The sequence below is a fragment of the Nonomuraea maritima genome, assembly GCF_900100395.1.
GTDB lineage: Bacteria > Actinomycetota > Actinomycetes > Streptosporangiales > Streptosporangiaceae > Nonomuraea > Nonomuraea maritima.
Window position 1 is genome coordinate 114295 of the sequence record NZ_FNFB01000009.1, and the last position, 55740, is coordinate 170034.

Here is a 55740-nt window from a genome sequence, read left to right on the forward strand (position 1 = left end):
CGGCCTCGTGGCGGGCCAGCAGCTCGCCGAAGCCCGGCGCGCGGCGTACGTGGCGCAGCGCCGACGAGCGGGCGTCGTGGCTGGCCGGGTCGCGCGACGACGTCAGCGACACGACCTTCGTCAGCCGGGCGGGCTCGCCCGCGGCCAGGTCGAGCACGTGGTCGGAGTCGACGTGGCCGAGGCCGAGCGCCGGACGGGAAGGCGGCGCGTCACCGTCGACGCGGGCGGCCAGGGCCACCGTCACGTGCGAGGCGCGGGTGGCCGCGGTCAGCCAGGCGAGGTCGTTCTCCGAGCCGGTCGCGTGCCCGGTGAGGTGGTCGCCGCGCAGCGCCCGGTAGCGGACCACGCCGCGGTTCGTCACCCGCCCCTCCAGCCGGGCGCGTACGCGCAGCGGCCCCGACCAGTTCTCGGCGGTGAACGCGGTCTCCATGGCGGCCACGTACGGGTCGGCCATCGACACCAGGCGGCGCTGCCGTACGTGCGTGACCCGGCCCTCGGCGTCGCGCCAGCGCAGCTCCCGCAGCAGCAGGCCGCGCCGCATGTCGAGCTCGTGCCGGTAGAGCGGCAGCTCGGCCCGGTCGGGGCTGAACCACTCGGAACCGGGCGTCGCGAACGTCAGCGGCAGCCAGTCGGGCAGGTTGACGATGTCCTCGTTGGTCACGGTGTGCCCGGCGACCACCGAGTCCAGCCGGTCGTAGCAGCCGGCCAGGTAGGTGCCCGGCGTGCGCGGCCCGCCGTCGGGGGTGGCGCCCCGCGTGGCGAAGCGGCCGTTGCCCAGCGTGCACAGCGCCTCCCGCAGCTCCTCGCCCTCCGGGTGGAAGCCATCGTAGGCCAGCGTCCAGGCGCTCATCGCCGGCCCACGGGCACCCGTCCGGTCACGTCGGCGTCGGCCAGGTCGGTGACGATCGCGCTCGCGCCCGCGGCCAGCAGCGCGGCGGTGCGCCGGCCGGTGCGGTCGACCGCGACCACCAGCCCGAAGTCGCCCCTGCGGGCGGCCTCGACGCCGGGCAGGGCGTCCTCCACGACACCGATCTCCTCGACAGGCAGTTCCAGCCGGCGCGCGGCCTCCAGGAACAGCGCAGGGTCCGGCTTGCCCGGCAGGCCGAGCGCGGCCAGGTCGTTGCCGTCGACGAGCACGTCGAACAGGTGCTGCAGCCCGGACGGCGCCACGACGGCCCTGCCGTGCCGGCTCGCCGACACCGCGCCGGTGCGGCAGCCGCGTCGCCGCAGCTCGTGCAGCAGGGCGACGGTGGACGGGAACGGCGCCGCGCCGTGCTTGGCGATCTCCTCGCGGAACAACGCGTCCTTGGCTCGGGCCAGGCCGTGCACCGTCGGCGCTCCCGGCTCGTCGTCCGGGGTGCCCTCGGGCAGCGAGATGCCGCGCGAGGCGAGGAACGTCCGCACGCCGTCGAGGCGCGGGCGGCCGTCCACGTACGCGAGGTAGTCGTCGGGCAGGGTGAACGGCTCGGACCTGCCGCGCAGGTAGCCGTCGAAGACGTGCTTCCACGCGGCGGCGTGCACCTTGGCGGTGTCGGTGACCACTCCGTCGATGTCGAAGAGGACGGCACGCAGGCGGGTGAGGTCGAATATGGACATATGGGACGCATACCCCACCAGCGGTCCTCCAGCCCTGCCGTGGGGCTAGGACGTCAGGACGTCGATGTTGCTGGCCGCCCAGATCAGGAACGCGCCGACGAGGCCCACCTTCACGAGCGTGAAGAAGCCGCCCCGGAAGTCTTTGCGGATGCCGGGCAACGACGCCCTCGCCCCCTGCAGATCGGCGATGGCCTTGCGCCATCGGCCGTACAGGTCGATCGTCCGCTGGAGACGTCGCCCCACGAAAATGAAGGCGATCGCGACGACGATCAAAAGTATGACGCCCCGGTCTTCGCTCACGACCAAACCGTAGACCGAGCATGACCGCACGCCAAGGGGTCAGCGCATTCAGGCGGCGGCAAGACGCTACAAGACGGGACAATCCGCCGCCCCGCTGTCCGTACTCCACGTTCCCCGGGTACGTCTTCCTCGTCAAGCCGTGCGGGACCCCGCCCCCAGGAGGTTGCCGGATGAGGTCGTTCACCGAGCGGGCGCTGCCGCTGCTGACCGCCGTCGGCTTGGGGGTGCTCGGGCCGGCCCTCGCGGGCTGCGGCGGCACGAGTGCGCCACCCGCCACCGCCACCACCACGCCGTCCTCACCCGCAGCCACCTCGGAGCCCACGAGGGAGGGCGGCGAGGAGGGCCCCGAGGAGGGCCCCGAGGAGGGCGCGGGGGAGGGCACGCCCGGTGGTGGGTCGCCGGCCCCCGCCACGAGCGGCGCCCGGCCCGACCCGGACGAGGGACAGGACCACCTCGTCGCCGGTCACTACCAGCCGCTGTGGCCGTTCGCCGATTCCCAGCAGGTCACGGCCTGGCAGCGCGCCCACCGCGCGAACGGCACCGGCGCCTGGCACCTCGACGCCCGCCGCACCGCCCTCGCCTTCACCCGCGACCACCTCGGCTTCACCGAGATCGACCAGGCCGTCAAAACGGTCGTCGACGGCCGGCACGCCCGCGTCCACGTCGGGTACCGCAGCGAGGAGGCCGGTCGCCCGCTCGTGGCCGCCGTCGTCCACCTCGTACGGTACGGCCGGGGCGCGGACGCCCCGTGGGAGGTCGTCGGCACCGACGACACCACCTTCACCCTCACCCGCCCCGCGTACGGGGCGACCGCCGGCTCCCCGCTGACCGTGGGCGGTCGCATCACCGGTGTGGACGAGAGCATCAGGGTCCGGGTGCTGCGCCCCGGCTCGTCCGCGCCCGTGGGGGAGCGCTGCTGCGCGCCCGCCGGCGGTGAGAACGCGGCGTGGTCGGCCCGGGTCTCCTACAAGGCCGAGCCCGGCAGGACGCTCACCGTCGTGGCCTCGACCGGCGGCCACATCGCGGAGGTCGAACGCTTCGCGGTGACCGGGGTGCGCCCGCCGTCCTGAGGGCAGGTCAGCGGCCGAGGACGCGGTCGACGATGTCGCGGACGCTCGCGACGACCTGCTCCTTGTCGTACGGAGCCGTACCGGAGATCATGTCGTGCAGCGCGCCGTGCACCCCGTGATAGGCGACGCGGGCGAAGACCGCTGCGGACCCAGGCCGCAGCGCCCCGGCGGCCATCCCGCGCTCGATCGCCTCGGCGAGCAGCGCGATGACCCGCCGGTTCGTCTCCGCGCAGAGGGCGAGGGCCTTGGCGTCGGCGGAGCCGTAGACGACGCGGTGCAGGTCGGCGTGCTCCACGGCATGGTCGATCAGCCGCTCCAGCAGCGCGGTGAGCACGTCGATCAGTCGAACACGACCAGCACCTGTTCGAAGAGCAGATCATCGACCTGCTGGACGCGCTCGGCATCGACCGCCGGGTGACGGTCGTCGCCCTCGCGTTCGGCGGCCCGATCGCGGCCGAGTTCACCGTGCATCACCCCGAGCGGGTCTCCCGCCTCTGCCTGGTCGACGGCGTGGGTCATCTCCCGCACTTCGAGCGTCCTGACGAGACGGCTGAGATCGTCCTGGACTTTCTGCGGCGGTCCTGACCGCCGGCTGGTCAGTCCGGCGCCTGCTCGCGCAGGCGGTCGGCGAGGCGGCGGACGGCGGTGCGGAGTTCCGGGGGCGACGAGATGGTGAACGGGAAGCCGAGGCCGGCGATCATGGCGGCCATGCCGTCCAGGGACTCGGCGCGCGTGCGCAGCAGGACTCCGTCCGGCGTCTCGGTGAGGGTGGCGACCGACGGCGGGATGCGGCGGGCCGCCTCGGCGAGGGGGACGTGCAGCACCACCTCGACGAGGTGCGCGTACGGCACCTGCGCCAGCGACGCGGTGACCTGCCGCACCGGGTCGGACTCCTCGGGGATCTCGTACGTGGCCGTCCCCGGGACGACGGAGTCGATCCGGTCGACGCGGAAGGTGCGGATGTCGCCGGACCGGTGGTCGTGGCCGGTCACGTACCAGCGGCCGGAGTGGAAGACCAGGCCGTGGCCGTCCACCTCGCGCTCGGTCCGGTCGCCTTTCCATGAGCGGTGGCGCAGGGTGACCCGGCGGCGGTCGCGGATCGCCGCGGCCAGGGCCAGCACGGCCCGGCTCGCGGGCGTCGGCGCCGCGCGTTCGGCGAGCGTGAAGTCGAGGGTCTCCTCCAGCGCGCCGGCCTGCTCCCGCAACGCGGACGGCAGCACCCGCCTGATCTTGGCCAGGGCGGCTTCGGTGGCCGCGGCGGCGAGACCCAGGCGGCGTCCGGCGAGCAGGCCGAGGACCACGGCGGTGGCCTCGTCGTCGGTCAGCATCAACGGCGGCAATCTGTAGCCGGGCGTCAGCCGGTAGCCGCCGTAGCGGCCGCGTTCCGCGGTGACCGGGATGCCGAGTTCGGCGAGCCGGGAGGCGTAGCGGCGGACGGTGCGCTCGTCCACGCCGAGTCGCCGCGCCAGGTCGGGGCCGCCCAGCACGTGGTGCGCCTGGAGGAGCTCCAGCATCGCCAGCATCCTGGTCGCCGGATGAGACATGGGTCACCCTCTCAATCAGGGCGGGTTCTGTCCGCTATCGGCTTTAGCGTAGCCACCTCGACTCACCCGAAAGGACGTTGTGATGGCGAATTACGTGTTGGTCCCCGGCTTCTGGCTCGGCGCCTGGGCCTGGGACGAGGTGGCGAGGGAGCTGCGCGCCGCCGGGCACCAGGTGCGGGCGGTGACCCTGGCGGGGCTGGCGGAGCGGGCCGGCGAACTGTCGCCGGAGGTCGGCGTGGAGACCCATGTCGCCGACATCCTCGCGGCGATGGACGGATGGGACGAGGTCGTCCTGGTGGGACACAGCGGGGCGAGCGTCCCGGTGACCGCGGTGGCCGACCGGCATCCCGAGCGGCTCGCCCGGGTCGTGTACGTCGACACCGCGCCGCTGCCGTCCGGTGTGGCGGTGATCGACTTCAACGACGGCGACACGCAGAAGGCCTGGCGCGCTCAGGTCGGGGACGGCCACGCGCTCGACGTGCCCTCCTTCGCGCCGGAGGAGGGGAGGTTCGCGGACCTCACCGAGGAGCGGTGGGAGGAGATCCGCGCGAAGGCGACGCCGCAGCCGTGGGGTGCGGCCACCCAGGCGGTGGAACGGCCTGACCGGATCCCGGACACCCCGAAGACCATGGTCGCCTCGACCATGCCGGTCGCATTGATCCGACAGCTGATCGCCTCGGGGAACCCGGCGTTCGCCCCGCTCGGCACCCCCGAGTGGACCTTCGCCGAACTGCCGACCGGCCACTGGCCGATGTTCACGCGCCCAGCGGAACTCGCCGCACTGCTCTGACGTCGCCGCGTCGGGTGCGCCGCTGTGACGCCGCGCTGCTTTGACGCCGCTCCGGCGGGCGGCCGGTGCTGGTGCCCAAACGGGCCGGCCGGGTCTCCGGCGGCCTGGACGACATGGTCATCAGCCTGTACGCGCACGGCATGAGCGTGCGCGACATCCAGCACCACCTGCTGCAGATCTACGACACCCAACTGTCGCACGAGCAGGTCTCCCGCATCACCGATCAGGTGCTGGAGGAGGTCAAGGCCTGGCAGTCACGTCCGCTGGAGGCGCGCTACCCGGTGGTGTTCCTGGACGCCATCGCGGTCAAGGTCAGAGATAACCACACCGTGCAGGCCAAGCCCGCCTACGTCGCGATCGGCGTCGACACCGACGGAGACAAGCACGTCCTGGGCATCTGGCTGGCCAAAATCCCGCTCGATGCCGCCACCGCCGGCGAGTCGGCCCGGTTCTGGGGCGCGGCGATGACCGACCTGCGCAACCGGGGCGTGCGCGACATCCTCATCGCCTGCACCGATGGCCTGCCCGGCTTTGAAGACGCCATCCACGCGGCGTTCCCGCACACCACGGTTCAGCGCTGCGTGGTGCACCTGGTGCGCAATGCGCTACGGCCTGTGGCCCGCCGCGACCGCACCGAGGTCGCCGCCGAACTACGCAAGATTCACACCGCGCCCACCATCGAAGCCGCCTTCGACGCCCTGGCCGACTTCACCGCCTCGCCCTGAGGCGCCAAATATCCGCAGGCCGGCAAGGTGTTCGAGAACGCCTGGGACACCTTCACCCCGTTCTTCGCCTTCTCCCCGGCGGTTGCCCACATAGGCCCAGAACCCACATTGAGTGGATCTTGAGTGAGCTCGTGTTGATCGGCGGGGGTTCCGCTGTACCCGGTCTGCTGCCGCGCGGCCGAGGCGATCCGCCTGCGGTAGCTCCGCGTTCAGGCGCTCCCCGGGCCTTGACGGGGCCTGGCCGGTCACATCGCGGCGGTCTGCTGGTCGTGGTCGCGCAGCATGCGTAGGACGGTCGCCGCCGAGGGGTGACAGCCCTTCTTCTTTCCGCTGGTGATAACGAGCCGGGCAGCGACGTCGCGCAGGCTGAGATCCTGGGCGCGCAGGTGCAGGGTCATGGACAGCATGTTCTCGTCGGTGACGGCGGCGCCGCCGATGGCCTTGCCGCGGGCGCGGGCGGATTCGTGGCCTTCCAGAGTGCGGTCGCGAATGTACTCGCGCTCCATCCCGGACAGCGCCGCCAGCACGGTGAACACCACGCCCGAGGGGTCGTGGGAGCCCTGCAGCTCTCCGGTGAGGAACTCCAGCCCGATGCCGGCGGCGCGCAGCTGCTCGGCCAGGGCGGCCAGGTCCAGGCCGCGGCCGAGCCGCTTGTGCTCGTGCACCACGAGGGTGACCGCCACGCGCGCAGCTCCCGGGCCAGCGTGACGGCCTTATAGAGCTCGGGACGCGTGGTGGCGCGGGTGGAGATCTTCTCGGCGAAGACACGGGTGACGCCGGCGGCGGTTAGCGCGTCGAGCTGGGTGTCCAGGGATTGGCGGACGGTGGAGCCACGGGCGTAGCCGATCCGCGCGTGCCCGGTCGGCTCGGCGTAGGCCGCGAAGTGGAGTGGGAGAAGCAATTCCTGGCTCGGCCAGGACGAGATTGAACGGCTAGTACTCCAGTGACACTTTGCGATCACGGCTGGGATCTGCGCTGGTAGTGGCAGCGTCGGGCTGTGGCCTGGTGTCTGGGGCGGCGCGCAGGCGCGGGTCCTGGCCGTCCTCATCGCCGCTCTCCCAGCAGGACGGCACGCCGGTGTCCAGGCAGGTAGAGCGGATGCCGGGACCCTCGCTGAGAACGCCGTGCACGCATCGGCATCGTTATGGTTTAGCCGCGCTCAACGTTGACTCTGCTTCCCTCGGCGTCGAACACCTCGCGATCTCCCAGGGGACGCTGGAGAACGACCTCTATGTCTTGCGGAGTGGTCGTCCCGAACCCACGATTGCGCGACTCCCAGAAGGCGAGCGTCACGGGGCACACGTCACGCAGCACGATCTTCACGTCGATTCGATCTGGTGACTCGTCGGCCTTCGCAGAAGCCACCGCGGTGCAGAGCTTCCCGTCCTTGCCCGCGTCGCCGAAAACCGTCACGATCAGCGTCTTGGATTCGGGCGAGGCCCGGAGTTGATGAATGGTGGCCACGAAATCGGGCTGCCGGTACTCGGCGCAGGCGGCGAGCAGCAGGGCCAGAGCCGTCGCGATCAGCGCCTGCCGCGTTCCGGTCCTGCTGCTTCTCATATCGCCTAGTACTCCGGTGACCACTTCGCGATCTTGCTGGTCGTGTCGCATGAAGACGGCCACCACGTGATCATTCGGAGTTTGTGAAGACATCTGAAGATCGCGTGATGGCCGTGGCCGACACTGTAGACCCTGACGGCTGGATGGTCACCTTTAACGACCTGATGGGCCGGATCGCGGGCCGTTTCGGTCGCGTTGAGCCGCGTCGCACCGCCACCGCCTACGTCCGTGGGCTGCTGTCCGACCTCGGACGCAAGAACTGCTGGAATCTGGCCGAGCATGCCGGATTGAGCGGCCCGCAGGCCATGCAACGCCTGCTGCGCACCGCATGCTGGGACGCCGATGCCGTACGCGATGACGTACGCGGTTATGTCGCCGAGCAACTCGGCGAGGACGGGGTGCTGATCGTCGACGAGACAGGCTTTCTGAAGAAAGGCAGTCGCTCGGCGGGGGTCCAGCGGCAATACACCGGCACCGCGGGGCGAATCGAAAACAGCCAGGTCGGCGTGTTCCTAGCCTACGCCACAGCACGGGGACGGGCGCTGGTGGACCGGCGGCTCTACCTGCCCGAGCACTCCTGGCTGGCCGATCCCGCCCGATGCGCCCAGGCCGGAGTGCCCGAAGAAGCCGCCTTCGCCACCAAGCCCGCCCTCGCCGCTGAGATGATTGCCGCCGCGCTGGACACGGGGCTGTCGGCACGCTGGGTGAGCGGCGATGAGGTCTACGGCCAAGACCCGCGTCTGCGCGCTCTTCTGGAACGGCGGCGGGTCGGCTACGTGCTGGCGATCGCAGGCAACCGGCGAGTGAACCTGGCGGGGCTGGACCGCAGCGCGGCCGGCGTCGCCGCCGGCGTGGCCGATCGGCACTGGCACCGCTATCGCGCCGGTCAGGGTGCCAAAGGCCCGCGCTGGTACGCCTGGGCCTGGGCCCGCATCGACGAACCCGACCCCGAGTGCGAGGGATACCGGTGGCTGCTGATCCGTCGCAACCTGATCAGCGGCGAGCTGGCCTTCTACCGCTGCTACGCACCCACACCGATGCCGCTCATGGCCCTGGTGAAGATCGCCGGCATCCGGTGGGCGGTGGAGGAATCCTTTCAAGCCGCCAAAGGCCAGGTCGGACTGGACCACTATCAGGTGCGTGGCTGGCGGGCCTGGTATCGGCACGTCACCCTGGCCATGCTCGCCCTGCCCTTCCTCGCCACCCTGGCCGCGCTCCAGCACGCCAGCGACGAGGAGCACATTGCGCTGACGATGCCCGAGATCCGCCGGGTTGCTGGCCAGCCTCGTTCTGAGCCGCTATCGCACTACCCGGCAGGTCCTGCACTGGTCACAATGGCGCCGCCGCCATCAAGCCACCGCCCGCCGCTGCCACTACCAGCGCAGATCACAGCCGTGATCGCGAAATGTCACTGGAGTACTAGGCTGGAAAGTGATGCCGACCCGTCGGCCAGCCCAACTTCTGGTTCGCCAAGGAAAAGGTCCAGACCACATACATGGAAAACTGGACCCCAGAAATGACGGACATGGCACTGGCAGACGCCTGGGTGTTGGCCGGCGGGCTGGACTCCTGGAAAGCGATGGAACGAGCCCTTGCGACAAAACCCCAACGACCCAAGACTCGCCGGCTTCAAGCTGCCAGGGACGGAAAGCAATTCCCCTATGATTCCTGCGGCGAAAAAACCGATTCTCGCTTTGTGTATTACGACGAATATAGCAGCATTACCAAGCACTATAAGGCCATTAGGTCAGCCGCTAAGACACACAAAATTAGCGAAATGTTCTTGCAGCACTGATCCTGTTCGAGAGCAAGGACTGGGAACTGCAGCCTGGGAGAGCTGGAGGCTATGCAGCCGTATTAAAAGAGCAAATCGTGAATTTTGACATAAAGGGAGGATGGGGAGCCTCTATAGGCGTTACCCGGCTCGAGGCATACAAGGCTCGCTGGATGCTGATGATGCATTACGGCAAGGAGAAGTGGGAGAATGCCACTCTTGGTGAAGTTATCGATCAGCTGTTGGATCCGTCGCGAGCTATACGCCTGACTGCCGCATATTTAGCATATCTGAAGAAGACAATTAACATATGATTCGGACGGCGGCGGCCATCAAAGGCATCTTAGCGACTTCGAGGCCGCGCTGGCCTACTGTGGGTGCTCAGGAGTAACCGTTGAAAATCCTGCTACCGCGTCTCTCAGGGATCTACAGTATGGTAACTTCCAGACATGGATGGAGACGGGCACGCTGCCGCGAAAGGACCCATCTGGGGCTTATGGACGCCAAAAGGAAATCGCACAGTACATATCGACCGGCGTAGCGAAAGAATACCGGAAATGTATCACAGTGAGATTAGAAAAGGGCACGTGCCCTTAAAGGTGCGCCGCAATGGAGCCCTGACTCACGGCCCAGGGCTCCGAGAGGTGCGGCCAGGTCGGTTACTGCAGACAGTAATAAGCTTCTTCTTCGTTGCTCTAATTAGCGGAGGGTGCGGGTGGCTTCGAGGGCCAATACAAGCTGATCCTTCTGCGCTCAACGAGGTGCGCAAAATCGGTACAGTTGAGGGCGAAAGCGCGATACAAAGTAATGTTGATGGATGGACCCAAGTTACAAATTACTTCGTAATCGAAGTTGACGATACGAACAGCCAGAATTCCCTTAATGAAGCCGTCAAAATCCTACAAGCAAAAGAGTGGTCGATAGTGGCCGAAAATAGACCAGTAAGAGTGCTGATGAAATCCAATAAATGGCACGAGGTGCACTTATCGGTCACCCCCTTCAGGTCCATATATCTGAATAACGTTCCAGAGCTCTTGACAGTTTTGGATGACAATACGACCAAGATGGAAAGTTCCGTCATAGTCGACGTATACAAGATTGTATAAGCTGCTCTGACGCGCGTCGCTGTGTTGTCCCGGGAGATGCTTGACACCTCTGTCCCAGGACATGTTTGACGGGTGCCGTTGTCGGCCGATCTTTCGTGCGTCGTTTGCGGGCGTCGCGCGTCTGGAGGCCGGGATTGGCCCCTGGTGGATATGTCTGTTGTCGAGCAGCGGTATCGGGCTGTGCTGGCGGTGCTGGCCGGCGGTTCGGTGACCGAGGTCGCCCGGGAGGTGGGGGTGGCGCGGCAGACGTTGTCGAGCTGGGTGTCGCGTTATCGGGAGTCCGGGCTGGGCGGCCTGGTGGACCGTTCGCGGCGGCCGCACTCGTCTCCGTCGCAGATGCCGGCGAAGGTGGAGGTGCTGGTGTGTGAGCTGCGGCGTCAGCATCCGCGGTGGGGCCCGGTCCGCCTGGCGCATGAAGCCGGGCGACGCGGTATCGATCCGCCGCCGTCGCGGATGGGCGTGTATCGGGCGCTGAAGCGTCACGGCCTGATCGAGCCGGGTGCGGGACGGCGCAGGAAGGTCTTCCGTCGCTGGCAGCGTGAGGCGCCGATGGAGTTATGGCAGCTGGACATCGTCGGCGGCGTGCTTCTGGCGGACGGGCGTGAGGTCAAGGTGGTAACCGGTGTTGACGACCACTCGCGTTTCTGTGTGATCGCCAAGGCGGTGGTGCGGGCGACCGGTCGGGCGGTATGTCTGGCCTTCACCGAGGCGCTGCGCGCGTTCGGGGCGCCGGGTGAGGTGCTGACCGATAACGGCAAGCAGTTCACCGCGCGGTTCGGTCATGGCGGTGAGGTGTTGTTCGACCGGATCTGTCGGGACAACGCCATCGTGCATCGGCTGACTCAGCCGCGATCACCGACGACGACCGGAAAGGTGGAGCGCTTCCACCAGAGCATGCGCCGCGAACTGCTGGACGGTGCGGGCCCGTTCGAGGACTTGGCCGCCTTCCAGGCAGAGCTGGATGCGTGGGTGGAGCATTACAACACCGCCCGTCCGCACCAGAGCCTGGACATGGCCGTCCCCGCCGACCGCTTCACGCCGGTGAGCCCAGCCGAGCGAGAGCTGCTGCCGCTGCGCCTGCCAGCGATCTTGACCGCCCAGCCGGACCCAGCGCCGGCCATGGACGACGCGCCAGACGATGCGGCGGCCGACGCCGGTGCTGCGGCGCCGGAGCGCCGAAAGAGCAGCAACGAAGGCATGCCGGTGGCCGAACGGCCGATGCGACCGGCGGCATGGTCGGGTGGACCGGTCGAGTTCGACCGGGTGGTGCCGGCCAGCGGCAACCTGGGCGTGGCGGGTAAGCAGTTCTGGCTCGGTCCGGCCCACGCTGGTCAGATGATCACCTTCTGGGCGGACGTGAACGTGATTCATCTGCTGGTCGGTGGGGTGCGGTTGAAGAGCCTGCGCTCGCACCTGTCGACTACCGATCTGGCCCGGCTGTTCGCCGATGGTGGCCGCCCGGCGGGGCCGTCGCCGCTGCCGCAGGCCGAGAACGACGCGGTGGTGGAGGTGGAGCGAACGGTGAACAAGCACGGCGCGGTCAGCCTGGCCGGCCGCTATCTGCTGGCGGCCGAGATTCTGGGCGGGCGCCGGGCCACCGTCCGGATCGAGGAGAAGACGCTGATGTTCCTCGACCCCGACACCCGGCAGCTACTGCGCACCCGTCCGAATCCGCTGATCTGGGCCAAGTGCCTGCAACTGCGCGGCGCCCGCCCCGCCGGGCCGCCGCCGATCCCGCAGCGGTCACCGATCACGGTGCAGCGCCGCGCGAACTCCTTCGGCGTCATCATGGTGGCCCGGCAGACCGTCTCCTTGGGCCGGCTGTATGTCGGCCGGGTCGTCACCGTGCATGTCAGTGACACCACGCTGACCATCGACCTGGACGAGGGCCCGCGTACCGTGCATCGCACCACCGATCTGCCGGTCCGTAATGTCAAAGCTCATCGGCCCCGCAAGGTCGACCATGTTTCCTAGATCACCTGTCGCCCATCTCCTGGGACAGAAACGTCAGGCATCTCATGGGACTAGACACTCTGACGCGCGTCGCGTCAGGCCAGGACACGGAACGGGTTGCCCTCCGGATCGGCCAGCGCCGTCCAGGCGTGCTGGCCCACGTCGGCGAGGACCGTCCAGGAGCGCTGGTCCATGGCTGCGGGCGTCGCGCCGAGTGCCCGCAGGCGGGCCACCTCCGCAGCCCGGTCGTCGTCGGGGTACGGCAGCAGGTCGAGGTGGAGGCGGTTCCTCGCGCTCTTCGGGCCGGGCGTGGTGCGGAGGAACTCGAGATACGGCCCCACGCCGGAGCGGAGCCTCGCGTAGGCGTCGGTCACCTCGTGCGGGGTCCAGCCGACGGTCTCGCCCCAGAACCGGGCCATCGCCCGCGGGTCGGCGCAGTCGACCACCACCGCGGCGATCGGCCCGGTGTCACGGTAGGTCTCCCGGGGCTCCAGCACGCAGAACACGTTGCCCTCCGGGTCGGCCAGCACCGTCCACGGGACGTCGCCCTGGCCCACGTCGGCGGGCGTCGCGCCGAGCTCGATCAGGCGCGCGACCAGCTCCGCCTGGTGGGCCGCCGAGGTGGTGGCGAGGTCGAGGTGCACGCGCCCGCGCACCGCCTCGGGGTCGGGGACGGTGACAACCGCGAGGTGTACGCGGCCGCTCAGTGCCTCAGGGCCGGTGACGCCGTCAGCGTGGACGGCGGCGGCGTCCGGCCGTAGGGGCTCGACGTGGGTCACACCGGGCGCCCCGCTGGAGACGTCCCGGCCGAGTGCCTCCGCCCAGAACGGCCCGAGCGCCGCGCCGTCACGAGCCCTGACGCTCACCTGAACGAGTCGCAGTGCCATGGGGATCACCCTAGGGCGCGAAACGCGGGCGGCGACGTCGGAAACCCGGCAGTGACCCACCGTGACAGGGGATCATCGAAAGGGTGACCGCGAACGTATCGAGGTGTGCATGAGCCAGGTGGAAGACACCGCGTCCCCGTCCTTGACGGAACTGGCCAGGAGGCACGGGCTGCGCCCCGCCATCGCCCGCCCCCTGTTCGGCGACTACGTGCGCCGGCTGTGGGAGCGGCGGCACTTCGTCCTGACGTACGCGACCTCCCGCAACGTCTCGAAGTACTCCGGCTCGGCCCTCGGACGGCTCTGGCAGGTCATCACCCCGCTGCTGAACGCCGCGATCTACTACGTGATGTTCGGCCTCATCCTGGGCGGCAGGGGCAACATCGACAACTACGTGGCGTTCCTGCTGACCGGGATGTTCGTCTTCACGTACACGCAGCGGACGGTGAGTGCCGGGGCCAGGTCGATCTCCGGGAACCTGTCGCTCATCCGCGCCCTGCACTTCCCCCGGGCCTCGCTGCCGCTCGCGTACACCATCCAGGAACTGCAGCAGCTGGCCATCTCCATGGGTGTGCTGCTGGTGATCGTGGTGGCCACCGGTGAGCCGCCGAACTGGTTCTGGCTGGTGATCCCGGTGGTGCTGCTGCTGCAGACGCTGTTCAACATCGGCGCCGGCCTCGTGCTCGCCCGGGTCGGGGCGCAGATGCGCGATCTCAACCAGCTGCTGCCGTTCATCATGCGGACCTGGCTGTACGCCTCCGGGGTGTTCTTCGCCATCCATGACAAGGTGGTCAACAGCGCGGGGCTGCCGGACTGGGTGGCCACCGCGATGTACCTCAACCCGGCGGCCTCCTACATCGAGTGGATGCGCGACATCCTCATCGGCGGCCACACCCCGCCGCAAGCCGTGTGGCTGTCCTGCCTGATCTGGGCGGTCGTCGCCCTCGGGGCCGGCTTCTGGTACTTCTGGCAGGCCGAGGACAGGTACGGACGCGGCTGACCGGACGTCACGTCTCCTCGACGTCGATCGCGCCCCCGGGGCAGACGGCGGCGGCTTCGCGCACCGGCCCGTGCAACTCCTCGGGCGGCGTCGCGTCGAGCAGCACCACGATGCCGTCGTCCACGCTCTGGTCGAACACCTCGGGCACGAGCAGCACGCACTGGCCGGCGCCGCAGCACCTGGCCTCCTCCACCGAGACTCTCATCAGGGTCCTTCCTCTCGAACGTGTGGGCCGGCCGTGACAGGGGCCAGCCACAGGCCGGTTATCGCGTCGATCAGCCCGGTCCCGGCGTCGTGCCAGGTGGACCGGGAGGTGGGCAGGCCCTCGGCGAGGGCCCGCTCGCGTTCCGCGCACGTGTGGACGAGCAGCAGGCTCGCCATGGCGTGCCGCTCGGCGCGTACCTCGTCCGGCAGGCCGGGCAGGCACCGGTTCAGGCCGTCGATGATCCGCTGCAGCGCGGGCGAGGTGAGCGCCTCCTCGGCCATGATCGGGCGCAGCGCCGGGTCGGTCAGCACCTGGGCGGCGAAGCGGGCGAACCACGTCGGACTGCCCAGGGCGTCCAGATGCTCGGTGATCGGCCTTACGAGACACGTCACCCACTCCCGGACGCCGGCGGTGTCGCCGGCCCGTTCCACCAGGTCCCTGCGCGCCTGCTCCAGCGCGTCCGCGTGCTTGCGCACGATCGCGCGGACCAGGTCGGCCTTCGCGCCGAAGTGGTAGCCGACCGCCGCGTTGTTGCCCTGCCCGGCCGCCTCGCTGACCTGGCGGTTGGACACGGCTAGCACGCCGTGCTCGGCGAAGAGCCGTTCTGCCGCCGTCAGGATCTGTTCCCGGGTGGCGCCGGCCCGCCCGCGGCGGGCGGCACGCGCCTTCATCACGGCGCCGTCACCACCGCACTCTCACCACCGCACTCTTACCACCGCACCGGCACCTCGCTGAGGCCGCCGACGACGAGCCCGTCCACCTGCCGCAGCTCCCCGGTCGGGACGGCGAGCTCCAGGGTGGGCAGCCGGCGCAGCAGCACCTCCAGCACGACCTGCAGCTCGGTACGGGCCAGCGCCTGCCCGAGGCAGGAGTGGGCGCCGGAGCCGAAGGTCAGGTGCGGGTTGGGGCTGCGCCGCAGGTCCATGTGGTCGGCGTCGTCGAAGGCGCCGTCGTCGCGGTTGGCGGCGGCCATGTTGCAGATCACGGTGGTGCCGCGCGGCAGCACCGTGTCGCCGACCTCGACCTCCTCCGGCAGGTAGCGGGGCAGGCCGAAACCGGCGTTGGCGTCGAACCGCAGCGCCTCCTCGACCGCCGTCCGCACGAGCGACGGGTCGGCGAGCAGCTCCTCCCAGCGCGTACGGTCGTCCAGCAGCATCGAGACCATCTTGCCGATCATGTTGGCGGTGGTCTCGTGCCCGGCGACCAGCAGTCCGACGCCCGTGACGATGAGCTGCATGTCCGACAGCCCCTCGCCCTCGCCCTCACTTTCCTTGATCAGCTCGCTGAGCAGGTCGTCGCCCGGCGCGGCCCGCTTGGCGGCCACGAGCTCCGACATGTACGTGAAGAACTCGAGCTGCGCGGCCGAGGCCTCCTCGCCGGTGTACCGGGTGAGCGTGAGCATCATGTCGGACCATCGCGAGAACCGGTCGCGGTCGTCGGCGGGCACGCCGAGCATGTCGCAGATCACGTAGACCGGCAGCGGGAAGCCGAGTCCCGCCTTGAGGTCGGCGGGCTGCCCGCGCTCGACCATCTCGTCCAGGAGCTGTTCTGCCATCGCCGCCATCCGGGGCCGCAGGGCCGCCATGCGCTTGGCGGTGAACCACTTGCCGACCAGGCGCCGCCAGCGCAGGTGTTCCTCGCCGCGGTCCGGGATGACGTTCGACATCTCGCTGTTGAACACGCCGCCGGACTCGCTGTCGGTGAGCCGCGCGGCGTCGTCGGCGGTGAGGCGGCGGGTGAGCCGGGGGTCCGCGAGCACCTGCTTGACGTCGTCGTAGCGGGTCAGCAGTGTCGCCTCGTCACCGCTGGGCAGCCGCACCTTGGCCACCGGGCACTCCTGGCGCAGCCGGCCCCATTCCTCCGGCGGTTCCAGCGCCGCCTCACTGGGAATGGGGTAGCTCAGTGTCTGCTGTACGTCACCCTGGCTCACTGCGACCTCCCATGACTCACGATTTCACCCACAGTAAGGTGACATGTCGGGATTAAGTCAAGCAGGTGACTTAAGATCTACAGACTGTTGGCGACCACGAGCACCGAGTCGGAGGCTGCCCTTCATGCCCGATGCGCCCGGTACGCCCGACGTCCCGCTGCCCGCCGGTTCACCCCGCCCCACCGCCGTCGTGCTGGTGCTGGCGTTCGCCGGGATCGTGGTCGCGCTGATGCACACCCTCGTCATCCCGCTGATCCCGCACCTGCCCCGGCTGCTGTCGGCGACCCCCACCGACGCCACCTGGGCGCTCACCGCCACGCTGCTCGCCGGCGCGGTCGCGACCCCCGTCATGGGCCGGCTCGGCGACATGTACGGCAAGCGGCTCATGCTCCTGCTCAGCCTCGCGCTCCTGGTGACCGGCTCGGTCGTCTGCGGGCTGAGCGACGCCCTCGTCCCCATGGTCGCCGGACGCGCCCTGCAGGGCCTCGCGGCCGGCGTCATCCCGCTCGGCATCAGCATCATGCGCGACGAACTGCCGCCCGAGCGGCTCGGCTCGGCCACCGCCCTCATGAGCGCCTCGCTCGGCGTGGGCGGGGCGCTCGGCCTGCCCGCCGCCGCCCTGCTCGCCGAGTACACCGACTGGCACGCGCTGTTCTGGACCGCCGCCACGTTCGGCGTCGTCGCCGCCGTCCTCGTCGTACGGCTCGTGCCCGAGTCGCGGGTGCGCGGCGGTGGGCGCTTCGACCTGCCCGGCGCGGCCGGGCTGTCGGTGGGGTTGGCGTGCCTGCTGCTGGCCATCTCCAAAGGCGCAGGCTGGGGCTGGGACAGCCCGCTCACCACCGGACTGTTCGCGGCCTCGGCCGTGCTGCTCGTGCTGTGGGGGTGGTGGGAGCTGCGCGTCCGCGAGCCGCTGGTCGACCTGCGCACCACCGCCCGCCGCCAGGTGCTGCTGACGAACGCGGCCTCCGTCGTGTTCGGGTTCGCGATGTTCGCGATGTCGCTCGTCCTTCCCCAGGTCCTGCAACTGCCCGAGGCCACCGGTTACGGGCTCGGCCAGCCGATGACGGTCGTCGGGCTGGCGCTGGCGCCGTCCGGACTGGTGATGATCGTCATGGCGCCGATCTCGGCGCGCGTCTCACGCGCCAGGGGCCCCAAGACGACGCTGATGCTCGGCGCGCTCGTCGTCGCCGCAGGCTACGGCCTCGGCGTCGCGCTCATGTCGGCCGTCTGGCACCTCGTGCTCGTCTCCACCGTCATCGGCGCGGGCATCGGGCTCGCGTACGGGGCCATGCCCGCGCTCATCATGGGCGCCGTGCCGATGGGGGAGACGGCCGCCGCCAACAGCCTGAACACGCTGATGCGCGCCATCGGCACGTCGGTCTCCAGCGCGGTGTCCGGTGTCGTCCTCGCCGAGATGTCCGTCGGGTCGGGGGCGCTGGCCGTGCCCGCGGAGGGCGGCTTCCGGCTCGTCCTCGCCATCAGCGGCGGGGCCGCCCTCGTCGCGTTCTCCGTGGCCGCTTGCCTGCCGGGCCCGCCCGCCGCGCCGATGCCCGGTCTCGGCGCGGCGCGGGCACCTGGGGCGAGCCCTCGGGGGTGACCTCACCAGGTGGGGGCGCGGGCGGCGAGGACCTCGGCGCGGGCCAGTTGCACCTCGCGGGCCTTGCGGGCGGCGTACCGGAGGATGGGGCCGAACGTGGCGTGGACGTCGAGGACGTCCTCGACCTCGGTGCCGCCGGGCGCGGCGGCCAGCGCGAAGCGGTAGTCCATCCAGACGCCGCCGGGGCTGCGCACCTCGCCCTCGACGCCGTTCGCGGTGGGCCGCAGCGTCACGTCGATGAGGTTGTCGTACGTCACCAGGCCCAGGAAGCGGAAGCGCTCCACGCAGGAGTAGCGCGTCTCCGCGGGCTCGCGCCGCACGTCGCGGACCGCCACCACGAGCGGTGACAGGCCGACGTAGCTGGACGGCTCGCTCAGGTGGGCGAGGACCGCCTCCGGCGGGGCCGGCACGTGGAAGACGTTGCGTAACACGGTGCCCGCCTCGGGACTCGTCATCGCTCCTCCAGGCCGTTCCAGGACCACCGCGGCACCGGGAGGCCCGCCGGGACCTCCGAGCCGGGCGGCGAGTAGGACAGGACGTCGTCGATCGCCCACTCCATGTACGCCCGCAGCGCCCGCCGCAGCTCGGGGTCGTCCGGCAGGCCGGCGTCGTCGATCGCCGCCAGGAAGCAGGCGAGGAAACGTTCGCCCATGTCGCTCTCCATGCCGTTGCCGGCGTGCAGGGCGAGCATGGCGGAATGGGGGACCTCGGCGGAGGCTCGGGCAGGGCCGCCGAACACCTCCGCCCAGTAGGCGGCCAGCCGCCGTACGTGGTCGGGGCGCGTGCCGCGGGAGAACGGGTGGTTGAGCACGGGATCGAGCAGGCAGCGACGGTGGTGCGCCGCGGCCAGCGCCAGAAGCGCCGGCTCCCCACCCGCACCCTCGAAGATCGAAGTACGGCTCATCCCCCGACTGTCCCACACCCCCACCCCACCCCACCCCCCGTCACACCACCCGCCCACGGACCTGCGCCCCGATCCCATCGGTGGTGTGGGTGGGGTCGGCATGCACCGGGCCTGGCCCCGTCGCCCCGTTTCGCTTCCTGGTCCATGTCGGGGGTGAGTCGGTGCGCCAACGCCTCTGGTCCCGTCCGGGGAGTGGTGGCGCGGCCGTACTGCGCCCCCTGTCAGGGGGTGAGGTCGGGGTGGGGTGGTGTGTAAAGAGGGGTGCTGGGTGGGTGTGGCGGTGGCGGTGGGCGGGTTCTGCGCTGAAGGTGGGAGTCATTCCACTTTGCTGGCAAAAGTAGTGAAATGCGGCTTTTGTTCCATTTTGGGCGGAATATAACTTCTGTGTTTTCCGTGGCCGCTCACACTGAAGACAAGGAACCGTGGCTATGCGCCACGCTCCTGGACGCGCTGTAGCGGCTCGTCCGCCGCAGCTCATCGAAATCGGGGGATCACAGTGAAAGAAGTGCTTCTCGCGGCGGCGTTGGCGCTGACCGCCGGCACCACCACCGGAACCGCCGACGCCTCCATCCGGTACCTGCCGGCGAGCTCGCCGGCGCCGGAGGACACCGCAGCGCCGGAGGACACCTCCGCGCCTGAGGACACCACCGCACCGGAGGACACCACATCGCCCGACGAGACCGCCTCACCCGACACCACGGCGAGCCCGTTCGGGCCGGGATGCTCCGCGCTCCAGAGCCACCTGGCCGGAATCAAGGAACAGCCGGTCGGCACCGCACTGTCCCAGGTGCCCGAGCTGTCCATGCTGTCGGAGGCCGTGACGAAGGCCGGTCTGGAGGACAAGCTGAACTCCGCCGAGGACATCACGGTCTTCGCGCCCAGCAACGAGGCGTTCGAGGCGATCCCGAAGGAGGAGCGCGAGAAGGTCATGGCCGACAAGGAGGTCCTGACCAAGGCCCTCGAGCACCACGTGGTCGAGGGTGAGAAGACGCCGACCGAGCTCGAGGGCGCCACGCTGAAGACGCTGCAGGGCGGCGATCTGACCGTGAAGGGCTCCGGCGAGGACCTGACCGTCGACGACGCCAAGATCGTCTGTGGCGACGTGCCGACGAGCAACGCGACCGTCTACATCGTCGACAAGGTCCTGATGCCCAAGTGACGGGCCCCGGCCCTGGACGGAAGAGCGCGACCATCCGGCTCCGGCCGCGGTGGTCGTCGCTCCGCCGGGCCCCACAACCGGACGGACCCTTCGACGAGGGGCCGCTCCCGTGCGACGATCACGGGGCGTCCACCCGCAAGGAGGGTCGAATGTCCGGTCTGTCGTACGAACCGCTGACTCCCACGAGCTTCCTCGAACGCTCCGCCGCCGTGTTCGGGCCGCGCGTCGCGGTCGTGGACGGCGACCTCACCCTCACCTACGCCGACCTGTGGGAGCGCGTACGGCGCCTGGCAGGCGCCCTCGCCGAACAGGGCGTGCGGCCGGGCGACAAGGTCGCGCTGCTGGCCGCCAACGGGCACCTGCTGCTGGAGGCGACGTTCGGCGTCCCGGCGGCGGGCGCGGTCATGGTGCCGATGAACGTCCGGCTGTCGGCCGCGGAGCTCGCCTACATCCTCGGGCACGCCGAGGCGAGCGTCCTGCTGCACGACGACGAGTTCGCGGGCCTGGCCCGCGCCGCAGCCGCGGACAGCGGCAGGAAGGTGCGGCTGATCGCCGCCGCCGAGTACGAGACGCTGGTGGCCGCCGCCGACCCGCAGCTCGTCCCCGTCGCGGACGAGCTGGCCCCGCTGTCGATCAACTACACCAGCGGCACCACCGGCCGCCCCAAGGGCGTCGTCTACCACCACCGCGGCGCCTACCTCCAGGCCATGGCGATGGCGCTGCACACGAGGCTCGACGTCACGAGCGGCTACCTGTGGACCCTGCCGATGTTCCACTGCCACGGCTGGTGCTTCCCCTGGGCCGTCACGCTGGCCGGCGCGCGGCACGTGTGCCTGCCCAAGGTCGATCCGGGGGAGTCGTGGCGGCTGATCCGCGAGCACCGCGTCACCCACCTGTGCGGCGCCCCGACCGTGCTCACCTCGCTGCTGGCGCACGCCGACGCGCCCGCCGCCGCCCTGTCGCCCCGGCTGCTCGCCTGCGTGGGCGGCGCGCCGCCGAGCCCGGCGCTGCTCGGCCGGGCCATGCGGGCCGGCATCGACGTCCTCCACCTGTACGGCCTCACCGAGACGTACGGGCCCGCGGTCGTCAACCAGCCGCAGCCCGGGTGGAGCGGCCTCGGCGTCGAGGAGCTGGCGGCGCTGGCCGCCCGCCAGGGCGTGGGCAACGTGGTCGCGCAGCGCGTGCGGGTCGTCGGCGAGGACGGCCGCGACGTGCCCGCCGACGCCGCCACGGTCGGCGAGATCGCCTTACGCGGCAACGACGTGATGCTCGGCTACCACCGCGACCCGGAGGCCACCGCGCTGGCCGCGCCCGACGGCTGGTTCCGTACCGGAGACCTCGGGGTGCTGCACCCCGACGGCTACGTGCAGCTCGTCGACCGCGCCAAGGACGTGATCATCTCCGGCGGCGAGAACATCGCCTCCGTCGAGGTGGAGAACGTCCTCGTCGGCCATCCCGCCGTGCGGGAGGCCGCGGTCGTGGCCAGGCCCGACGCGCACTGGGGCGAGGTGCCCGTCGCGTACGTGGCCCTCGCGGGCGCGGCGGACGTCACCGAGAGCGAGCTGATCGCGTACGTGCGCGACCGGCTCGCGCACTTCAAGGCCCCGAAGGCGGTGATCTTCGGGGAGCTGCCGAAGACCTCGACCGGCAAGGTGCAGAAGAACGTGCTCAGGGGCCGCGCCGGCCGCTGAGCATAGCCCCCGCCCAGCAGGGAAGGTTCGCCCACGGGGCACGATCGGGGGTGGGGTGCGTCATGGTCGCTTCGAAGGGCGTGTTCAGGCGCAAACCGGTGGAACTCATCGCCACCGAGCACGAAGGAGAGCTCGCCCGGACGCTGGGGCTGTGGCAGCTGACCGCCATCGGCGTCGGCGGCATCATCGGGGCCGGCATCTTCGCCCTGGCCGGCGCGGTCGCCAACCAGACCGCCGGGCCGGCCGTGCTCGTGTCGTTCCTGATCGCCGGCGTGGCGAGCGCCGCGGCCGCCTTCTCCTACGCCGAGTTCGCCGGGCTTATCCCGAAGGCGGGCTCCGCCTACACCTACGGGTACGCGGTCCTCGGCGAGATCGTCGGCTGGTTCATCGGCTGGGACCTGCTGCTGGAGTACACCGCGATCGTCGCCGTCGTGGCCATCGGCATCTCCGGCTACTTCGGCTTCCTCGTCCAGAACCTGGGCCTCACGCTGCCGCCGTGGATGCTCGGCGCCCCTGGCACCGGCGAGGGGCACGTGGTCGACCTGTTCGCCGCGCTGCTGTGCCTGCTGATCGCGTACCTGCTGAACCTCGGCATCCGGGCGGCCGCCCGGTTCGAGACGTTCGTGGTGGGCATCAAGGTCGCCGTCGTGCTGCTGGTCGTCGTGGTGGGCTTCTTCCACATCAACACCGCCAACTACACGCCGTTCTTCCCGTTCGGGGTCAGTGGCGCGATCACCGGCGCGGCCACCGTGTTCTTCGCGGTCTTCGGCTACGACGCCATGAGCACCGCGGCCGAGGAGTCGCGTGACGCCCAGCGGCACATGCCGCGGGCGATCGTCTACTCGCTGGTCATCTCGATGATCCTGTACGTGCTGGCCACGCTCGTGCTGACCGGCATGCAGAACTACCGCGACATCGACCCCGAGAGCGGCTTCTCGTCCGCGTTCGCCTCGGTCGGGCTGTCGGGGCTGGCCTCGTTGATCGCCGTGGGCGCGATCATCGGCATCCTCACCGTCATGTTCACGTTCATGCTCGGCGTCACCCGCGTGTGGTTCTCGATGAGCCGCGACGGGCTGCTGCCCGCCTGGTTCGCCCGCCTGCACCCGGTGCGCCGGGTGCCGTCGCGGGTCACCTGGATCGTCGGCGCCGGCTCCGCGGTGATCGCCGGTTTCCTGCCCATCCGCGAGGCGGCCGAGCTCACCAACATCGGCATCCTGCTGGCGTTCGTGGTGGTCTGCGTGGCGGTGATCGTGCTCCGCTACCGCAGGCCCGAGCTGCCGCGCACCTTCCGCACGCCGGGGATGCCGGTGGTGCCGGCCATCGGGGTGCTCTTCTCGATCTGGCTCATCACGTTCCTCGACCCGCTGACGTGGCTGCGCTTCGCCGTGTGGTTCGCGATCGGGCTCGTCGTCTACTTCGCCTACAGCAGGCGTCACTCCGCGCTGAACTGAGATGCACGTCAACGAGCAGGAACGCGAGCAGGCGATCCTCGACGCGGCGGCGGAGCTGCTGCTCAGGCTCGGCTACAACAAGCTGACCATGGGCGACGTGGCCGATGCGGTGGCGCTGCACCGGGGGCTGGTCTACCTGATCTTCTCCTCCAAGGACGAGCTGGTCGAGGCGGTCATGGTGCGCGAGCTGGACGCGTACACCGAGGCCTGGCGCGACCACGTCGCGGCCGACCCGCGGGGCGGCAGCGCGGCCGGCGTCTACCGCGCGATGGTGCACGCGCTGGAGGAGCTCCCGCTGGCCGCGGCGATCGTCGCGCGCGACGCCGAGGTGTTCGGCAAGTACCTGCGCAGGCCGGGCAACCTCTTCGAACGCGACACCGAGTGCCTCGGCACCCTCGGCTTCCTGCGCGCGATGCGCGAGGCGGGCGCGGTGCGCAGGAACGTGGACGTGCGGGCCGTGGCGTTCATCCTCGACGCGCTCACCCCCGCGCTGCTGCGCAGGCTCGCGGCCGGTCGCGGCGCCGCCACGGGCGGGCCCTCCGTGGCGGAGCTGCTGGAGGCGCTGGCCGACCTGCTCGACCGCGGCCTGACCCCGCCGCGCGGCGCCGACCTGCGGGCCGCCAAGGAAGTGCTGATGAGCGAGCTCGACCACGCCAGGGAGGGCCTGTCCAGCGCTCCCTCCCGGCACCGGCGATGACTCAGCGGCCGTGCGGGTCGGCCGCCACGCGGGCGAAGGCCAGGTCGGCCTCCATCCGGGCGGCGGTCTCGCGCAGCGCGGGCAGGACGTCGTGAAGGAGGTCGTCGAGACCCGCCCGGCCGGCGTGCGTGGCGACGTTCACGGCGGCCACGGTACGTCCGGCGCGGTCGCGGATCGGCACGGCGATCGACCGTACGCCCTCCTCCAGCTCCTCGTCGACCACGGCGTACCCGTCGGCGGCGGCCAGGCGCACCAGCGCCGCCAGCTCCTCGCGCGAGGTGACGGTGCGCGGCGACAGGCGCCGCGGCACGATCGCGGCGAGCCGCTCCTGCGGCTGCCCGGCCAGCAGCACCCGCCCCATCGAGGTCGCGTACGCGGGCAGCCGGGTGCCGACCGTGATGTCGATGCTCATGAGGCTCACCGTCTGCACCCGCGCGACGTAGACCACGTCGTCGCCGGACAGCACCGCGACCGACGCCGACTCGCGCACCCGCGCCGTGAGGTCGCTCAGGTGCGGCTGGACGATCTCACCGAAGCGCAGCCCCGACAGGTGGGCGTAGCCGAGCTCCAGCACCCTCGGCAGCAGCGTGAACCGGGTGCCGTCGTCGGCGGCGTAGCCGAGGCGTTCGAGAGTATGCACGGCGCGCCGCACGCTCGCCCGGGGCAGGCCCGTCGCGCGGGCGCACCCGGCGAGGGTGAGCCCGCGGCGCGCCGACCCCAGCGCCACGAGGACGGCCAGGCCACGGGCCAGCGACTGGAGGAACCCCATCCCGAGCTCCCGCTTCGCGTCGCGCGCCGGGTCACCCCCGGCCGGCCAGGGAAGGTCGCCGGCAGGCGCCGCGGCCGGCGCGGGAAGCTCGTCGGCAGGCGCCGCGGCCAGCGCCGCCTCCATGGCGGCGACCGCCTCCCGCAGCGCGGGCATGCAGTGGTCGCGCAGGCCCTCCGCGGTGTGCCTGCTGGTGTGGCTGACGACGCTGAGCGCGCACGCCGCCTGCCCGTCCGGCCCGCGTACGGGCGCCGCCACCGCGATCAGGCCCGGCTCGATGAGCTGGTCGTCCAGCGCGTACGGGGAGGCGGGGTCGAGCAGCGCGAGGCCCGCCGCGCAGCGGCCGGCGGGCAGCAGGTCGCCGACCCGGAAGCTGACCGACATCGTGCGCCGCCGGGTGACCTGCACGACGAAGCGCACCCCGTCGCCGTCGGGCACCGCCAGCGACACCGACTCGTCGAGCTCCTCGGCCAGCCGTTCTGCGAGGGGCGCGAGCGCGTCCCGCAGCCCGCTCCCGGTCAGGTACGCCTCGCCCACCTCCATGAGGCGCGGCGCGAGCCGCACGTCGCGGCCGTCGAGCCGGGCGTAGCCGAGGTGGGCGAGCGTGCCGAGCACCCGGTCGACCGTGGAGCGGGCCAGGCCGGTCGCCCGGACGAGGTCGGTCGCCCGCCCCGGCCGCGCGGGATCGGCGGCCAGCGCGCGCAGCACGGCAAGGCCACGCTCAAGAGTCCCGGCCGCTTCCATCAACCCCTCCTCGTCCGCCCCGACGGGACGGTCACCCCTGCGCGGAGCCCCCTCCGCCCGTCCCGTCAGCGCCGGAAAGCTTTGACAGGACGGACACCTCTGCACATACTCGAAACACCACAATAAATGAACTTAAGTTCGCTCAGCGAACACATCTGGTGAACGGAGCGTCGTGCCCAGAGACAAGGTGGTCGCCACAGCCGCGGAGGCGCTGGCAGGCGTGCGTGACGGCGCGTCGTTCGCCGTCGGCGGCTTCGGCCTGAGCGGCATCCCCAACGTCCTCATCCAGGCCCTCTACGACAGCGGCGTCACCGGCGTCGGCGTGGTCTCCAACAACTGCGGCGTCGACGGCGGCGGCCTCGGCATCCTGCTGGCGGCCGGCCGGATCGCCCGCGTCACGGCCTCCTACATCGGCGACAACAAGGAGTTCGCCCGGCAGTACCTGTCCGGCGAACTGGAGGTCGAGCTCACCCCGCAGGGCAGCCTCGCCGAACGGCTGCGCGCCGGCGGCGCCGGGATCCCCGCGTTCTACACCCCCGCGGGCGTCGGCACCCCGGTCGCCGAGGGCGGCCTGCCGCTGCGCCACCACCCCGACGGCTCGGTCGCTGTCGCCTCGCCGCCGAAGGAGGTCCGCGAGTTCGACGGCCGGACGTACGTTCTGGAGCACGCCATCCGCACCGACTTCGCCCTCGTGCGGGCCGCCAAGGGCGACCGGTACGGCAACCTCGTCTTCAACAAGGCCGCCCGCAACTTCAACCCCCTCGCCGCCATGGCCGGCCGCGTCACGGTCGCCGAGGTCGAGGAGCTGACCGAGCTCGACCCCGACGAGGTCCACCTGCCGGGCGTGTTCGTGCAGCGCGTCCTCGTCCTCACCCCCGAGCAGGCCGCGGACAAGTCGATCGAGAAGAGGACCACTTCATGAGCTGGACCCGCGACCAGATGGTCGCGCGGGCGGCGGCCGAGCTGCGCGACGGCGACTACGTCAACCTCGGCATCGGCCTGCCCACCCGCATCCCGTCGTTCCTGCCGCCCGGCGTGGACGTCGTCCTGCACTCCGAGAACGGCATCCTCGGCGTCGGCCCCTACCCCGAGCCGGACGAGATCGACCCCGACCTCATCAACGCCGGCAAGGAGACCGTCACCGTGCGGCCGGGGGCGTCGTTCTTCGACTCCTCGACGTCGTTCGGCATGATCCGCGGCGGGCACGTCGACGTCGCCGTCCTCGGCGCGATGCAGGTCTCCGCCCGTGGCGACCTGGCCAACTGGATGGTGCCCGGCAAGCTGGTCAAGGGCATGGGCGGCGCCATGGACCTCGTCCACGGCGCCCGCAAGGTCATCGTCATCACCGAGCACACCGCCAAGGACGGCTCACCGAAGATCGTCAAGGAGTGCACGGTGCCGTTGACCGGCAAGGAGTGCGTCCACCGCATCATCACCGACCTCGGCGTCCTCGACGTCACCGAGCAGGGGCTGGCGCTGGTGGAGTGCGCGCCAGGAGTGAGCGCGCAGGAGCTGCGCGACCGTACCGACGCGGAGGTGATCGTGTGAAGGACGTCTACATCGTCGACGCCGTGCGCACGCCGTTCGGCCGTTACGGCGGCGCGCTGTCGGGCATCCGCCCCGACGACCTGGCCGCGCACGTCATCGCGGCCCTGGTGGAGCGCAACGACCTCGACGGCGCCGACGAGGTGCTCCTCGGCAACGCCAACGGCGCCGGCGAGGAGAACCGCAACGTCGCCCGCATGGCCACGCTGCTCGCCGGACTGCCCGTGACCACGCCGGGCGCGACGGTGAACCGGCTGTGCGGCTCCGGCATGGAAGCCGTCATCCAGGCCTACCGCGCCATCGCCGTCGGCGACGCCTCCACGGTCATCGCGGGCGGCGTCGAGTCGATGACCCGCGCCCCCTGGGTGCTGCCCAAGCCCGAACGGGCCTTCCCCGCCGGCGGCCAGGAGCTCGTCTCCACCACGCTCGGCTGGCGGCTGGTCAACCCGAGAATGCCCGCCGAGCACACCGTGGCGCTCGGCGAGGGCGCCGAACTCATCGCCGACAAGCACGGCGTCACCCGCGCAGAGCAGGACGCGTACGCGCTGGCCAGCCACCAGAAGGCGGCCAAGGCCGACCTCACGCGGGAGATCGTCCCCATCGAGGGGGTCACCCGCGACGAGGGCATCCGGCACGACACCTCGCTGGAGGCGCTGGCCAAGCTGAAGCCCGCCTTCCGCAAGGACGGCGGCACCGTCACCGCGGGCAACTCCTCCCCGCTGAACGACGGCGCCGCGGCGCTGCTGCTCACCGACGAGGCCGGGCTGCGCGGGCGCGAGCCGCTCGCCCGCATCGTCGCGAGCGGCGTCAGCGCGCTCGAACCGCGCTACTACGGGCTCGGGCCGGTCGAGGCCGTCAACCGGGCGCTGGCCAAGGCCGGCAAGAGCTTCGGCGACCTCACCACCGCCGAGCTGAACGAGGCGTTCGCAGCCCAGGTGCTCGGCTGCCTGGCCGAGCTGCCGGACCTCGACCCCGGCATCGTCAACCCCGACGGCGGTGCGATCGCGATCGGCCACCCGCTCGGCGCCTCGGGCGCCCGCGTCACCGGCGCGGTGGCGCACCGCCTGGCCGCGGCGGGCTCCGGCACCGGCGTCGCGTCCCTGTGCATCGGCGTCGGCCAGGGGCTGGCCGTCGTACTGGAAAGGTAGAGCATGTCCGAACTCAGGCAGGACGACATCGACCGGGAGATCGCCGAGCTGGCCGGCTCCGGCGCGGGCGGCTCCGGGCACCCCTCCCGCGACTACGCCCCCTACCGCAGCACCCTGCTGCGCCACCCCCTGCAGCCGCTCGTGTCGATCAAGGACCCCGAGGCGGCCGAGCTCGCCGGCCCCGTCTTCGGCGCGACCGACGTGACCGCGCTCGACAACGACCTCACCCGGCAGCACCTCGGCGAGCCGCTCGGCGAGCGGATCACCGTGACCGGCCGCGTCCTCGACCGCGACGGCAGGCCCGTACGCGGCCAGCTCGTGGAGGTCTGGCAGGCCAACGCCTCAGGACGCTACCTGCACCAGCGCGACGACCACCCCGCGCCGCTCGACCCCAACTTCACCGGCGTCGGCCGCTGCCTGACCGACGACGACGGCTGGTACCGCTTCACCACGATCAAGCCCGGCGCCTACCCGTGGCGCAACCACCGCAACGCCTGGCGTCCGGCGCACATCCACTTCTCGTTCTTCGGGACGGCGTTCACCCAGCGCCTGGTGTCCCAGATGTACTTCCCGGGCGACCCGCTGTTCCCGTACGACCCGATCCTGCAGTCGGTCACCGACGACAGCGCCCGGCAGCGGCTCGTCGCCACGTACCGGCACGACCTGTCGCAGCCGGAATGGTCGCTCGGCTACCGGTGGGACATCGTCCTCGACGGCCCGGCCGCGACCTGGATGGAGGAAGGCCGTTGAACCCCACGCCCTCGCAGACGGTCGGACCCTTCTACGGGTACGCGCTGCCGTTCCCCGGCGGCGGTGACATCGCGCTCGGCGGCATCACCGTCCACGGGTACGTGCACGACGGCGCCGGTGCCCCGGTGCCCGACGCGCTGCTGGAGTTCTGGCAGGCCGACGAGCACGGCGACCTGCGCGGACGGCCCGGCTCGCTGCGGCGCGACCCGGTCACCGGCGCGGTCATCGGCCGGCACGGCGTCGACTTCACCGGCTTCGGCCGCGTCGCCACCGATGCCGACGGCCACTGGACGCTGCGCACGGTGCGTCCGGGAAACGGGTACATCAGCGTGTGCGTGTTCGCCCGCGGTCTGCTCCACCACCTCTACACCCGCATCTACTTCGGCCAGGACGCCTTCCTGGACGCGCTGCCCGCCGAGCGGCGGCAGACGCTGGTCGCGGTCGAGGAGCGGCAGGGCGTGCACCGCTTCGACATCCACCTGCAGGGAGAGAAGGAGACGGTCTTCCTTGACTTCGGCTGATCCCGGAGCCGACCTGGGCCTGCTGTCCCCCATGCGGGGGGCGGCCGCCGCCACCGGGGACCTCGCCGTGCTCCAGGCCATGCTGGATGCCGAGGCCGCGCTCACCCGCGCCCAGGCGTCCCTCGGCCTGGTGCCGGCCGCGGCGGCCGAGGCGGTGACGGCCGCCGCCCGCGCGGCGGCGTTCGACCTGCCCGGCCTGGTGGAGCGTGCCCGCTCGGGCGGCAACCCGGTGATCCCGCTGGTGGAGGACCTGCGCGCGGCCGTCGGCCCGCACGGCGCGTACGTGCATCGGGGCGCGACCAGCCAGGACATCGTCGACACCGCTCTGATGCTCACCGCCCGGCGGGCGCTCGGCCCTGTCCTGGACGATCTCACCTGGGTGGCCGACCGGTTGGCCGCGCTGGCGGCCGAGCACCGCGACACCCTGATGGCGGCGCGGACACTCACCCAGCAGGCCGTACCGACCACGTTCGGGCTGAAGGCGGCAGGCTGGCGCGAGTTGGCCATCGCCGCCCGCACCCGCCTCACCGCCGTCCGCGCGGCGCTGCCCGCCCAGCTCGGCGGCGCCGCGGGCACCCTCGCCGCCTTCGCCCAAGCCGCAGCCGAAGCCGAAGCCCAAGCCGAAGCCGCAGCCCAAGCCGCAGCCGAAGCTCCTTTCTCTCCCACCACAACCCCAGCCCCGACCGGAGCCGCAGTCGGGGGCGGCGGTGTTGACGTGGCGCTGCGGTTGCCGGGGGTGTTCGCCACCGAGCTGGGGCTGGCCGAGCCGGGGCTGCCGTGGCACGTGCTGCGGACGCCCGTCGCCGACCTCGCTGGGGCGCTGGCGTTCACCGCCGGGGCGCTCGGCAAGGCGGCGGCCGACGTGCTCGTCCTGTCGCGCACCGAGGTCGGCGAGCTGTCCGAGGGCGTCGGCGGCGGATCGTCGTCCATGCCGCACAAGCACAACCCCGTCAGGGCCACGATGATCGCGGCGGCCGCCCGCCAGGTGCCCCCGCTCGCCGCGACCCTGTACGCCGGCCTGGCCGCCGAGGACGAGCGGCCGCCCGGCGCCTGGCACGCCGAATGGCAGCCGCTGCGCGAGGCGCTGCGCCTGGTGGCCGGCGCCGCCAGGGACGCCGCCGAGCTCGTCGCCGACCTGCGCGTGCACCCGGAGCGCATGCGCGCCAACCTCACCGTCCCTGGAGACCCCGGCCCCGCTCCCGCCCTCGTGGACCGGGCCCTGAACACCGCGAACGAGGCACATCCGTGACTTTGAACTACCGGCTCGACGGCCCCGAGCAGGGTCAGCCGCTCGTCCTCGGACCGTCGCTCGGCACCTCCACCCGGCTGTGGGACGCGCAGATACCCGCGCTCGCCCGCACCTTCAGGGTGCTCAGGTACGACCTGCCCGGCCACGGCGACTCACCCGCGCACCCGTTCGCGACCCTGGACGACCTGGCCGCCCTCGTACTGCAGGCCGCCGCCGCCGAGAGCATGGACAGCTTCCACTACGCGGGCGTCTCGATCGGCGGCGCGATCGGCGCCACGCTGGCCGCCCGCCACGCCGGGCGGGTGCGGTCCCTGGCCATGGTGTGCTCCTCCGCCCGGTTCGGCGACCCGGAAGCCTGGCGGGAGCGGGCCGAGCTGGTCCGAGCCGAGGGGACCGGGCCGCTGCTGAAGCCGAGCGCGGGCCGCTGGTTCGCCGGGCCGCCGCGTCAGGAGCTGCTGGACGACCTGGCCGCAGCCGACCCCGGCTCGTACGCCGCCTGCTGCGACGCCCTGGCCCGCTACGACCTGCGCGGCGAGCTCGCGTCCATCACCGTGCCGACGCTCGTCATGGCCGGGCGCGAGGACCCGGCGACGCCGCCCGCGCACGCCAGGGAACTGGCCGACGGCATCCCGGACGCCACCCTCGTCGAGATCCCCTGCGCCGCCCACCTCGCGCCGGCCGACCGTCCCGAGCGCGTCACCGCGGCGCTGCTCGCGCACCTGCCCGCCGTGCCCGGCATGCAGGTGCGGCGCGAGGTGCTCGGCGACGCCCATGTGGACCGCGCCGCCGCCCGCACCACCGCCTTCACCCAGGACTTCCAGGACTTCATCACCCGGTACGCGTGGGGCGAGATCTGGACGCGTCCCGGCCTCGACCGGCGTACCCGCAGCTGCATCACGCTCACGGCGCTCGTCGCGCGCGGGCACCTCGACGAGCTGGCGATGCACGTACGGGCCGCGCTGCGCAACGGGCTCACCCCGGACGAGATCGGCGAGGTGTTGCTGCAGAGCGCCGTCTACTGCGGGGTCCCGGCCGCGAACGCGGCGTTCGCCGTCGCGCAGCGCGTCCTCGCCGAAACCGCGGACGAGACCCCCTGATGACCAGATCGCCGTATATATCAAGATATTTTCAGTAGAAAATATTGTGGTTACGCTCGTGACCCATGAAGCCCATGAACCCCGCGCGATGGCTGGCGGTCGTCGCCCTCACCGCAGGACTGACCGTGACGACCTCCGCCCGAGCTGACAGCAAGCACCCCTCCGACACCTCATTACGCGGCGTGGACCTCGACCGCGCCACCGTCCTCGACCTGCAGCACGCCATGAACAGGGGACGGTTCGACGCGGTGGAGCTGACCCGGTTCTACCTCGACCGCATCCGTACGGTGGACCGGAAGCTGAACTCGGTCATCCAGACCAACCCCGAGGCGCTCAAGGAGGCCGAACGCAGCGACAGGCGCCGGCGGCACGGCGCCGGAGGCCCTCTGGAGGGCATCCCCGTCCTGCTCAAGGACAACATCGACACGCTCGGACCGCTGCGCACCACCGCCGGTTCCGAGGCGCTGCTCGGCGCCCGCCCGTCCCGCGAGGCGTTCCTCGTCGAACGGCTGCGCGCCGCCGGCGCCGTGATCCTCGGCAAGGCCAACCTGTCGGAGTGGGCGAACTTCCGTTCCAGCCCGTCCTCCAGCGGGTGGAGCGCGGTCGGCGGCCAGACCAACAACCCGTACGTGCTCGACCGCAACCCCTGCGGTTCCAGCAGCGGCTCCGCGGTCGCGGCCGCGGCGACCCTGGCCGCGGTCACCATCGGCACGGAGACCGACGGCTCGATCGTCTGTCCGTCGGGCCTCAACGGCGTCGTCGGCATCAAGCCCACGATCGGCCTCGTCAGCCGGGCCGGCGTGGTGCCGATCTCGGCCCAGCAGGACACCGCGGGCCCGATCACCAGGAACGTCACCGACGCCGCCGCCGTGCTCGCCGCCATCCAGGGAGCCGACCCGCGCGACCCGGCCACAGTGCCGGGCGGCGACCGCGACTACCTCAAGGCCCTCGACGCGAAGGCGCTGAAGGGCAAGCGCATCGGCGTCTGGCGCGCGGCCGCGGGCGACGACCGCGACGTGCTCGCCACCCTGGACGCCGCCGTCGCCACGCTGCGGGCGAAGGGCGCGACCGTCGTCGACGGCGTGACCATGGAGGGCATGGACGAGGCCGGCGAGGCGGAGTTCACGGCCCTGCTGACCGAGTTCAAGCACGACCTGAACGCCTACCTCGCCGCGACCCCAGGACGGCACCCGCGCGACCTCGCCGAGCTGATCGCGTTTAACGAGAAGCACGCCGCGACCGAGCTGCGCCACTTCGGGCAGGAGCTGTTCGAGCAGGCCCAGGCCACGACCGGCGACCTGGACGACCCCGAGTACCGGGCGCTGCGCGAGAAGGCGACCTCGCTGGCCCGCCGGGCGATCGACACCGTGGTGGCCGACAACCGGCTCGACGCGGTGCTCGCGCCGACGAACGGCCCCGCCTGGCGCACCGACCTCGTCAAGGGTGACGACTTCAGCGGATTCGTCTCCTCGTCGGCGCCGCCGGCCGTCTCCGGATACCCGGCGATCACCGTCCCCGGTGGATTCGCACAGAACGTCCTGCCGCTCGGCGTCACCTTCTTCGGCCTCCGCTTCTCCGAACCCACCCTGATCGCGCTCGGATTCGCCTTCGAACAGGCCACCAAGGCCCGCAAGCCCCCGCAGTACCTCCGCACGCTTCCCTGAGTTCACGCACCTTCCTGGCTCGGCCTCCTGGCCGGGCCGGGAACTGTCGATCTACGGGCATTGACGACCGCCCGAATGCGCATCACCGTTGATGTGCCGCCTGCCCGGGGAACAGCGCGTGCCCTGGGCGGGAACGGTCGTCGGATCGGTGAGGAGCGCATGCTGCAGAAGGTCTTCGACACACAGGATCTGCCGGTGGGGGAGCGGCTGGGGGCCTGGAAGGAGGTCGTCTCGCACTCGCTGACCCCCAACCTGGTGGACGTCGACCGTGCCGAGGAGTTCCAGGCGTCGATGCGGCTGGGCGACATGAGCGACACCCAGGTGGTCGGCCTGTCGTACACGTCCTTGCGGAATCAGCGGACCGCGCGCATGATCCGGCGCTCAGGTCCTGAGCTGTACGCGCTCGCCCTCAACGTGCGGGGACACCAGCGCATCCGCCAGTCCGGCAGGGAAACCGTGCTCGGGGTGGGTGACCTCGTCGTGTACGCGACCTCCGACCCGTACGAGAGCTGGGTGAACGCCGGCGCGGGCACGGCCGCCTCCACGGTCGCGCTGATCCCCCGTGCGGCCGTGCCGTTCGCGTACGACACGATGAAGCGGCTGGTGGCGACCCGGTTGTCGGGACGTGAGGGCATCGGCGCCCTGGCCGCCCACCTCCTCGTCCGGCTGCGCGAGGACGCAGGACTGCACCGCCCGGCCGACGCGCCCCGGCTGGGCACGGTGCTGGTCGACCTGTTCACCGCCTTGACGGCTCACCATCTGGAAGCCGAGGCCGTGGTGCCGCCCGAATCGCGGGAGCGCACCCTGGTGCTGGCCGTACGCGCGTTCATCCAGCGGCATCTGAGTGATCCGGAGCTCTCGCCGGCGTCGGTCGCCGCCGCCCACAACATCTCCGTCCGCACCCTGCACCGGCTGTTCCGTGACGAGGAGACCACCGTCGCCCGGCTCATCCGCGAGCAGCGACTGGAGAAGTGCCGGCGTGACCTCGCCGATCCGGCCTGCTCGGGACGCCCCATCCACGCCGTCGCGGCCCGCTGGGGGTTCGCCGACGCCGCCGCCTTCTCCCACGCGTTCCGCGCCGTCCACGGATGCACCCCCACCGAGTACCGGCGCAGCAGGCTCGAAGCGCGCCCGCCGAAGGGGCCGGGCATCCCTCCCGGCTCCCACGCCCCGGAGGGCCGACGCGACCCTTGAGCGATCAGTTATCGCCGCTTTGTTCGACATGGTGGGATATGACCTGCCAGCCGAGTCCCGCGCTGACGTAGGACTTGGAGGTGCCTCCCTTCCACGGGCCGCGCAACGTCTTGTTGAGCTGTCCGTCCTTGGCGAACGTGGCGACCACACGATGGCTCCAGCCGAAGGTGCCCGACGGGCACTGCGAGCCGGCGGTGGAGATCCCCCAGTCGACGAACGTGTAACTCCAGCACGGACCCGCCGCCGCCTGCGCCGAGCCTGCGGCGGTCGTGGTCAGTGTCGTCGCCACGACAAGAGCGGTGGCAAGTGTCGCGATCTTCTTCACGGGTGCCTTGAGCACGTGAACCCCTTCGACGCGAAAGTGACGAAATCCCTGCGGCTCACATGGGAGCGAGAACCACGGTTGTCACGATCGTCCGGTGCCCACGTGCGGAGCGCCTTGTGTTCCAGCGACAGGTACTTGGCCTGAGCGCCACGTCGCCACGGCCTCAGTCGTAGACCTTCACCTTGTCGCCGGGAGGGTGGACGCACTCGCCGTGCGGGACGGTCGCCTGCTCGACCCGGGAGCACGACCAGCCGGTGCCGCCGACCTGGACGAGGAAGTAGGGCAGGTCGCCCTGCGGCGCGGGGGCGTTGCGCGCGTAGGCGTCGGCCACGTCCATGGCGACGGTGCACGCCGCCGCGCGGTTGTGCGCGAGGCTCGGGTGCGTCATGTGGACGGTGACCCGCGCCCCCTTCGGCGCCTTCCCGCAGGCGAACTCTGCCCGGTCGTGGGGCACGGCCCGCGCGTCTGTCGAGAACCCCGCGGCGACGGTCATGGCCAGTGCGAGTGCGGTGACGGAACGTGTGAACATCTCGGCCCCTCGATGCCCGGACGATACCCGGGACGGGCGTGGCCGTGAGGCCGCGCCTCACGTCATGGCTCCTGCGTCATGCACCTTTCCCCGATCTCTTCAGCATGCCCCGCCGGGCGCCGGGTGCAGGTCAGCCTCCGGTGCCGACTCGGAACCACCCTCTTTGCCGCCGAGGCGCCGCGGGAGATCCAAACCCCCGCTTCGGCCCCGGTCAGGACGCGGGACGGTCCGCTTCACCCCCGGCCTGAAGGCCGGAGCGCTGCGGACGACGCTGGTAGCGGCGGGCGTGCGGCCGGTACTCGCCGTACCACTCCGCCTCGTGCAGGGCGTTCAGAAAGGACGCGGGGCCGTCGAAGTCCGGCATCTCCAGATACGCGGCCCCCACTCCGTCGGCGTCGTGCGCGTCCGACCCGACCGTGCCCGGCAGCCCCCAGGCCCGCGCGGTGCGCAGCGCGGCCCGGTTGTGCTCCTCGTCGGCGGTCTTGGCGTTGAAGACCTCGACCGCGTCGATCATCCCGGCGGCGCACATCGCGTCGAGGCGGGCGCCCGCGCCGAAGCGGTGCGGATCGTACGGGTGCGGCGCGCACACGATGCCGCCCTGCGCCCGGACGCGCTCGACCGCCCGCGCGGCGGGCAGCACGTACGGCACCCGCTCGGTGAGGAACAGCCCGATCAGCTCACCGGAGCCGGTGCGGATCTCCTCGCCCGGCACCACGCGCACGCCGACCGCGCGGGACAGCTCCTCCGCGGTGCCCGCCAGGTGGTTGTGGTCGGTGACGCACACGACGTCGATCCGGAGGGCGGCCACGCGCTCGGCCAGCTGGTCGAGCGTCATGACGGAGTCGCCGGAGTCGACGGTGTGCAGGTGACAGTCGACGCGCACCCGGCCCGCCATGACCGGCGCCGGCACGGAGATCGCGTTGTACGGGGATTCGCCGGTCAGCGGGGGAGCCCGAGTTCGGCCAGGAGTTCCTGGGAGTAGGCGATGCGGCCGGACAGCTCGCTCGGCGGGGCCTGGCACAGCGCGAGCGCCGCGGCGGCCATCACCTCCGGCGGCTCGGCGTTCGGGTCGTCCTCGCTGGTGAGCCGGTGGAACAGCGTGCCGGGCGTGGGCACCACCTGGGTCGGGGCGAGCGAGTTGACCGCGATGCCGTCGGCGTACAGCTCGGCCGCCAGGCCGGTGGTCAGGCGTTCGAGCGCCGCCTTGCACATGCCGTACACGGTGCCGCCCAGCCGCGCGAACGGACCAGGAGGAAGGGTCGGGTGGCGGGCGGCCACGGACGAGATGTTGAGTATCCAGCCCCGCCCGCGCTCCCGCATGCCGGGGATGACCAGTTGCGCGAGGTGCGTCGGCGCGGTCACCTGCACCTCGAACATCAGCGCGTAGCGGCGGGCGGTGAACTCGCTCACCGGCGTGAAGTAGGTGACGGCGGCGTTGTTGACCAGGATGTCGATCTCGCCGAGGCGCTCGCGCACCTGCTCGACCAGGCGTTCACGGTCGGACGGCACGGCGAGGTCGGCCTGGACGATCTCCGCAGTCCCGCCCTTGGCGCGGATGCCGGCGACCGTGTCCTCGAGGGTGCCGGGCAGCCGGCTGGTGCCGGGTGACACCGTGCGCGCGCTCACCGCGACGCGTGCGCCCGCCGCGGCGAACTCCGCCGCGATGGCGGCGCCGATGCCCCTGCTGGCGCCGGTGACGAGTGCGACCTTTCCGTCGAGTGCCCGCATCGTGCCTCTCCTTCGCGTGACCGTACTAGAACTAGATTCTAAAATCAGGTCACGGCGGCGCGCTGTCAAGCGATCACTTGGCAGCGGGGCGTGCCCGCACGTGCATGCGCTCGCCCTGTGGGCCGAACAGCGCCAGCACCTCGGCGGGCTCGTCGCCGGGATTGGCGAAGGCGTGCGGCGTCCGGGTGTCGAACTCCGCCGCCTCGCCGGCCGTGAGGACCACGTCGTGCGGGCCGAGCAGCAGCCGCAGCGTCCCGGACAGCACGTACAGCCACTCGTAGCCCTCGTGGACGCGCCGCTCCGGCTCGAAGCCCGGCCAGCGCGGCGGGAAGATCTGCTTGAACGCCTGGAGCCCGCCCGGCCGGCGACTCAGCGGGATGTACGTCATGCCGAAACGCTCGACCGGCCGCATGTGCACCCGTGGGTCTCCGGTCACGGGCGCGTCGATCAGCACGTCGAGCTGGATCTGGTACGCCCCGGCCAGCAGGAGCAGCAGCTCCAGCGTCGGCTTGCGCTGCCCCGACTCCAGCCGCGACAGCGTGCTCACCGAGATGCCGGTGCTCGCCGAGAGCTGCGCCAGCGTCGTGCCCCGCTCCTGGCGCAACGCCCGCAACCGGGGGCCCACCGCCTGGATGATCTCGTCCAGTTCCACACCGAGAAGTTTGCCATTCCGGCAACCGTGTTTGGCACATCGACCCCTCGGCGGCGACAGTGGCGCTTCCGGACGAAAGGGGTGGCGACATGAACGCTACGTACGAGGTGATCGTGATCGGGGGCGGGGCCGCCGGGCTGAGCGGAGCGCTCACGCTCGGGCGGGCGCGCCGCAAGGTGCTGGTGATCGATGCCGGTTCGCCGCGCAACGCGCCGGCGGACGGCGTGCACAACTTCCTGACCAGCGAGGGCAGGCCGCCGAAGGAACTGCTGGAGATCGGGCGCGCCGAGGCTGCCGCGTACGGCGCCGCCTTCGTGCCCGGCGTCGTCGCGGCGGCCGAGCGGCTCGACGGCGGACGCTTCCGCGTCACCCTCCAGGACGGCGCGGCCTACGAGGCCGATCGGCTGCTGGTGGCCACGGGCCTGGTGGACGAGCTGCCCGACGTGCCGGGGCTGCGCGAGCTCTGGGGCGTGGACGTGCTGCACTGCCCGTACTGCCATGGTTGGGAGGTGCGCGACCAGCCGATCGGGGTGCTGGCGGTGGGGCCGCAGGCCGTGCACCAGGCGCTGATGTGGCGGCAATGGAGCGACGACGTGACGTTGTTCCTGCACACCGCGCCCGAGCCGGGCGAGGAGGCGCGCGAGCAGCTCGCGGCTCGGGGCGTCACCGTGGTGGAGGGCGAGGTGGCCGGGCTGACGCTGGCGGACGACCGCCTGCGCGGCGTGCGGCTGGCGGACGGCCGCGAGATCCCGCGCCGGGCGCTGGTCGTCGCGTCCCGGCTGACCGCCCGCACCCAGCCGCTGTTCGGGCTGGGGCTGGAGGTCTCCGAGCAGGAGATGGGCGGCCAGGCGATCGGCGCGCGCGTCGCCACGGGCCCGATGGGTGCGACGAGCGTGCCGGGCGTGTACGCGGCAGGCAACGTCACGGACGTCCAGGAGCAGGTCATCGGCGCCGCGGCGGCGGGCGTCCGCGCGGCGGCCGCCATCAACGGCGACCTCATCGCCCAGGAAACGGCCGCCGCCGTAGCCGCTCTCCGCGCGGCACGCGCTCACGAACGGCTTGAGGAGGGACGCCCCTCCTCCGAAGCGCCGGAGAAGGGGCGCGCTGCCGAGCGGTCGGAGGAGGGACCGGTGCCCGAGGCGGAGGATCCGGTTTCGGAGGCGGAAGCGTGGGATGCCCGTTATCGGGAGAGCGGGTGGATCTGGAGCGGCAGGCCGAACCCCATGCTCGTCCGCGAGGTCGCCGACCTGCCACCCGGTCGCGCCCTGGACCTGGGGTCAGGGGAGGGAGGTGACGCGATGTGGCTGGCGGGCCGCGGATGGCGGGTCACCGCCGCCGACATCTCGAACGTCGCCCTCGAACGGGCCGCCGCGCGAGCGGCCGAGGCGGGCCTGGCCGACCGCGTCGACTGGCAGCAGCACGACCTCGGAGCCTCGTTCCCCGAGGGCGCCTACGACCTCGTCTCCGCGTTCTTCCTGCACTCCTGGGGCGACATGCCGCGCGAGAAGATCCTGCGCAACGCCGCCGCGGCCGTCGCGCCAGGGGGAGTCCTGCTGATCGTCGGCCATGTGGCCGGCCGGCCAGAAGAACACGGGCACGGCCACGGGCACCCGGCAACGCTCCTCCCCACGCCGCACGAGGTGCTGGCCTCCCTCGACCTGCCCATGAACGAGTGGGACGTACTCCGCTGCGAGGAGTACGAACGCACCCCCGAGACGGCGAACGGCGACCTCGGCCACCGCAAGGACAACATCCTCGAACTCCGCCGCCACCCCTGACCCCACCGGCGAGCGGTCAGGTGCCGGACCGCGGGATTGCCACCCCTCACCTCCACCGGCGAGCGGTCAGGTGGCGGTTCTCGGGGCAGCCACCTCTTACCTCCGCCGATCAGGTGGCTGACCACGTGGTCGATGCCGGAGGGGGCGGAGGTCTCATGGTCGATCGTCATGAGCCCCGAGCGTAGGAACAGGACGCTCAACCCCCGGTCGAAACGTCCCCGCGGACCACGCGGCGGGCGTGACCGGTCGGACGCCGGTCACGCCCGGGGGGTCACCCGACGTCGCCCGGCTGGGCGCGGTAGAGCGTCCCCTTCCCGGTGAGCGGCACCGGAGCGGCCCCTGCCGGGACGAACGCCGACTGCCCCGGCCGCAGCGCCGGCTCGTCGCCGAGCCGCGCCTCGCCGTCGAGACACAGGACGATCTGCGGAACGCCCGCGGGCAGCGCGTACGTCTCGTCGTCCGTCAGCTCGTAGCGCGTCAGCGCGAACTCGGCCACCGGCGGCCGGTAGTCGTACGCGCCGGGGACGTCGTGCGACGGCTCCACCAGGTGCGGCTCGGACGGCGTGAAGCCGACCACCCGCATCAGCTCCGCCACGTCCACGTGCTTGGACGTGAGCCCGCAGCGCAGCACGTTGTCGGAGTTGGCCATGATCTCCACGCCGATGCCGCCGAGGTAGGCGTGCGGGACCCCGGCGCCGAGGTAGAGGGCCTCGCCCGGACGCAGGCTGACGTGGTTGAGCAGCAGCGCGGCGGCGATCCCCGCGTCGCCGGGGTAGGCGCGGGCGATGTCGCCGTACGCGACCAGCTCGCCCTCACGCACGTCGAGCAGCGCCCGCTCGACCTCGGCGCGCAGGGGCCGCGCGGCGTCGTCGAGCATGGCGGCGAACACCTCGCGCAGCGCCTGGTCGGGCGGCGCGGTGCGCAGCGTGTCGATCCACGGCCGCAGCCCCGGCAGGCCGAGGCCGTCGAGCAGGCCGGCCGTGGCGGCCGGGTCGCGGAAGCCGCACAGCCCGTGGAACGGCGTGACCGCGCACACCATCTCGGGCTTGTGCGAGGCGTCCTTGTAGGTGCGGGCGAAGGCGTCGAGCGGGATGCCGCGGGCCTCCTCTGCGGCGTACCCGGCGCGGGCCTGCTCGGTGGTGGGGTGGACCTGGAGGGAGAGCGGACGCTCGATGGCGAGCACCTTGAGCAGGTAGGGGAGGGCGGCGCCGAAGCGGCCCGCGGTGCGCTCGCCGAGGGTCGCGGCGGGCTCGCGGGCGATGAGCTCGTTCAGCGGGACGCCCCCGGCGAGCGAGGGCGCGCCCGGGTGGGCGCCCATCCACAGCTCGGCCTGGGGCTCGCCGGTCGGCTCTGTGCCGAACAACTCGGGCAGGGCGGTGACCGAGCCCCAGTCGTAGGGGCGGATCGCGGTGACCAGTCGCAGTGGGGTGGTGAGGTCGGGGTGTGGCACGGCGTCGGCTCCAATCGTCGTCATGGAGCGTAGAACGCGATCGCCCGATGAGCGTAATCGGGCCCGGCCCGGGTCGGCGGCGGGCAGTTCTTCGGTCCGCCGCCGACCGGCACCGCTCGTCGGTGCTAACGGCCCGCGCGTGGGCCGAGCAGGACGGGCATCGTCCTGGTGCTGTTGCCGAGCAGGGTGTTCAGCGGGGCCAGCTCCTCAGGAGCGGCGGCCGGGGCGATCTGCGGGAACGCCGCGAACAGCGCCGACAGCGCCACCTCCGCCTCCAGCCGCGCCAGCGGCGCGCCGAGGCAGAAGTGCGGCCCGTGCCCGAACGACAGGTGGTTGACCGGCTGCCGCGTCAGGTCGTAGACGTGGGCGCTCTCCCCGTACTGTTCCGGGTCGCGCCCGGCCGAGGCGAAGCAGGCCAGCACCGGCTCTCCCGCGCGCAGCGCGACGCCCTCGACCTCGACGTCGCGCCTGGCGTAGCGCATCGGGAAGTAGGCGATCGGCGAGTCCCAGCGCAGCGTCTCCTCGACGGCCGCGCTGAACGGGCACTCCCCGCTGGTCAGCAGCTTGACCTGGTCGGGCGCGTTCACCAGGGCGCCGATCGCGTTCGTGATCAGGTTGACCGTGGTCACGTGCCCGGCGATGAACAGCAGCTCGATCGTGGCGAACAACTCGTCGTTCGACAGGCGTCCGCCGTCGCGCTCGCGCAGCTCGATCAGGTCGGTGATGAGGTCCTCGCCGGGCGTACCGCGGCGCTCCTCGATGATCTGCCCGAGCAGCACGTGCAGGTCGTGACGGAGCTCGGGCGAGTCGTCGGGACCGCCGCCGATCTGCGCCACCGCGTCGGTCAGCTCGTGCAGCCGCTCCTGGTGCGCGTCCGGGATGCCGATCATGTACGAGATCACGTCGCGCGGCAGCGGATAGGCGAACTCCTTCCGCATGTCCACCGGCTGGTCGGGCGGGAAGCCGGCGAGCCGGTCGATCAGCTCGGCGGTGAGCTGCTCGATCCGCGGCCGCAGCGCCTTCAGCCGCCGCGGCGAGAACGCGGCCGTCAGCGGCTGGCGCAGCCGCCGGTGCTCCTCGCCCTCGGCGTTGAGCATCGAGGTGTCGGTGACGATGCGGTCGATCGCGGTCCCGGACGGCGCGGCCGCACGTGCAGCCGCGTCCCAGAAGCGGATGTCTCGCGACATGTCCGGATGTGTCAGTACGGCCAGCAGCGTGGCGTACCGGGTGGCGGCCCACACCGGCACGCCCTCCGCCGTCACGGGCACGAGCGGACCGGCCCGCCGCAACCGGTCGTTGTCGGCGTGCAGGTCGCTCGTGGCCGGATCGAGGATGAAGCGGCTGTCGTCGGTCATGGTCATCCCGTTCGTCGTGGGCTGACCGCCAGCGCGGTCACGTCCATGCCGGGGTCCAGGTCGAGGTAGAGGTCGCGGACGAGCTCACCGGCGGCCGGCGCGTTGCACAGGCCGTGACCGGAGAAACCGGTCGCGTACAGGAAGGCCGGCGGCCCGGGACGGTGGCCGATGAAGGCGGTGCGGTCGGGGCTCGCGTCGCGCAGCCCGGTGACCGCGGTGTGCAGGCCCACCCCGCCCAGGCACGGGTAGACCTCGGCGACCCGGGACGCCACCTCGCGGCGCCACGACTCGCGGTCCGGGCCCGGATAACCCATGCCGATGAGCAGCCGGTCGCCGCGCAGCCGTACCAGCAGGCCGCTGGCGGCGTGCAGGGTGACCGGGATGTCCGGCGTGCCGGGTGCGAGCGGATCCGTGGTGAGCAGTTCCTGCTCGATCGGTTCGGTGAGCGGGATGTCGATCCCGGCGGACCGCAGCAGCGAGCCCGACCAGGCGCCGGCGGCGCAGACGACGGCGTCCGCGCCGATCTCCCCCTCGGCGGTCCGCACGCGACCCGCCTCCGGGTCGACGGCGGTGACCGGGCACCCGGTACGCAGCACAGCCCCGGCCCGCTCGGCCGCCCACGCGTACGCGGTCACGATGGCCGTGGTGTCGGAGATGTAGGCGTCCGGTGAGTACGCGGCGGCCAGCAGCGGGATGTCGCCGATGAGCGGGTTGAGCTTTCTGGCCTCCTCCGCCTCGATCAGCCCGACGTCCACGCCGGCGGCGTGCTGGGCGGGCAGGTCGGCCTCGAAGGCGGTGACCTGCGCCGGCTCGGTGAACAGGACCAGGTAGCCGACCTGCCGCAGCGGCAGGTCCACGCCCGGCCGGGCCGGGAAGGCCCGGTAGGCGTCGAGGCTGCGCACGCCCAGTGCCGAGCTGATCGCGTTGTTCGCGAAGTAGGAGCGCACCACGTCGGCGGTGGCCCGGGAGGCGCCGGAGCCGAGCGAGCCGCGTTCCAGCAGCGTCACCTCGACCCCGGCCTCGGCCAGGTGGTAGGCGACCGACAGCCCGATCACGCCGCCGCCGATCACCACCACCCGTTTCCCGCTCATACGGGGACCGTCTCTCTGCGTAGGTGGTCGCCCGCCTCCCAGGGGAACAGGTGCAGGTTCCACCCGCCCAGGCAGTTGCAGTAGAGCGCCATGTGCGCCATGACGGAGATGTAGTCCTCCTGGCTGTCGATCCGGTCCAGACCGTCCAGCAGCCGCTGGGTGAAGCCCCAGAGCGTGTCGAGCCCGCAGTAGCCGAGGAACTCGGCGGGCGTGTGGGCGAGCTGCCGGGTCATCTGCCGCAGCCACGGCATCGGCATGCCGTCGAGCGCGGCCCTGACCAGGCCGCCGTAACAGCTGTAGCCGAGCGGCCGGGTCTCGCCGTTCACGAACAGCAGAGTGGTGAGGACGGTCTCGTAGCTGCCGGCACCCGAACGGATGCGGCCCTGGTGCAGGTCGACGAGTTCCTGTGGCGGGTCGAGCCAGATGCGCTCGGTCTCGGCGTGCACCTCGCCGACGAGCTCGTTGAGCAGGGGGTCGCTGATCGGCAGCCGGGGCACCCGGTGGCCGGACGGTTCGCCCGCGCGGCGAACCTCGGCGACGACCGGCTTCTTGGTGGTGTAGACCGAGTCCCACACCTCGCGGCCGGCCCGGACGAGCGCGGGCAGGTCCTCTTCGAGTACCTGGCCGATGGGGGTGGCCATCATGGGCTCGGTGAGCTCGCCGTACTTGATGCCGAGGTGCTGCAGACGGGAGCAGAACAGGGTCCCGTCGGGAACGGTCCGCCGGTCCACGCGGTACTCGGCGGATGTGTAGAGGAGCGAATGGGATGGGGCCAGGTGGTACAGGTGGTACCCCGCGACCAGGGCGTGGCCCTGCAAGCTGCGGTAGGGCAGCGCGTCCCACAGGCACTGGGCCAGGGCCGCGTTCCGCTGGTCGAGGTCTGCCCGGACGGTGATGTCGAGGCCGGGCCAGGCTATTTCCACACGCTTGGATTCGTTCACAGTACGTCACTCTAACGACACGGTTTGTGGCGATACAGCCCGAAGTGACCAGTTTTACTGCGACATAGCCTGATCTGGAATGATCAGTGAGACGCTGCGCTGATCGCCCCAGATGGACGTTTTGTCCACGTATGGACGCACAAGTTCGGTGAGGACGGGGTCGCCGCGTCCGTTCAGCTCGTCGGAGGCCACCTTGCGCACCACGCCCGCGAGGACGTCGGCGATCTGCACCCGCTCGTCCTGGACCGAGTCGACGAGCCGCAGCCCCGCCATCCGGCCGTCCAGAATGTGGCGCAGCTGCGCGACGCGCTCGTCGGTCAGGATGGTCTGCCGGTCGTGCACCACGGAGACGGGACGGCCGTCCGCGCCCCAGAACCCGACCGCCTGGACGATGGCAGGGATGAGCGGGTCGAGCGCCGGGAAGACGTACGGGTCGGCGAGCAGGCGCTCCCGGAACTCCCCGACCCGATCCCTGGCCCGCCACAGGGCGTCCATGATCTCGCCGGCCGGGCCGCCTGTCGTGCGCAGGGCCTCGACCAGCAGGAACGTCTCCTCGACCGACATGCTGACGCCCTGGCCGTTCTTCGCGCGCAGCAGGTAGTTGAACGAGTCGAGCAGCGCCGCCCAACGCTCGGGGCCGAACGCGCGCCGCCCCTCGCGATACAGCGTCATCGCCGTGGCCTCGGCGGCGGGGTCGAGACCCACGCGCGGCGCGTGGTCGGCCGACAGCAGCGCGGTGACCTTGCCGACCGCGTAGAAGGTCTTGTCGACCAGGAACACGTGCACCCGTCCGAGCGTCGGCCCGTCGGGGCCGAGGAGCCACAGCAGCGCCGCGCGGTGCTTGCGGCGCAGGACGTGGTTCGCGCGGTACTCGACGGCCGGGGTCGGCGCCCGCACGCGCAGCTCCGCCACCGCGGCCGCGGCGGCCGCGGAGTCGAGCCCGACGCTGGCATGCGCGAACACGTCGCTGTTCCCGCCGACGAGCTTCTCGCCTTCCGAGCCGGACTCGTCGCACGCGATCTCGACAGGCATGCCGCCAACCTAGCTCCGCCCATGAACTCCCCGCGAGACGTTTTCGTCCAGGGCCGGCGTTTCCGCCCGAGTTCCGTGCGGCGTGGGGTCCATGCGCGCGGATGCCCCCGCACCGCGGAGTTCCGTGCGGCATGGTGGGAGCTGATGTCCCCGTCCGGTCGACGAGAGGGAGCCCCGATGGTGCGGTCAGCCGACTACCAGAACCCCCGCTTCGCCCGCGCCTATCTCGCGGGCGTCGACCTGGCCGACCGGCGCGGCGGGTACGAGCACCGGCGCCGCCTCGTCGCGGGCCTCGAAGGCCGCGTCATCGAGGTCGGCGCGGGCAGCGGCCGCAACTTCCCGCACTACCCTCCGACGGTCACCGAGGTCGTCGCCGTCGAACCGGACGACACGCTGCGCGCCCACGCGGTGCACGCCGCCGCCGCGGCGCAGGTGCGGGCGACCGTTGTGCCGGGGCACGGCGAGGACCTGCCCGGTGAGCCCGGGACGTACGACGCGGCGGTGGTCTCCCTGGTGCTGTGCACCGTCCCGTCGCCCGAGCGGGCCCTGCGCGAGATCGTCCGGCTGCTCCGCCCCGGCGCGGCCCTCCGCTTCTACGAGCACGTACGATCCCCGAACCTCGCGCTCGGCCTGCTCGAAGACCTCGTGACGCCCGCCTGGCGACGCCTGGCCGGCGGCTGCTGCCCCAACCGCGACACCCGCGCAGCGATCGAGCGAGCCGGCTTCACCATCGACGACGTGACCGCCTTCCCCTTCTCCCCGCAACCCGGCGTCCCCCGCCTGACCCACCTCCTCGGCACCGCCCACCTCCCCCTCTGACCCGACGTACGGCGCGTCGCGCGCCCCTCGTGGGTGCTTGCCTGTCCAGTAAAGCATGTATATCTGGTAGGGAATGTTGACTTAAGGGTCGGGTGTCCCTAGGTTCGTGGTCATGAGCCAGGCCGCGTACCTGACGCGGCGCGCGCACGTCGACCACGGTCACGTCGCCAGCGCGCAGTGTCGCTGATCCGGAGATCTCCCGCCGACCCCCGCCACCGCGACGAGGTGGCCGGCGCGTCCCCGCCGCCGGGCGGGTCGAGTTCCCACGTCCGTGACGACCGAAGGACTGACTTCTTCATGCCTGTGCCCATCCGTCCGCCCCGCGCCGCCGCGCTCGCCGTGCTGCTGCTGGCCGCCCTGACCGCGTGCGCCCCGCCCGGCGCCCGCGCGTCCGGCGCCCCGAAGCTCGCGCCGGACGCCCCGCTGCCCACCACCGTCCCCGAGGGCACCAAGCTGATCGTCGGAGACCCTGCCACCAAGGTGGCGCTCCAGCTCTCCGGCGAGATCGACGACTTCTCGTTCGCCATCGAGTGGGCGAACCTCTCCGGCGGCCCGCAGACCAGCGAGGCGTTCCGCGCCGACGCGCTCGACGTCGGCGCGGTCGCCGAGATCCCCGCCATCCACGCGACCTGGACCGGCCTCCCGGTCAAGATCGTCGCCTCCAGGTTCCGCAAGGACCCACTTAACCACCCGACGTACGAACTCGGCGTCGCCCCCGGCGTCCATGTGAAGACCCTGGCCGACCTGCGCGGTAAGAAGATCGCCTACAGCCCCGGCCAGGCCCAGGGCGCGCTGGTGCTCAAGGTGCTCAAGCACGCCGGGCTCACCAAGGACGACGTCACCCTCGTCGAGCTGCCGAGCACCGGCGACGTCTACCCCAACGCGCTGGCCTCGAAGCAGGTGGACGTCGCCCCCATCGGCGGCGTCAACATCAAGCGCTACGTCACCAAGTTCGGCAGGGACGGCGCCACCATCATCCGCCACGGCCTGCGCGACGACCCCGCCCACCTCTACGTCCGCACCTCCACCCTGGAGGACCCGGCCAAGGCCGCGGCCATCCGCGAGTACGTCGCCGCCTGGGCCCGCGCCTCCCGCTGGACGTACGAGCACCCGAAGGAGTGGATCGCCGGCTACTACGTCAAGGACCAGGGCCTGAGCGAGGCCGACGGGCAGTACCTGGTCGGGCTGGCGGGCGAGCCGGACGTCCCCGCCGACTGGTCCGAGGCCATCGCCCGGCACCAGGAGAGCATCGACATCCTCGCCAAGGAGACCGGCAACCCGCGGATCGAGGCAGAGGACCTCTACGACCTGCGCTACGAGACCGTGGGCGCCGACGCGCTCGAGGGAGGCACGCGATGACGCTGCTCGCCGCACGTCCGTCCGCCACCACCGGCCGCGTACGGCCCCGCCGCCGCCTCGCCCCCGGCCGTCCCGTGCCCTCGGGCTTCCTGCTGGGCCCGCTGCTGCTGCTCGGGCTGTGGGCGGCCGCCTCGGCGTCCGGGTGGCTCGATCCCCGCTTCCTGTCCGCGCCCTGGACGGTGGTGACCACCGCCGTCGAGCTGGCCGAGAGCGGGCGCCTCCAGGACAACCTGCTCACCTCGGTCGAACGGGTCGCGCTCGGCCTCGCCATCGGCATCCCCGCCGGGGCGGCGCTCGCGCTCGTCTCCGGGCTCAGCCGCTGGGGCGAGGCCGTCATCGACGGTCCCATCCAGATCAAGCGCGCCATCCCGTCGCTCGCGCTGATGCCGCTGCTGGTCCTCTGGCTCGGCATCGGCGAGGTGATGAAGGTGTCCGTCATCGCCGTCGGCGTGCTGGTGCCGATCTACATCCACACCCACAACGGGCTGCGCACCATCGACAGCCGCTACGTCGAGCTGGCTGAGACGGTCAGGCTGAGCCGCGCCGCGTTCATCCGCCGGGTCGTGCTGCCGGGGGCGCTGCCGGGCTTCCTGCTCGGCCTGCGCTTCGCCGTCACCACCGCGTGGCTCATCCTCGTGGTGGCCGAGCTCATCAACTCCACCAGCGGCATCGGTTACATGATGGATCTCGCGCGCACGTACGGGCAGACCGACGTGATCCTCGTCGGCCTCGTCGTGTACGGCCTGCTCGGCCTGTTCTCCGACGCGGCCGTCCGCCTCGCCGAGAGGAGGACGCTGTCGTGGCGACGCACACTGGCGAGCTGATCCGCGTACAGGGCCTGACCCGCCGCTACGGCGCGCGGGCCGTGCTCGACGGACTCGACCTGGAGATCGCGCCCGGCGAGTTCGTGGCGCTGCTCGGGCAGAGCGGCTCGGGCAAGAGCACCCTGCTGCGGGCCCTGGCCGGGCTGGACGACGACGTGGCGGGCGGCGGCACGGTCGCGGTGCCCGAGCAGGTGTCGGTGGTGTTCCAGGACGCCCGGCTGCTGCCGTGGGCGCGCGTGCTCGACAACGTCGTGCTCGGCCTGCCGAGGGCCGAGCAGCGGGGCCGGGAGTGCCTGGCCGAGGTCGGGCTGGCCGGTCGCGAACGGGCCTGGCCCAACGAACTGTCCGGGGGAGAGCAGCAGCGGGTGGCGCTGGCCAGGTCGCTGGTCCGCGAGCCCAGCCTGCTGCTGGCCGACGAGCCGTTCGGCGCCCTCGACGCGCTGACCAGGCTCAGGATGCACGCCCTGCTGCGCCGCCTGTTCGAACAGCACCGCCCCGCCGTGCTGCTCGTCACCCATGACGTGGACGAGGCCATCGCGCTCGCCGACCGCGTACTCGTGCTCGGCGACGGCAGGATCGCGGCCGAGAAGCGGCTCGACGGCGGCACGAGCACCACCGAGATCAGGGCCGAGCTGCTGCGGGCGCTCGGCGTGACCGCGGACCTGTGACGGGAGGACGACCGTGAGACAACTCAACCTCAACCTCTTCATCTACCCGGGCGGACACCACGAGGCCGCCTGGCGGCACCCCGGCGCGGAGCCGCACCGGGTGCTCGACATCACGTACTACCAGCAGCTCGCCCAGCGGGCCGAGGCCGCCGCGTTCGACGCCGTGTTCTTCGCCGACGGGCCCTCGCTGCCCGGCAACGTGCGCTACGCCAGCCGGTTCCGGCTGGAGCCGTTCACATGGCTGTCGGCCATCGCCGCGGCGACCAGCAGGATCGGGCTGATCGGGACCGCGTCCACGACGTACATGGAGCCGTACAACCTGGCCCGGCTGTTCGCCTCGCTCGACCACCTGAGCGGCGGGCGGGCCGGATGGAACATCGTCACCACCGGCGCGCCGCAGGCGGCGGCCAACTTCGGGCTCGACGAGCACCCCGTGCACGCCCGGCGCTACGCCAGGGCGCACGAGTTCGTCGAGGTGGTCAGCGCGCTGTGGGACAGCTGGGAGGACGACGCCCTCGTCGTCGACCCCGCGTCCGGCGTCTTCGCCGACGACACGAAGATCCACCCGATCGACCACGTGGGCGAGTCGCTACGGGTGCGGGGCCCGCTCAACACGCCGCGCACCCCGCAGGGCAGGCCGGTGTACGTGCAGGCGGGGTCGTCGCCGGACGGCAGGGCGTTCGCCGCCCGGCACGCCGAGGCCGTGTTCACCGCGCACCAGACCCTGGCCGACGCCCAGGCGTTCTACGCCGACCTCAAGCGCCGCGTCAAGGATGAGGGCCGCGACCCCGACCTGGTCAAGGTGCTGCCCGGGATCAGCCCGCACATCGGCTCGACCGAGGCCGAGGCACGCGCGCTGCAGCGGGAGCTCGACGAGCTGACCCAGCCGGAGTACTCGCTGCAGCAGCTCCACCGGCTGCTCGGGGTGGACCTCAGCGGCCATGACCTGGACGGGCCCGTTCCCCGTGACCTGGTGCCCACCGGCGGGCGGCACGATCACGGCAGCCGCTTCGAGGTCGTGCTGGGCATCATCGAACGGGAGCGGCCCACGATCAGGCAGCTGCTGCACCACCTGGCCGGGGCGCGCGGCCACTGGGTCACCGCCGGGACGCCCGAGCAGATCGCCGGCCGCATCGAGCAGTGGTTCCTCGGCGGGGCGGCCGACGGCTTCAACGTCATGCCTCCGTACCTGACGGGCGGGTTCGACGTGTTCGCCGATGAGGTGGTGCCGATCCTGCGCCGGCGCGGCCTGTTCCGCACGGAGTACGCCGGCTCCACCCTGCGCGAGCACTACGGCCTGCCCCGCCCGGCCGGCCGCTCCTCGTGACGCCGCTCCTCGTGACGCCGCTCCTCGTGACGGCGCTCCTCGTGACACCGCGCCCCCCGGCGGCTGCGTTCCGCGCGCCGCCGGGAGGCTGGGCGGTAGGTTGGGTGGTCGCCGGTGCTGTCGCGGCTGACGTATTACTGGTTTTCCTACCAAAGTATGGGAAAATGGCCTATGGACAAGATCTGTGCCCGGCGCGGCCGCGCGGACTCCCCGCTGGCCGCCGCCGTCATGGCCGGCCGGTGGATCCGCTCCGCGGCGGCCGACGACGAGCACGGACGACGTTGGCAGGCCAACCCCGACCCGCGCGGCAACTCGGCCGTCACCCCGGAACCCTGGTCCCTCTACTCGGGCAGTGCGGGCATCGTGCTCTTCTTCCTCGAACTCGCCGCCGCGACCGGGCAGGAGACGTACCTGGAGGACGCCCGCGAAGGGGCCCGGCGGCTCGCCGCCACCTGGCGCCGGCAGCAGGACCTCACCCTCTACCACGGGCTCACCGGAGTGATGATCGCGCTCATGGAGGCGGGCTGGACGCTCGGTGAGGCCGCCTTCGAGGCCGAGGCGGCGGCCATCGCCGACGAGATCGTGCGCCGAGGCGGCGAACTCGGCGACGGCGTCCAGTGGTCGGGTGACCCCGCGCAGCGCGGCGAGGGCGGCGTCATCCTCGGGCTGCTGCGCGCCGCCGCCCACCTCGGCGACCCGGCGTACGAGGCGGCGGCGGTCGAGGCCGGACGCCGCATCGCCCGGCTCCCGGTGCCCGGCCACCGCTTCGGCGACTGCGCCGACCTGCCGCTCGACGCCGTCACCCCCGGCTTCCTCGCCGGCACGTCCGGCACCGCGTTCCTGCTCGCCCGCCTGTACGGCGTCACCGGCGAGGAGCAGTTCCTGCGCGCCGCTCGCAGCGGGGCCGCGTTCGTCCGCGAGGTCAGCCTCGTGTCCGGCGGTCGCGCGGTCGTCCCGCACCACGTGCCGCAGGCCCGCGACCTGCACTACCTCGGCTTCTGCTCCGGCTCGGCCGGGGTGGCCAGGATGTTCTACGAGCTCCACCGGGTGACCGGCGATCCGGGCGACCTCGACTGGGCGCGGCGGCTCGCACGAGGCATCGTCACCAGCGGGGCGCCCGGGCGGCGCAGCGAGGGCTACTGGAACGTGGCCTGCCAGTGCTGCGGCACGGCCGGGCTGATCGAGCTGTTTGTCGGCATGTGGGCGGCGACGGGAGACCGGTCGCACCTCGACTACGCGGGCGTGCTCGCGTCCGACGTGATCGGCCGGGCCACCGGCGACGACGAGGAGGGCTACCGCTGGTACCAGGCGTACCGCCGGCTGCGGCCCGGTGAGGTGACCGCCGACACCGGCTACATGGTCGGCGCGGCCGGCATCGGCGCCGCACTGCTCCACCTCGACGCCGCCACCCAGACGGACAGCCCGCGCCGCGTCATCCTGCTCCCGGACAACCCGTTTCCCCCCATCCCTCTCCCGCCCGCCACCTGACGGCGGGGTCGTACCGCTCCTCCCCGCGCGTTATTCGACGGCGGGGTTGCACGGCCCCACTTGACGGCGGGGTTGTACGGCCTCCCGCGCCAGCTGAGAGCGGCGTGTACGGCCTTCTCCCGCGCGCCACCTGACGGCGGGTGTGCCGCCTCCTCCCGCGCCACCTGACAGCGGCGTGTACGGCCTCCTCCCGCGCGCCACCTGATGGCGGGGGTGTACGGCCTCCTCCCGCGCGTTACCTGACGCCAGGTTCGTGAGGGTTGTACCGTTCGGGAATGGTGTCCATTCTCGATGGCCTCAAGGCCGCGGTTCCCGAGAACCGGATCTTCCTCGACGACGACGTGATGGCCGCGTACGCGCGCGACCAGGCCGCCTGGGCGCCCGCCGGCCGGCCGCTCGCCCTGGTCAAGCCCGAGGACGCCGAGCAGGTGCGGGCCGTCGTGGCCGCCTGCGCGGAGCACCGGGTGCCGGTGGTGACCCGGGGCGCGGGCACCGGGCTGTCCGGCGGCGCGAACGCCGTCGACGGGTGCGTGCTGCTCGCCCTCGACGGCATGGACCGCATCCTGGAGATCGACGCCGACGAGCAGCTGGCCGTCGTGCAGCCGGGCGTGATCAACGACCACCTGCGGGCGGCCGTGGCGGAGCACGGCCTGTGGTACCCGCCCGACCCGGCCAGCTCCCCGTGGTCGACGATCGGCGGCAACGTGGCCACCAACGCGGGCGGCGTCTGCTGCGTCAAGTACGGCGTGACCCGCGACTACGTGCTCGGCCTGCGGGTCGTGACCGCCGCCGGCGACCTCGTGTCGGTCGGCCGCCGCACCCGCAAGGGCGTGGCGGGGTACGACCTGACCGCCCTGTTCGTCGGTCCGAGGGCACCCTCGGCGTGATCACCGAGGTCACCGTACGGCTGCTGCCGCTGCCGGTGGCCCCGCCGCAGGCGGTCGTGGGGGCGTTCGCCTCGCTGGTCGCGGCGGGCAGGGGAGTGGCGGCGGTCGCCGCGTCCGGAATCATGCCCGCCGCGCTGGAGCTGGTCGACCGCTACTGCCTGCGCGCGGTGGACGACTGGAAGAACATGGGCCTGACCGACCTCGGCGACGTCCTGCTGCTCGGCCGGATCGACACGGGCGACGAGGCAGCGGCGGCGGCGATGCAGGACTGCTTCGACGCCGCGGGGGCGACGTGGAGCACCCGCTCGACCGACGTGGAGGAGGCCGACGCGCTGTTCGCGGCCCGCCGGCTCGCGTACCCGGCGCTCGAACGCCTCGGCCCGGTGCTCACCGAGGACGTGTGCGTGCCGCGCGGCCTCGTCCCCGAGATGCTCGGCCGCATCGAGGAGCGCGGCAAGGAGTACGGCGTGCTCATCGCCAGCATCGCGCACGCCGGCGACGGCAACCTGCACCCGCTGATCGTCGTCCAGCCGGGCGACGACGACGCCCGCGCGCGAGCCCAGCTCGCGTTCGAGGCCATCCTCGACGACGCGGTCGCGCTCGGCGGCACGGTCACCGGCGAACACGGCGTCGGCTTGCTGAAGAAACGCGGCATGCACGCCGAACTCGGCCCCGACGTCGTCCGCCTGAACCAAGCCATCAAGACCGCCTTCGACCCCCACGGCATCCTCAACCCCGGCAAGGCCGTCTGACCTACTCGCTGTACTCCTGCGTGCCGTGGACTGTGAGCAGGTGGAGGGAGTGAGGCGGTGGAGCCCCGGCGGCAGGAGTGGTACGGCATAGTGGACCGCCGCAAATTGCGAGATCGAGGAATATTATGGATGAGCCCTATTTTCACTGGGAAGACGACGGTTTCACGGTGGACATCTTGGGTGATAGAGACGTCGATGTAAAAGATCTGGAGGTCGGTGATTCAATCATCACTCTGTCGACGGGAGAGCGATACAGCGCCCTGTTGATCACAATGGAAGAGCTCGTGCGAATCATGGATCGCCATGCCCGGTCCGGCGAATCTCTTTCTGGCAGGTATTTTTGCGCGCCCGATCTTGTTGTCATGAAGGAAAAAGGAGTCATATCAATGATTGATGTCATTCGCGATATCCTGCAATCGGGGGATGTCTCCACGCTACCGAGAATTGGTGGCGAGGGCCGGCTCGTCTTGCCAGAGATGTAAGCGAAGATCCTTGGCCCGATGATCCGTGTTCACCTCGGTGACTCATGTTGCAGTTTTGTACGCTGAACCAGGATCTGTAGCGAAGTTACCCGATCACTCTCTTGTAACGTCTCCTTTTACTGTATCGGTAGGTCTTGATTCTTTCGGCTCCATCACGGGACGTAGGTGCTGCATCGTCAGAAATGCGCTCTGAACTGCGAACCTGTCGTGTCCTTGAACACCGGTCGCGCTTGCCACGCATACGTGGCCGCTGTACGCCAGGCCCCAATCCCCGCAGGCGTTCGCCCGATCTGATGGCCCTCTGCGGGCCAATGCGGCGTTTGTAGCGTCGGTGTAGCGGTGGCAGCCGGCCGGTTCAGAGCCGGTCCCGCTCCACCACTCATAGCGATGGCATTCCGCTGGCTGCACTCGATCGCGCCGAGTATGCGCGAGATGTTGCCCCGACGGCGCACGAAGGTAAGCGCCGTAGAGTATCGCGGGGCCCGGCGTGGTCGTGGGCGGCGGGTAGAGCGGATCGGCGGGATTCTGCGCACCGATGGATCTAGCGCGAGGCTGTCGTGGACGTCGACGGCGCTGATCGTGGCAGTGAAGGGTAGGCCGATTGCTTCCGTGGTGAGGCGGATCTTCGACGCCGCTGCTTCTCGGCGATCTTCACGGAGGTCGGGCTGCAGGCCGCCGACATGACCGAACAGCTGAACCTGTGCCAGAACATCAACATCGAACCGGGTCGGCGTAGCCGGACGCTCACCGGGTGGCAGTCCAGCGGCCTCGGAGGAGGCCAGGTCACGCCCGTGGCGCAGCGCCCGGCCGAATCCCGTCAGGCCGCCGGCGTGCGGAGATACTGCGGCAAGGTGTGCAGCAACCTGGGCAAGGTGAAGAACGCTGTCCCCGGGCAGTGGCACAACAACAAGCCCAAGCTGTACGAGGGTTCGGGCTACATCTATGTGTGGGAGCCGGACCATCCCCATGCCCGCCGCTACGGCTGGGTGTTTGAGCACAGGCTGGTCATGGAGAAGGTGCTCGGGCGGTACCTCACGCAGGAGGAAGAGGTCAACCACATCAACGAGGTCAAGGACGACAACCGGCCGGAGAACCTCGAAGTGCTGGACGAGGCCACGCACACCCGCATCACCTTCACGAGCCACCGGAGCAAGGTGAAGGCAAAGCACGATGCGCCGGAGGCCAAGTTGGCGGAGTACGAGCGCCGGTTCGGCCCTCTTCCCTCGGGGACGTAAGCGGCGCGTCCTGTCATGATGTGCGCGGTTCACGGGGGACGGTGCGTGGTGGCCGTCGTCCGGTTACGGGGGTGCTGGACGGCGGCGGCGCCCATGCCCGGGAGGGTGCGGCAAGACGTTGACTCCGCAGGTGGCCATCATGCGGGGCGTGACCGATCTACTCTCCCCCTTCCAGGTCGCGGCAGCACCATCCAGGCCGCGGCCGCCGACTACGTGGCGGGCAAACCAGTGCGGGAGATCGCCCGCGCGCACGGCTGCTCCGTGGCCGTGCTGTACCGGGAGTTCCGAGGCGCCGGGGTGGCATTGCGCGGCCGCGACACGCAGGCCGTGGAAGGCGCGAACCAGATCGTGGGCGCGTACGCTCGGGGCCTGCCGATGCACGAGATCTGCGCCCGGTACAAGGT

The 55740-nt window shown here is 71.4% G+C and carries 55 protein-coding genes and 4 pseudogenes (2 of these 59 cut by a window edge); 34 read left to right on the forward strand and 25 right to left on the reverse strand.

Annotated features, from left to right (window positions below):
• The 3 genes in view from BLR04_RS17465 to BLR04_RS17475 are tightly spaced (at most 45 nt apart) and all read right to left on the reverse strand, a layout consistent with a single transcriptional unit that may run on beyond the window.
• Window positions 1–850 carry the beginning of a pyridoxamine 5'-phosphate oxidase family protein gene (locus BLR04_RS17465; RefSeq protein ID WP_090765853.1) on the reverse strand. 2054 nt of this gene lie to the left of the window's left edge, so the window shows 850 of its 2904 coding nt (coding positions 1–850); the start codon lies at window positions 848–850; its stop codon lies off the left edge, out of view.
• Window positions 847–1596 (reverse strand): HAD family hydrolase, encoded by a 750-nt coding sequence (locus BLR04_RS17470; RefSeq protein ID WP_090765856.1) that lies wholly within the window; start codon window positions 1594–1596, stop codon window positions 847–849. The genes BLR04_RS17465 and BLR04_RS17470 overlap by 4 nt, the downstream gene beginning before the upstream one ends.
• A 45-nt stretch (window positions 1597–1641) precedes the next feature.
• Window positions 1642–1896, reverse strand: a complete 255-nt coding sequence (locus tag BLR04_RS17475) for a hypothetical protein (RefSeq protein ID WP_143022075.1) — start codon at window positions 1894–1896, stop codon at window positions 1642–1644.
• A gap of 170 nt (window positions 1897–2066) precedes the next feature.
• Here BLR04_RS17475 and BLR04_RS40675 point away from each other — a divergent pair, with 170 nt between their 5' ends.
• Entirely contained in the window at window positions 2067–2966 is a 900-nt protein-coding gene (locus BLR04_RS40675; RefSeq protein ID WP_090765862.1) for a hypothetical protein, read from the forward strand.
• A 7-nt stretch (window positions 2967–2973) separates the two neighbouring features.
• Here BLR04_RS40675 and BLR04_RS17485 read toward each other — a convergent pair whose 3' ends face one another.
• Window positions 2974–3300: a hypothetical protein gene (locus tag BLR04_RS17485; RefSeq protein WP_090765865.1), complete on the reverse strand. Its 327-nt coding sequence runs from the start codon at window positions 3298–3300 to the stop codon at window positions 2974–2976.
• An 80-nt stretch (window positions 3301–3380) separates the two neighbouring features.
• Here BLR04_RS17485 and BLR04_RS42585 point away from each other — a divergent pair, with 80 nt between their 5' ends.
• Entirely contained in the window at window positions 3381–3551 is a 171-nt protein-coding gene (locus BLR04_RS42585) for an alpha/beta fold hydrolase (RefSeq protein ID WP_342672280.1), read from the forward strand.
• Between the two features lie 11 nt (window positions 3552–3562).
• Here the strand turns inward: BLR04_RS42585 and BLR04_RS17495 are convergent, their stop codons facing one another.
• Window positions 3563–4510 carry a helix-turn-helix transcriptional regulator gene (locus tag BLR04_RS17495; protein WP_090765870.1) on the reverse strand — a complete coding sequence of 316 codons (948 nt, stop codon included), beginning with the start codon at window positions 4508–4510 and terminating at the stop codon, window positions 3563–3565.
• An 82-nt stretch (window positions 4511–4592) separates the two neighbouring features.
• On the opposite strand from BLR04_RS17495, the gene BLR04_RS17500 reads away from it, so the two are divergent.
• Window positions 4593–5300, forward strand: a complete 708-nt coding sequence (locus tag BLR04_RS17500; protein WP_090765873.1) for an alpha/beta fold hydrolase — start codon at window positions 4593–4595, stop codon at window positions 5298–5300.
• A 62-nt stretch (window positions 5301–5362) separates the two neighbouring features.
• Window positions 5363–6109, forward strand: a pseudogene (locus tag BLR04_RS17505) (IS256 family transposase); the annotation flags it as partial.
• A 161-nt stretch (window positions 6110–6270) separates the two neighbouring features.
• Here BLR04_RS17505 and BLR04_RS42365 read toward each other — a convergent pair.
• The 3 genes and pseudogenes from BLR04_RS42365 to BLR04_RS17515 all read right to left on the reverse strand — a co-directional run bounded on the left by BLR04_RS42365 (window position 6271) and on the right by BLR04_RS17515 (window position 7648).
• The gene (locus BLR04_RS42365) at window positions 6271–6708 is read right to left on the reverse strand and encodes a recombinase family protein (RefSeq protein ID WP_218129023.1); all 438 of its coding nucleotides are present in this window, start codon (window positions 6706–6708) and stop codon (window positions 6271–6273) included.
• 20 nt (window positions 6709–6728) lie between these two features.
• Window positions 6729–7073, reverse strand: a pseudogene (locus tag BLR04_RS42765) (recombinase family protein); the annotation flags it as partial.
• Window positions 7074–7174: 101 nt separating this feature from the next.
• Complete coding sequence (locus BLR04_RS17515; protein WP_143022076.1) at window positions 7175–7648, reverse strand: hypothetical protein; 474 nt, start codon at window positions 7646–7648, stop codon at window positions 7175–7177.
• Window positions 7649–7749: 101 nt separating this feature from the next.
• Between BLR04_RS17515 and BLR04_RS17520 the strand changes: the two are divergent.
• The 3 genes and pseudogenes from BLR04_RS17520 to BLR04_RS17525 form a co-directional block, all read left to right on the forward strand.
• Window positions 7750–8983 (forward strand): annotated as a pseudogene (locus BLR04_RS17520) (IS701 family transposase).
• A 97-nt stretch (window positions 8984–9080) separates the two neighbouring features.
• Window positions 9081–9380: a hypothetical protein gene (locus BLR04_RS39740; RefSeq protein ID WP_143022077.1), complete on the forward strand. Its 300-nt coding sequence runs from the start codon at window positions 9081–9083 to the stop codon at window positions 9378–9380.
• Window positions 9381–10615: 1235 nt separating this feature from the next.
• Window positions 10616–11989, forward strand: a pseudogene (locus BLR04_RS17525) (IS481 family transposase); the annotation flags it as partial.
• A 524-nt stretch (window positions 11990–12513) separates the two neighbouring features.
• On the opposite strand, the gene BLR04_RS17530 reads toward BLR04_RS17525, so the two are convergent.
• Window positions 12514–13305, reverse strand: a complete 792-nt coding sequence (locus BLR04_RS17530) for a VOC family protein (protein WP_090765883.1) — start codon at window positions 13303–13305, stop codon at window positions 12514–12516.
• Between the two features lie 109 nt (window positions 13306–13414).
• On the opposite strand from BLR04_RS17530, the gene BLR04_RS17535 reads away from it, so the two are divergent.
• Window positions 13415–14302: an ABC transporter permease gene (locus tag BLR04_RS17535; protein ID WP_090765886.1), complete on the forward strand. Its 888-nt coding sequence runs from the start codon at window positions 13415–13417 to the stop codon at window positions 14300–14302.
• Between the two features lie 7 nt (window positions 14303–14309).
• Here the strand turns inward: BLR04_RS17535 and BLR04_RS17540 are convergent, their stop codons facing one another.
• The 3 genes from BLR04_RS17540 to BLR04_RS17550 are packed head-to-tail and all read right to left on the reverse strand — an operon-like array spanning window position 14310 to window position 16437.
• Window positions 14310–14507: a ferredoxin gene (locus BLR04_RS17540; RefSeq protein WP_090765889.1), complete on the reverse strand. Its 198-nt coding sequence runs from the start codon at window positions 14505–14507 to the stop codon at window positions 14310–14312.
• Complete coding sequence (locus BLR04_RS17545; protein ID WP_090765892.1) at window positions 14507–15178, reverse strand: TetR/AcrR family transcriptional regulator; 672 nt, start codon at window positions 15176–15178, stop codon at window positions 14507–14509. The genes BLR04_RS17540 and BLR04_RS17545 overlap by 1 nt, the downstream gene beginning before the upstream one ends.
• Before the next feature lie 38 nt (window positions 15179–15216).
• Window positions 15217–16437, reverse strand: a complete 1221-nt coding sequence (locus BLR04_RS17550) for a cytochrome P450 (RefSeq protein ID WP_090765895.1) — start codon at window positions 16435–16437, stop codon at window positions 15217–15219.
• Between the two features lie 124 nt (window positions 16438–16561).
• Between BLR04_RS17550 and BLR04_RS17555 the strand changes: the two genes are divergently transcribed.
• Window positions 16562–18034: an MFS transporter gene (locus BLR04_RS17555; RefSeq protein ID WP_090765897.1), complete on the forward strand. Its 1473-nt coding sequence runs from the start codon at window positions 16562–16564 to the stop codon at window positions 18032–18034.
• Between the two features lie 2 nt (window positions 18035–18036).
• Here the strand turns inward: BLR04_RS17555 and BLR04_RS17560 are convergent, their stop codons facing one another.
• Entirely contained in the window at window positions 18037–18489 is a 453-nt protein-coding gene (locus BLR04_RS17560) for a hypothetical protein (protein ID WP_090765901.1), read from the reverse strand.
• Window positions 18486–18938: a group II truncated hemoglobin gene (locus tag BLR04_RS17565; RefSeq protein WP_090765903.1), complete on the reverse strand. Its 453-nt coding sequence runs from the start codon at window positions 18936–18938 to the stop codon at window positions 18486–18488. Before BLR04_RS17565 ends, BLR04_RS17560 begins: the two co-directional genes overlap by 4 nt.
• A 496-nt stretch (window positions 18939–19434) precedes the next feature.
• On the opposite strand from BLR04_RS17565, the gene BLR04_RS41790 reads away from it, so the two are divergent.
• The 4 genes from BLR04_RS41790 (at window position 19435) to BLR04_RS17585 (ending at window position 23936) form a co-directional block, all read left to right on the forward strand.
• Entirely contained in the window at window positions 19435–20097 is a 663-nt protein-coding gene (locus BLR04_RS41790) for a fasciclin domain-containing protein (protein ID WP_245740309.1), read from the forward strand.
• Between the two features lie 149 nt (window positions 20098–20246).
• On the forward strand, window positions 20247–21788 hold the full coding sequence (locus BLR04_RS17575; RefSeq protein ID WP_090765905.1) for an AMP-binding protein: 1542 nt from the start codon (window positions 20247–20249) through the stop codon (window positions 21786–21788).
• A 62-nt stretch (window positions 21789–21850) separates the two neighbouring features.
• The gene (locus BLR04_RS17580; protein WP_090765907.1) at window positions 21851–23239 is read left to right on the forward strand and encodes an amino acid permease; all 1389 of its coding nucleotides are present in this window, start codon (window positions 21851–21853) and stop codon (window positions 23237–23239) included.
• Between the two features lies 1 nt (window position 23240).
• Complete coding sequence (locus BLR04_RS17585; RefSeq protein WP_090765909.1) at window positions 23241–23936, forward strand: TetR/AcrR family transcriptional regulator; 696 nt, start codon at window positions 23241–23243, stop codon at window positions 23934–23936.
• A gap of 1 nt (window position 23937) precedes the next feature.
• Here BLR04_RS17585 and BLR04_RS42590 read toward each other — a convergent pair whose 3' ends face one another.
• Window positions 23938–25446 (reverse strand): IclR family transcriptional regulator domain-containing protein, encoded by a 1509-nt coding sequence (locus tag BLR04_RS42590; protein ID WP_090765910.1) that lies wholly within the window; start codon window positions 25444–25446, stop codon window positions 23938–23940.
• A gap of 172 nt (window positions 25447–25618) precedes the next feature.
• Between BLR04_RS42590 and BLR04_RS17595 the strand changes: the two genes are divergently transcribed.
• From BLR04_RS17595 to BLR04_RS17635, 9 genes are all read left to right on the forward strand, one after another.
• Window positions 25619–26368, forward strand: a complete 750-nt coding sequence (locus BLR04_RS17595) for a CoA transferase subunit A (RefSeq protein ID WP_090765915.1) — start codon at window positions 25619–25621, stop codon at window positions 26366–26368.
• Window positions 26365–26994: a CoA transferase subunit B gene (locus BLR04_RS17600; RefSeq protein WP_090765918.1), complete on the forward strand. Its 630-nt coding sequence runs from the start codon at window positions 26365–26367 to the stop codon at window positions 26992–26994. The genes BLR04_RS17595 and BLR04_RS17600 overlap by 4 nt, the downstream gene beginning before the upstream one ends.
• On the forward strand, window positions 26991–28139 hold the full coding sequence (locus tag BLR04_RS17605) for a thiolase family protein (RefSeq protein ID WP_090765921.1): 1149 nt from the start codon (window positions 26991–26993) through the stop codon (window positions 28137–28139). Before BLR04_RS17600 ends, BLR04_RS17605 begins: the two co-directional genes overlap by 4 nt.
• Before the next feature lie 3 nt (window positions 28140–28142).
• Entirely contained in the window at window positions 28143–28889 is a 747-nt protein-coding gene (pcaH, locus tag BLR04_RS17610) for a protocatechuate 3,4-dioxygenase subunit beta (RefSeq protein ID WP_090765923.1), read from the forward strand.
• Window positions 28886–29410 (forward strand): protocatechuate 3,4-dioxygenase subunit alpha, encoded by a 525-nt coding sequence (gene pcaG / locus BLR04_RS17615; protein WP_090765927.1) that lies wholly within the window; start codon window positions 28886–28888, stop codon window positions 29408–29410. The genes pcaH and pcaG overlap by 4 nt, the downstream gene beginning before the upstream one ends.
• Complete coding sequence (locus tag BLR04_RS17620) at window positions 29397–30659, forward strand: lyase family protein (RefSeq protein WP_090765930.1); 1263 nt, start codon at window positions 29397–29399, stop codon at window positions 30657–30659. The genes pcaG and BLR04_RS17620 overlap by 14 nt, the downstream gene beginning before the upstream one ends.
• The gene (gene pcaDC / locus BLR04_RS17625) at window positions 30656–31756 is read left to right on the forward strand and encodes a bifunctional 3-oxoadipate enol-lactonase/4-carboxymuconolactone decarboxylase PcaDC (protein ID WP_090765932.1); all 1101 of its coding nucleotides are present in this window, start codon (window positions 30656–30658) and stop codon (window positions 31754–31756) included. Before BLR04_RS17620 ends, pcaDC begins: the two co-directional genes overlap by 4 nt.
• A gap of 65 nt (window positions 31757–31821) precedes the next feature.
• Window positions 31822–33420, forward strand: a complete 1599-nt coding sequence (locus tag BLR04_RS17630; RefSeq protein WP_218129024.1) for an amidase — start codon at window positions 31822–31824, stop codon at window positions 33418–33420.
• A 159-nt stretch (window positions 33421–33579) separates the two neighbouring features.
• Window positions 33580–34614, forward strand: coding sequence for a helix-turn-helix domain-containing protein (locus BLR04_RS17635; RefSeq protein WP_176903139.1), 1035 nt, complete (start codon window positions 33580–33582; stop codon window positions 34612–34614).
• Between the two features lie 4 nt (window positions 34615–34618).
• On the opposite strand, the gene BLR04_RS17640 is transcribed toward BLR04_RS17635, so the two are convergent.
• The 5 genes from BLR04_RS17640 to BLR04_RS17660 all read right to left on the reverse strand — a co-directional run bounded on the left by BLR04_RS17640 (window position 34619) and on the right by BLR04_RS17660 (window position 37848).
• The gene (locus BLR04_RS17640) at window positions 34619–34954 is read right to left on the reverse strand and encodes a hypothetical protein (RefSeq protein WP_143022079.1); all 336 of its coding nucleotides are present in this window, start codon (window positions 34952–34954) and stop codon (window positions 34619–34621) included.
• A gap of 148 nt (window positions 34955–35102) precedes the next feature.
• Window positions 35103–35468, reverse strand: coding sequence for a hypothetical protein (locus tag BLR04_RS17645; protein WP_090765944.1), 366 nt, complete (start codon window positions 35466–35468; stop codon window positions 35103–35105).
• A gap of 211 nt (window positions 35469–35679) precedes the next feature.
• A complete protein-coding gene (locus BLR04_RS17650; RefSeq protein ID WP_090765947.1) occupies window positions 35680–36378 on the reverse strand; it encodes a PHP domain-containing protein in 699 nt (232 codons plus the stop codon).
• A gap of 29 nt (window positions 36379–36407) precedes the next feature.
• Window positions 36408–37196, reverse strand: coding sequence for an SDR family NAD(P)-dependent oxidoreductase (locus BLR04_RS17655; RefSeq protein ID WP_090765950.1), 789 nt, complete (start codon window positions 37194–37196; stop codon window positions 36408–36410).
• A 73-nt stretch (window positions 37197–37269) separates the two neighbouring features.
• Window positions 37270–37848, reverse strand: coding sequence for a helix-turn-helix domain-containing protein (locus tag BLR04_RS17660; protein WP_090765953.1), 579 nt, complete (start codon window positions 37846–37848; stop codon window positions 37270–37272).
• Between the two features lie 89 nt (window positions 37849–37937).
• On the opposite strand from BLR04_RS17660, the gene BLR04_RS17665 reads away from it, so the two are divergent.
• Complete coding sequence (locus BLR04_RS17665) at window positions 37938–39626, forward strand: FAD-dependent oxidoreductase (RefSeq protein ID WP_090765956.1); 1689 nt, start codon at window positions 37938–37940, stop codon at window positions 39624–39626.
• Between the two features lie 271 nt (window positions 39627–39897).
• On the opposite strand, the gene manA is transcribed toward BLR04_RS17665, so the two are convergent.
• The 5 genes from manA to BLR04_RS17690 all read right to left on the reverse strand — a co-directional run bounded on the left by manA (window position 39898) and on the right by BLR04_RS17690 (window position 45495).
• A complete protein-coding gene (gene manA / locus BLR04_RS17670; protein ID WP_090765959.1) occupies window positions 39898–41100 on the reverse strand; it encodes a mannose-6-phosphate isomerase, class I in 1203 nt (400 codons plus the stop codon).
• Between the two features lie 101 nt (window positions 41101–41201).
• The gene (locus BLR04_RS17675; protein ID WP_176903140.1) at window positions 41202–42431 is read right to left on the reverse strand and encodes a cytochrome P450 family protein; all 1230 of its coding nucleotides are present in this window, start codon (window positions 42429–42431) and stop codon (window positions 41202–41204) included.
• A 2-nt stretch (window positions 42432–42433) separates the two neighbouring features.
• On the reverse strand, window positions 42434–43522 hold the full coding sequence (locus BLR04_RS17680) for an NAD(P)/FAD-dependent oxidoreductase (RefSeq protein ID WP_090765964.1): 1089 nt from the start codon (window positions 43520–43522) through the stop codon (window positions 42434–42436).
• Window positions 43519–44463 carry a cucumopine synthase-related protein gene (locus BLR04_RS17685; RefSeq protein WP_090765967.1) on the reverse strand — a complete coding sequence of 315 codons (945 nt, stop codon included), beginning with the start codon at window positions 44461–44463 and terminating at the stop codon, window positions 43519–43521. The genes BLR04_RS17680 and BLR04_RS17685 overlap by 4 nt, the downstream gene beginning before the upstream one ends.
• Before the next feature lie 54 nt (window positions 44464–44517).
• A complete protein-coding gene (locus BLR04_RS17690; RefSeq protein WP_090765970.1) occupies window positions 44518–45495 on the reverse strand; it encodes a hypothetical protein in 978 nt (325 codons plus the stop codon).
• Between the two features lie 177 nt (window positions 45496–45672).
• Between BLR04_RS17690 and BLR04_RS17695 the strand changes: the two genes are divergently transcribed.
• The 11 genes from BLR04_RS17695 to BLR04_RS17740 form a co-directional block, all read left to right on the forward strand.
• Window positions 45673–46314 carry a class I SAM-dependent methyltransferase gene (locus tag BLR04_RS17695; RefSeq protein ID WP_090765974.1) on the forward strand — a complete coding sequence of 214 codons (642 nt, stop codon included), beginning with the start codon at window positions 45673–45675 and terminating at the stop codon, window positions 46312–46314.
• A 297-nt stretch (window positions 46315–46611) separates the two neighbouring features.
• On the forward strand, window positions 46612–47673 hold the full coding sequence (locus tag BLR04_RS17700) for an ABC transporter substrate-binding protein (RefSeq protein WP_090766129.1): 1062 nt from the start codon (window positions 46612–46614) through the stop codon (window positions 47671–47673).
• Window positions 47670–48497, forward strand: a complete 828-nt coding sequence (locus tag BLR04_RS17705) for an ABC transporter permease (RefSeq protein WP_090765977.1) — start codon at window positions 47670–47672, stop codon at window positions 48495–48497. The genes BLR04_RS17700 and BLR04_RS17705 overlap by 4 nt, the downstream gene beginning before the upstream one ends.
• Window positions 48473–49165, forward strand: coding sequence for an ABC transporter ATP-binding protein (locus BLR04_RS17710; protein ID WP_090765980.1), 693 nt, complete (start codon window positions 48473–48475; stop codon window positions 49163–49165). The genes BLR04_RS17705 and BLR04_RS17710 overlap by 25 nt, the downstream gene beginning before the upstream one ends.
• 13 nt (window positions 49166–49178) lie before the next feature.
• Window positions 49179–50492, forward strand: coding sequence for an LLM class flavin-dependent oxidoreductase (locus BLR04_RS17715; protein WP_090765983.1), 1314 nt, complete (start codon window positions 49179–49181; stop codon window positions 50490–50492).
• 171 nt (window positions 50493–50663) lie between these two features.
• The gene (locus tag BLR04_RS17720) at window positions 50664–51980 is read left to right on the forward strand and encodes a lanthionine synthetase LanC family protein (protein WP_245740310.1); all 1317 of its coding nucleotides are present in this window, start codon (window positions 50664–50666) and stop codon (window positions 51978–51980) included.
• 275 nt (window positions 51981–52255) lie between these two features.
• Window positions 52256–52867, forward strand: a complete 612-nt coding sequence (locus tag BLR04_RS42595; protein ID WP_342672281.1) for an FAD-binding oxidoreductase — start codon at window positions 52256–52258, stop codon at window positions 52865–52867.
• Window positions 52864–53619 (forward strand): FAD-binding oxidoreductase, encoded by a 756-nt coding sequence (locus BLR04_RS42600; protein WP_342672282.1) that lies wholly within the window; start codon window positions 52864–52866, stop codon window positions 53617–53619. Before BLR04_RS42595 ends, BLR04_RS42600 begins: the two co-directional genes overlap by 4 nt.
• 125 nt (window positions 53620–53744) lie before the next feature.
• Window positions 53745–54101 carry a hypothetical protein gene (locus BLR04_RS17730; protein WP_090765989.1) on the forward strand — a complete coding sequence of 119 codons (357 nt, stop codon included), beginning with the start codon at window positions 53745–53747 and terminating at the stop codon, window positions 54099–54101.
• A 680-nt stretch (window positions 54102–54781) separates the two neighbouring features.
• Window positions 54782–55336: an HNH endonuclease gene (locus BLR04_RS17735; protein ID WP_090765993.1), complete on the forward strand. Its 555-nt coding sequence runs from the start codon at window positions 54782–54784 to the stop codon at window positions 55334–55336.
• Window positions 55337–55549: 213 nt separating this feature from the next.
• On the forward strand, window positions 55550–55740 hold the beginning of the coding sequence (locus BLR04_RS17740; RefSeq protein ID WP_143022080.1) for a hypothetical protein. It continues 247 nt past the right edge of the window; only the first 191 of its 438 coding nucleotides appear in the window; it begins with the start codon at window positions 55550–55552; the stop codon falls past the right edge of the window.

Excerpts from the sequence above, each read along its gene's own strand:
- BLR04_RS17530 (WP_090765883.1), bottom strand. The coding sequence starts at position 13,305 with ATGGCACTGCGACTCGTTCAGGTGAGCGTCAGGGCTCGTGACGGCGCG.
- BLR04_RS17675 (WP_176903140.1), bottom strand. The coding sequence starts at position 42,431 with ATGACCGACGACAGCCGCTTCATCCTCGATCCGGCCACGAGCGACCTG.
- BLR04_RS42590 (WP_090765910.1), bottom strand. The coding sequence starts at position 25,446 with ATGGAAGCGGCCGGGACTCTTGAGCGTGGCCTTGCCGTGCTGCGCGCG.
- BLR04_RS17665 (WP_090765956.1), top strand. The coding sequence starts at position 37,938 with ATGAACGCTACGTACGAGGTGATCGTGATCGGGGGCGGGGCCGCCGGG.
- BLR04_RS17585 (WP_090765909.1), top strand. The coding sequence starts at position 23,241 with ATGCACGTCAACGAGCAGGAACGCGAGCAGGCGATCCTCGACGCGGCG.
- BLR04_RS17560 (WP_090765901.1), bottom strand. The coding sequence starts at position 18,489 with ATGACGAGTCCCGAGGCGGGCACCGTGTTACGCAACGTCTTCCACGTG.
- BLR04_RS17500 (WP_090765873.1), top strand. The coding sequence starts at position 4,593 with ATGGCGAATTACGTGTTGGTCCCCGGCTTCTGGCTCGGCGCCTGGGCC.
- BLR04_RS17735 (WP_090765993.1), top strand. The coding sequence starts at position 54,782 with ATGACCGAACAGCTGAACCTGTGCCAGAACATCAACATCGAACCGGGT.
- BLR04_RS17535 (WP_090765886.1), top strand. The coding sequence starts at position 13,415 with ATGAGCCAGGTGGAAGACACCGCGTCCCCGTCCTTGACGGAACTGGCC.
- pcaH (WP_090765923.1), top strand. The coding sequence starts at position 28,143 with ATGTCCGAACTCAGGCAGGACGACATCGACCGGGAGATCGCCGAGCTG.
- BLR04_RS17580 (WP_090765907.1), top strand. The coding sequence starts at position 21,851 with ATGGTCGCTTCGAAGGGCGTGTTCAGGCGCAAACCGGTGGAACTCATC.
- BLR04_RS17600 (WP_090765918.1), top strand. The coding sequence starts at position 26,365 with ATGAGCTGGACCCGCGACCAGATGGTCGCGCGGGCGGCGGCCGAGCTG.
- BLR04_RS17630 (WP_218129024.1), top strand. The coding sequence starts at position 31,822 with ATGAAGCCCATGAACCCCGCGCGATGGCTGGCGGTCGTCGCCCTCACC.
- BLR04_RS17495 (WP_090765870.1), bottom strand. The coding sequence starts at position 4,510 with ATGTCTCATCCGGCGACCAGGATGCTGGCGATGCTGGAGCTCCTCCAG.
- BLR04_RS17720 (WP_245740310.1), top strand. The coding sequence starts at position 50,664 with ATGGACAAGATCTGTGCCCGGCGCGGCCGCGCGGACTCCCCGCTGGCC.
- BLR04_RS17565 (WP_090765903.1), bottom strand. The coding sequence starts at position 18,938 with ATGAGCCGTACTTCGATCTTCGAGGGTGCGGGTGGGGAGCCGGCGCTT.
- BLR04_RS40675 (WP_090765862.1), top strand. The coding sequence starts at position 2,067 with ATGAGGTCGTTCACCGAGCGGGCGCTGCCGCTGCTGACCGCCGTCGGC.
- manA (WP_090765959.1), bottom strand. The coding sequence starts at position 41,100 with ATGACGACGATTGGAGCCGACGCCGTGCCACACCCCGACCTCACCACC.
- BLR04_RS42595 (WP_342672281.1), top strand. The coding sequence starts at position 52,256 with ATGGTGTCCATTCTCGATGGCCTCAAGGCCGCGGTTCCCGAGAACCGG.
- BLR04_RS17705 (WP_090765977.1), top strand. The coding sequence starts at position 47,670 with ATGACGCTGCTCGCCGCACGTCCGTCCGCCACCACCGGCCGCGTACGG.
- BLR04_RS17540 (WP_090765889.1), bottom strand. The coding sequence starts at position 14,507 with ATGAGAGTCTCGGTGGAGGAGGCCAGGTGCTGCGGCGCCGGCCAGTGC.
- BLR04_RS17680 (WP_090765964.1), bottom strand. The coding sequence starts at position 43,522 with ATGAGCGGGAAACGGGTGGTGGTGATCGGCGGCGGCGTGATCGGGCTG.
- BLR04_RS17635 (WP_176903139.1), top strand. The coding sequence starts at position 33,580 with ATGCTGCAGAAGGTCTTCGACACACAGGATCTGCCGGTGGGGGAGCGG.
- BLR04_RS17575 (WP_090765905.1), top strand. The coding sequence starts at position 20,247 with ATGTCCGGTCTGTCGTACGAACCGCTGACTCCCACGAGCTTCCTCGAA.
- BLR04_RS17555 (WP_090765897.1), top strand. The coding sequence starts at position 16,562 with ATGCCCGATGCGCCCGGTACGCCCGACGTCCCGCTGCCCGCCGGTTCA.
- BLR04_RS17545 (WP_090765892.1), bottom strand. The coding sequence starts at position 15,178 with ATGAAGGCGCGTGCCGCCCGCCGCGGGCGGGCCGGCGCCACCCGGGAA.
- BLR04_RS17695 (WP_090765974.1), top strand. The coding sequence starts at position 45,673 with ATGGTGCGGTCAGCCGACTACCAGAACCCCCGCTTCGCCCGCGCCTAT.
- BLR04_RS17730 (WP_090765989.1), top strand. The coding sequence starts at position 53,745 with ATGGATGAGCCCTATTTTCACTGGGAAGACGACGGTTTCACGGTGGAC.
- BLR04_RS39740 (WP_143022077.1), top strand. The coding sequence starts at position 9,081 with ATGGAAAACTGGACCCCAGAAATGACGGACATGGCACTGGCAGACGCC.
- BLR04_RS17645 (WP_090765944.1), bottom strand. The coding sequence starts at position 35,468 with ATGTTCACACGTTCCGTCACCGCACTCGCACTGGCCATGACCGTCGCC.
- BLR04_RS17690 (WP_090765970.1), bottom strand. The coding sequence starts at position 45,495 with ATGCCTGTCGAGATCGCGTGCGACGAGTCCGGCTCGGAAGGCGAGAAG.
- BLR04_RS17700 (WP_090766129.1), top strand. The coding sequence starts at position 46,612 with ATGCCTGTGCCCATCCGTCCGCCCCGCGCCGCCGCGCTCGCCGTGCTG.
- BLR04_RS17655 (WP_090765950.1), bottom strand. The coding sequence starts at position 37,196 with ATGCGGGCACTCGACGGAAAGGTCGCACTCGTCACCGGCGCCAGCAGG.
- BLR04_RS17470 (WP_090765856.1), bottom strand. The coding sequence starts at position 1,596 with ATGTCCATATTCGACCTCACCCGCCTGCGTGCCGTCCTCTTCGACATC.